This window comes from Streptomyces sp. NPDC001858 (assembly GCF_053594615.1).
In genome coordinates this window covers 1-41,842 of the sequence record NZ_JBSFEV010000053.1, presented here as the reverse complement: position 1 = coordinate 41,842, position 41,842 = coordinate 1, and the positions used below count along the sequence as shown (strand labels likewise).

Below are 41,842 nucleotides of genomic sequence, written 5' to 3'. Positions count from 1 at the left end.
CGGGGGGGTGGCGGGGCGGGCCCGGCCCGGGCCCCGCCACAGCAACCGGATCGGCGATCGGATCAGCGGACGCCGGCCTTGGCGCCGGCGAGCGCCGCGCCGACGTTGTCCTTGGTGACCAGGAGCGGTCCGGTCAGCATCGGGTTCTGCGGCGTGAGCACGCCGTAGGACAGGTACTGGTTGGCGACGGACACGACGTAGAAGCCCTGGAGGTAGGGCTGCTGGTCGATGGCGAACATCTGGTCGCCCGACGTGATCCGGTCGAGCTGGCTCTGCGAGAGGTCGAAGGTGCCCAGCTTGACCTTGTCGCCGACTCCTGCCTGCTTGATCGCCGCCGCGGCGCTGTCCGCGTCACCGACACCGATCGTCACCAGGGCGTCGATGCTCGTGTCCTTCAGCAGCGCGCTCTTGATCGCCTGGGTGACGGCGGAGGGGTTGCCGAAGTTCGAGGACGGCAGCGGAAGCTGCTTGGACGAGGAGCCCTTGCTGGTGGCGCCGTCCTTGATGCCCTTGCAACGGGCCTCCTGGTTGGCCGAGCCCGGCACGGTGTTCACGCACAGGACGTTCTTGGCGCCTTCCTCGGCGAACTTCGCACCGCCGGCCTTGCCGGCCTCGTAGTCGTCCGATCCGACGTACTTGATGGCGCCGACCCGGTTGGCGGCCTCGACACCGCCGGAGTTGTAGACGAACACCGCGATGCCCTTGGCGATGGCCTGCTTGATCGCGGAGTCCTGGTTCTCGGGGACCCAGTCCGGCACGAGGATCGCCGACGGGTTCTGCGAGATCGCGGTCAGCGTCAGCTTGGCGGCGTCCGGGCCGAGGTTGTCGTAGTTCTGCGGGCCGAGGTAGGTGACCTTGCCGCCCCCGTCCTTCACCAACTTCGCCGCGTCGTCGACGCCGCGCTTGATCGTGGACCAGAACGGGTCGTCGGACTTGCCGCCGATGACGACGATGGAGTTCTTGCCGTTGCTCTTCGCGGCGGCCGCCGATCCACCGCCGGTCGGCGCCGACGACTGCTCGGTGTCGCCACTCGAGGGCTTGCCGCTGGCGCACCCGGTCAACGCGGTCGCCGCCACGGCGAGCGCGCTCACCGCGACCAGGGCTCTTCCGGAGAGGCGACGGCCGAGCAGCGGCCGGCCGATCTGAGTGCGTTCCATGTGCTGGGGTGCTCCTTCGTGTGATGCCGGGCGGGGGAAAAGCGGAGCCGGGCATTCCTGGGGGTGTGGCGCCGCGACGACGGGTGCGTGCGAATCGAGTCGCACGGAGCGGATGCGGGAGCGGATGCGGGGAGACCGGCAGGTCCGCGGCACCGGATATTCGCTTGGGCGGGCTTTGAGCCGTTGGCGGTCGGCAGAACGGCTCTTCGGCTCCGCGATTCTTTAAATCGCTTTAAGCAGTGGCCAGAGCATGCTTGTGTTTCGTAAACGTGTCAAGGGTTTGTTCGCACATGTACGCCATGTACGCCGTGCCGTTATCCGCCCGCGAGAAGCCGCGTCAACGGGATCGGCGCGGCTGCGCCGCGGTCCCCCGGACGACGAGGGAGGGAGCGAGGACGATCTCGCGTGGCGTGGTGCGGCCCTGGTCGAGGCGTTCGACGGCCGCCGTCACGGCCTGCTGGGCCTGCTCCTGGGCGTTCTGACTGACCGTGGTCAGGTCGAAGCAGGCCAGCCGGGACAGGGTGTCGTCGTCGTAGCCGACGACCGAGACCGCGCCCGGGACCTCGATCCCGGCCCGCCGCAAGGAGGTGAGCAGGCCGATGGCGCTGCGGTCGTTGAACGTCACGACGGCTGTCGGCAGCTCGCCGTCCTGGAGCAGGTGCAGCGCCGCTCGCTCGCCGGCCTCCTCGGTCAGGTCTCCGCGCAGGATCCTGACCTGCGCGTCGAGACCGTGGCGGCGCATGGCGCCCCGATAGCCGCGGCGCCGGTCGGTGGCGATGACGCCCCTGCCCCCGTCGACGTAGGCGATCGCGCGATGCCCGAGGCCCACCAGGTGGTCGACGATCTGGCCGAGACCGCCTTCGTCGGCGCTGCGCACGACGTCGAGCGGCGGCCCCGCGATCCGGCGTCCCACCGAGATGACCGGCGCCCTGCGGTCGAGGTCGGCGAGGACGGAGGCGGGCGACACCGGGCCGAGGAGGATCAGCGCCTCGCAGCGGAAGGCGAGGAGGGTCTCGACGGCCGTGTTCTCGTCGCGGGTCCGGGTCTGGGTGCTCAGGACGAGGTCGTAGCCGACCTCCTCCGCGGCCGTGTGCAGATGCTCGACCAACTCGGCCTGGAAGGCGCTGTGGACGTCGATCATGACGCCCAGCAGCCGGCTGCGTCTGCTGGCCAGGGCGCTGGCGGTGCGGTCGGGGCGGTAGCCGAGTTCGGCGGCGGCCTTCAGGACGCGCTGCCGGGTCCGCTCGCTGGGACCGGACACACCCCGCAGCACCAACGACACCGAGGCCGTGGACAGGCCGACGCGGGCGGCGACGTCCTCCAGCCGGGGGCGCTGAATCGCGCCATTGCCGCCCGCGGGGGCCGCGGAGCCCAGCTCGTCCACACGGCCTCCCGAAGATTTGCGCAACACGCTTGACATCTGTCCGTGACGGCGCTGATAGTACCAGCACTTAAAGCGCTTTAACCTGGGCTCGAGTCCCCAGGTCCTTTTCGGACCGCGACGGCGGTGCGCGGTTCTCCGTTTCCTGTGGGCGGCGAGCCCCGGCTGCCGTCCGTCCCCCTCAACCCCCTAGCCACGGCGCGGCCATGCGCCGGAGAGGAAGCACCATGAGCACAAGGCCGATCGGGGTCGCCGTCATCGGAGCCGGCATGGCGGGCCGGGCACATCTCAACGGCTACCGGCAGGCCGCCACGCTCTACGGCGCCGGGCTGCCCGAGGTGCGTCTGGTCGCCGTGGCCGACGCGCACGAGCCCTTCGCGCAGGACGCCGCGCGCCGCTACGGCTTCGAGCGGGCCGAGACCGACTGGCGGGCGATCGTCGCGGCGGACGACATCGACGCGGTCAGCGTCGTGGTCGCCAACCACCTGCACCGCGAGATCGTCGAGGCCCTGCTGGCGGCGGGCAAGCATGTGCTGTGCGAGAAGCCGCTCGCGCCGAGCGTGGCCGACGCGCAGGCCATGGTGGCCGCGGCCGAGGGCACCGGCCTGGTGGCGGCCACCGGCTTCACCTTCCGCCGCTCCCCCGCGATCAACGCCATCCGGCAGCAGGTGCGGGAGGGCTCGCTCGGGCCGGTCCAGCACTTCAACGGCCACTACTGGTGCGACTACGGGCACAACCCCGACGCGCCGATCAGCTGGCGCTACCGGGGCGGCCCCGGCTCGGGGGCGCTGTCCGACATCGGCAGCCACCTCATCGACCTCGGCGAATACTTCTGCGGCCCGGTGCAGAGCGTCCAGGGCGCGCTGCTGTCCACCCAGGTGACCGAGCGGCCCGTGCCGCTGGGCACCGCGGTCGGGCACTCGGCCGACGTCCAGGTGAGCCAGGAGCGCGAGCCGGTCGAGAACGACGACATCGCCACCTTCACCGCGACGTTCGCCTCCGGCGCCGTCGGCACCTTCTCCGTCTCGCGCATCGCGCGCGGACTGGCCAACTCCCTGGGCTTCGAGGTGTTCTCGAAGGGAGGCGCGGCGACCTTCGAGCTGTCGCGTCCGGCGGAGTTCACCCTCGCCGACGCGGCGGCCGCCGACCCCGTGGACGGCTACCGGCGTGTGGTGGTCGGCCCCGGCCACCCCTATATAGCGGGCGGCCTGCCCATGGACTTCCCCAGCGTCGGCCACGGCCAGCACGAGTTCTTCGTCTGGCAGGCCCGGGCGTTCCTGGAGCAGATCGCCGGCCTGGACCGGCTGCCGGCCTGCCCGACCCTCGCCGACGGGCTGCACAACCTCCGCGTCATCGACGCGATCGTCGCCTCCGCCGACGCCGGCGGCAAGGCCGTCACCGTCCAGTGACCCGGCCCGCCCCGGTCGGCCGCACCACTGTCACCACCGAGAAGGACTGAGGAAACACACGATGAAGCTGGGACTCTACAACGCGATCCTGCACGACCGGCCGCTGCCGGAGGCGATCAAGGTCATCGCCGATCTGGGCCTGACGGGCATCGAGCTCAACACCGGCGGCTTCCTGCCGGCGGTGCATGTGCCGACCTTCGACGACATCCTCGTCAGCGACACCGCCCGGGACGACTTCCTCGGCCTGTTCGAGGGCACCGGCGTCTCCATCGCCGGCCTCAACGCCAACGGCAACCCGCTGCACCCGAACCCCGCGATCGGCGAGAAGCACGCCGAGGACGTCCGCCGCTCCATCCGGCTGGCCGAGCGGCTCGGACAGCACCGGCTCGTCACCATGTCGGGCCTGCCCGGCGGCGAACCGGGCGCGTCCCGCCCGAACTGGATCGTCAACGCGTGGAACTCGGCCGCCCTGGACGTGCTGGACCACCAGTGGAAGATCGTCGCGGACTTCTGGCGCGAGACCGACCGGCTCGCCCGTGACCACGACGTCAAGGTCGCCCTGGAACTGCACCCGCAGAACGTCGTGTTCAACTCCGCCGACGTGCACAGGCTGATCGACCTGACCGGCGCGACCCACGTGGGCGTCGAGCTGGACGCCTCGCATCTGTTCTGGCAGCAGATGGACCCCGTGGCGGTCGTCCGCCACCTCGGCGAGCTCGTCTTCCACGCCGCCGCCAAGGACGTCCGGATCAACCGCGAGCACGCCGCCCTCAACGGGGTGCTCGACAACAGCTTCCGCCGGCTGTCGCCCGACGAGCCGCGCACCAACCTCGGCGGCGACGAGTGGGCCAACGAGTGGCCCAAGGCGTCCGCGTGGGACTTCGTCGCCCTCGGCAAGGGCCACGACGTCGCCTACTGGACCGAGTTCCTGCGCGCCCTCCACGAGGTCGACCCGGACATGATGGTCAACATCGAGCACGAGGACACCGAACTCGACCGCGTCGAGGGCGTCGCCGTGGCCGCCGAAGTGCTCAAGGCGGCCGACGCGGCACTCCAGGAGTCCCTGCGGCCATGACCGCCCGGGCCTCCTCCCCCTACCGGGGCCGGACCGCCCGCGTCACGGGGGCCGGCGCCGGCAGCGGCCGGGCGACCGCACGCGCCTTCCTCGAACAGAGGGCGCGCGTGGCGGTCCTCGGCCACCGCCCGAATCCGCTGCGGAAGACCGTGGCACCTCGACCTGCCGGAATCCCGTCCGAGCGACACCGTCGGCTTCACCGTGAAGCGGACCAAGGAGCACACCCATGAAGATCGCCCTCGACCCGTACATGATCCGCAACATCCCGCTTCTCGAACTGCCCGCCGTGGTGGCCGAGTTGGGCTACGAGTGGATCGAGCTCTCCCCCCGGGAGGACTTCATCCCCTTCTTCCGCCATCCGCGCGTGGACGACGCGACGGTACGGAAGTTCCGCAAGGCACTGGAGGTGGCGGGCGTCGGCATCTCGTCCCTGCTGCCGCTGTTCCGCTGGTCCGGCCCGGACGAGGACGCCCGCCAGGCCGCCGTCCGGTACTGGAAGCGGTCGATCCAGATCGCCGCGGACCTCGGCGTGGACAGCATCGTCTCGGAGTTCAACGGCCGGCCCGAGGACTCCGACCGCAGCGAGGCCCAGTTCTGGAAGTCGCTGGACGAACTGTTGCCGGTCTTCGAGCGCGAGGGCATCAAGCTCACGCTGGAGCCGCACCCGGACGACTTCATCGAGAACGGTTACGACGCGATCAATCTGATCCGCGGCATCAACCACCCCAACGTCAGCTTCCTGTACTGCGCCCCGCACACCTTCCACATCGGAAACGACGCCCCGGGGATCATCGGTTACGCCGGTGACCTGCTCACACATGTCCATCTCGCCGACGCCTTCGACCACACGGCGTCCTCCGGCAACCGCTACATCCTCAACCCGCCCGGCACCACCGCCCGTATCCACCAGCATCTCGACATCGGCGAGGGCGAGGTCGACTTCGACGAGCTCTTCCGCGCGCTGCGGGCGAACGGCTTCGACGGCACCCTCACGGCCTGTGTCTTCGCCTGGGAGGAACGCGCCAAGGAGTCCTCGGTGCTCATGCGCCGGAAGATCGACACGTACCTGGCCGCCTCGCACTGACCGGCTTCGTCAGATCAACCTATTGACATGACATATTAACGAGGGCATCGTTCTCGTCTAGCGCGCGCTACTAAAACGCTGCAAAGCATCGCCCGCATCAATCGCCCCACCCGCATCACCGTCCGCACCGCCGCCTCCGTCCCGGGGTCGCCGGAACGAAGGGAAACCAGCCTCATGCCATTCGAAGTGCTGACCATGGGCCGCGTCGGAGTGGACGTGTATCCGCTCCAGACGGGCGTGGGGCTGGCCGAGGTCACCTCGTTCGGCAAGTACCTCGGGGGAAGTCCGACCAACGTGGCCGTGGCGGCCGCCCGGTACGGACACGGTGCGGCCGTGATCACCAAGACCGGCCGGGACCCGTTCGGGGACTACGTCCGCACGGCACTGCGCGGCTACGGCGTCGACGACCGGTTCGTCGGCACGTCGGACATCGCGCCGACGCCGGTGACGTTCTGCGAGATCTTCCCGCCGGACGACTTCCCGCTCTACTTCTACCGCCTGCCGAAGGCCCCCGACCTGGACCTCCGGCCCGACGAGCTGGACCTGGACGCCGTACGGGACACCGGGATCTTCTGGATCACCGGCACCGGGCTGAGCGAGGAGCCCAGCCGCACGGCGACCCTGGCGGCCCTCGCGCACCGGGCCAAGGCGGGAACCACGGTCTTCGACCTCGACTGGCGGCCGATGTTCTGGGCCGACCCGGCCGAGGCGCGCGCCTACTACACGGAGGCGCTGCGGCACACCACCGTCGCGGTCGGCAATCTCGACGAGTGCGAGGTCGCCACCGGTGAGCGCGAGCCGTACGCGGCGGCGAAGGCGCTGCTGGCGGCGGGGGTGGAGCTGGCCGTGGTGAAGCAGGGGCCGCGCGGTGTGCTGGCGATGGGCCGGGACGGCTCGGCGGTGGAGATCCCGCCGGTCCCGGTGGACGTGGTCAACGGCCTCGGCGCCGGCGACGCCTTCGGCGGTGCGCTCTGCCATGGGCTGCTCTCCGGCTGGGACACGCGCCGCACGGTCGCCTTCGCCAACGCCGCCGGCGCGATCGTCGCGGGTCGGCTGGCCTGCTCCGAGGCGATGCCGACCGAGGCCGAGGTCGACGCCAAGCTCCGCGAGGCGAACCTCGCCACCCCCGAAGCGTCCAGCGAATCCGTCGCCGAATCCGTCGCCGAATCGGTCGCCGAGTCCTCCACCGAATCCTTCACCGAACGAAAGGCGTGACCACGTGCGGTCCGACAACGTGAGCAGAATCGTGTCCGCCCGCGTGGGCGACCCCGGCGCCATCGCTGCCGCCGCCGCACGCCGGGTGAAGGCCACGTCGCTGCTCGGCGAGCACGGCAAGGCAATGATCATCGCCGCCGACCACCCGGCGCGCGGCGCCAACGGCGTCGGCAGCGACCCCCACGCCATGGCCGACCGCTTCGAACTCCTCGACCGGCTGTGCGTCGCCCTGGAGCGGCCGGGCGTCACCGGTGTGCTGGCCACGGCCGACATCCTGGAGGACCTGCTGCTGCTCGGCGTCCTGGACGGCAAGAGCGTCTTCGGCTCCATGAACCGCGCCGGGCTGGCGGGTTCGGTGTTCGAGATCGACGACCGCTTCACCGGCTACGACGCCGCCACGATCGCCGAGATGGGCTTCGACGGCGGCAAGATGCTCACCCGGATCGCCCTCGACGACCCCGCCACCCCCTCCATCCTGGAGAACACCGCCCAGGCGGTCAACGAGCTCAACGACCGTGAACTCATCGCGATGGTCGAGCCGTTCCTGTCGGTGTGGCAGGACGGCCGCATCCGCAACGACCTGTCGACGGAAGCGGTCGTCAAGTCGGTCACCATCGCCTCGGGACTGGGCCGACGCACGGCCTACACCTGGCTGAAGCTGCCGGTCGTGGACGGCATGGAGCGTGTGCTCGCCTCCTCCACCCTGCCCGCGCTGCTGCTGGGCGGTGAGGTCAAGGACGCGGAGGCGGCCTTCGCCTCCTGGAGCAAGGCGCTGAAGCAGCCGACCGCGCAGGGCCTGGTCGTGGGCCGCTCGCTGCTCTATCCCGCGGGCGGCGACGTCGCCGGTGCGGTCGACAAGGCGGTGAGTCTGCTGTGAGCGGCAAGTACCATCTGCCGGCCGGGACTTCGGCCGACGGCCCCTATGACCTCCTGGTCACGCCGGAGTCGGCGGGCTGGGGATACTCCGGCCTCAGGATCCTGACCCTGAAGCCGGGTGAGGCGCACGCCCTGTCCACGCATGACAGCGAGTTCCTGGTCCTGCCGCTGACGGGCTCCTGCACCGTCACCACGGACGGCGGCAAGGCGTTCGAACTCGCGGGCAGGACAGGCGTGTTCGCCTCGGCGACCGACTTCGCGTATCTGCCGCGCGAGTCGGAGGCCGTCATCAGCAGCGCGCAGGGAGGTCTGTTCGCGCTGCCCTCCGCCCGTACCGAGCGAAGCGCGCTCTCCGCCCGGTACGGGCGCAAGGAGGACGTCCCCGTCGAGCTGCGGGGCGCGGGCGCGTGCTCGCGGCAGGTCAACAACTACTGCCTGCCCGGCACCTTCGAGGCCGAGCAGCTGCTGGTGTGCGAGGTGCTCACGCCGGGCGGCAACTGGTCGTCCTACCCGCCGCACAAGCACGACGAGGCGCGGACCGGGCCGGACGGCGAGCCGGTCGAGTCGGAGCTGGAGGAGATCTACTACTTCCAGGTCTCCGGGGACGGCAACGGCTTCGGCTACCAGCGGGTCTACGGCACCCCCGAGCGCCCCATCGACGTGCTCGCCGAGGTCCGCTCCGGCGACACCGTCCTGATCCCGCACGGCTGGCACGGCCCCTCGATCGCCGCGCCCGGCTACGACCTCTACTACCTCAACGTCATGGCCGGCCCGGGTCAGGACCGCGCCTGGCTGATCTGCGACGACCCCGCACACGGCTGGGTGCGCGGCACCTGGGAGACCCAGGACGTGGACGACCGGCTGCCTTTCGGAGAACGCCCATGAACACCGTACGACTGACCACCGCGCAGGCCCTGGTCCGGTTCCTCGCGAACCAGTACAGCGAGCGCGACGGACAGGAACACCGTCTGATCCCCGGCGTGTGGGGCATCTTCGGGCACGGCAACGTGGCCGGGATCGGCCAGGCGCTGCTCCAGGCCGCCACGACCGGCGAGGCCGATCTCCCCTACTACCTCGCCCGCAACGAGCAGGGCATGGTGCACGCGTCGGTCGCCTACGCCAAGATGCGCGACCGGCTCGCCGCCTTCGCGTGCACGGCCTCGACCGGGCCGGGCTCGACGAACATGATCACGGGTGCGGCGCTGGCCACCACCAACCGGCTGCCAGTGCTCCTGCTGCCCTCGGACATGTTCGCCACCCGCGCCGCCGACCCCGTCCTCCAGCAGTTGGAGGACTCCCGCGGCGGGGACGTCACCGTCAACGACACGTTCCGCGCCGTGTCGAAGTACTTCGACCGCATCTCGCGCCCCGAACAGCTGATCCCCGCCGCCCTCGCGGCGATGCGGGTGCTGACCGACCCCGTCGAGACCGGCGCCGTCACCCTCGCCCTGCCCCAGGACGTGCAGGCCGAAGCGTACGACTGGCCGGTGGAGTTCTTCCGCCGCCGGGTGTGGCACGTGGGCCGTCCGGTGCCGGAGCCGGCCGCCGTCGAGCGGGCCGCACGGCTGCTGCGCCATGCGAAGAAGCCGCTGATCGTCGCGGGCGGCGGGGCCGTCTACTCCGGTGCCGAGACCGTGCTGCGGGCGTTCGCCGAGGCCACCGGCATCCCGGTCGCGGACACGCACGCGGGCAAGGGGGCCGTCGCCTGGGACCACCCCTGCGCCGTCGGCGGCATCGGTTCGACGGGGTCGTACGCGGCCAACGAGATCGCGAAGGAGGCCGACGTCGTGCTGGGCATCGGCACCCGGTACTCCGACTTCACCACCGCCAGCCACACCGTGTTCGGCAACCCGGACGTCGTCTTCGTCAACCTCAACGTCGCCCGCCTGGACGCCGTCAAGCACTCCGCCGAGCCGCTGGTCGCCGACGCGCGCCTCGGCGTCCAGGCCCTGGCAGGAGCCCTTACCGACTGGGAAGTCCCCGACGAATACCGCAGGCACACCCGTCAACTCATCGCCCGGACACGGGAGATCGAGGACGAGTGCTTCGCGCCGGACCGCAACACCGGCGCTCTGCCCGCCCAGACGCAGATCCTCGGCGCGCTCAACGACGTCCTGGACGACCGGGCCGTGGTCATCAACGCGGCCGGATCCATGCCCGGCGACCTCCAGCAACTCTGGCGCGCCCGCGACCCGAAGGCCTACCACGTCGAGTACGCCTACTCCTGCATGGGCTACGAAGTCGCCGCCGGTCTCGGCGCGAAGATGGCGGACCCGACGCGCGAGGTCGTCGTCCTCGTCGGCGACGGCTCGTATCTGATGATGGCTCAGGAGATCGTCACCATGATCTCCGAGGGCCTGAAGGTCATCGTCATCCTCGTCCAGAACCACGGCTTCGCCTCCATCGGCGCCCTCTCCGAATCCCTCGGCTCACAGCGATTCGGCACCAAGTACCGCTACCGCGACGACAGTTCGGGCCTCCTCGACGGCGACGTCCTGCCCGTCGACCTCGCCGCCAACGCGTCGAGTCTGGGCGCGGACGTCCTGCACGCGGCCACCGTCGACGAGTTCCGCTCCGCGATGGAGAAGGCCAAGGCCGCCACCCGCACGACCGTCGTGCACGTCGAGACCGACCTGTACGGGCCGAACCCGCCCGGGCACGGCTGGTGGGACGTCCCCGTCAGCGAGGTCTCCGCCCTCGGCACCACGCAGGACGCCCACGACGTTTACGCCGCCCACAAGCAGGCCCAGCGCCACTACCTGTAAGGACACCGCTCACGTGAACACCATCCCCCACTGGATCAACGGCTCGCCCGTCCAGGGCACGGAGACCGCCCCCGTCTTCAACCCCGCCACCGGGCAGGAGCAGGCCCGCGTCGTCCTCGGCGCCGGCGCAGAGGTGGACGCCGCCGTGGCGGCCGCCACCGCCGCCTTCGAGACCTGGTCGGAGTCCTCGCTCAGCCAGCGCACCCAGGTCATGTTCGCCTTCCGCCAGCTCCTGGTCGAGCACGAGGAGGAGCTGGGCCGGATCATCTCCGCCGAGCACGGCAAGACCGTCGACGACGCCCGCGGCGAGATCACCCGCGGCCGTGAGGTCGTCGAGTTCGCCTGCGGGCTCGGCGACGTGCTGAAGGGCTCCTTCTCCGACCAGGTCTCCCGCGGCGTGGACGTGCACAACTTCCGCCAGCCGCTGGGCGTGGTCGCGGGCATCACCCCGTTCAACTTCCCGGCGATGGTGCCGCTGTGGATGCACCCGATGGCCATCGCGACCGGCAACACCTTCATCCTCAAGCCGAGCGAGCGCGACCCGTCCGCCGCGAACTTCGTCGCGGAGCTGTACAAGAAGGCAGGCCTGCCCGACGGCGTGTTCAACGTCGTCCACGGCGGCAAGCCGGCCGTCGACGCCCTCCTCACCCACCCCGGCATCGAGGCCGTCTCCTTCGTCGGCTCCACGCCGATCGCCAAGTACGTCCACGAGCAGGCCACCGCCCACGGCAAGCGCGTCCAGGCCCTCGGCGGCGCCAAGAACCACGCCGTCGTCCTGCCCGACGCCGACCTCGAATTCGCCGCCAACCACATCACCGCCGGCGCCTACGGCTCCGCCGGCGAACGCTGCATGGCCGTCTCCGTCGCCGTCGCCGTCGGCGACGCCGCAGACGCCCTCGTCGAGATCCTCGAACGCAAGGCCCGCGAGATCAACGTCGGCCCCGGCGACCGGCCCGGCACCGACATGGGCCCCCTCGTCACCCAGGCCGCCCGGGAGCGCGTCGAGAACGCCGTCGGCACCGCGGCAACGCAGGGCGCGACCGTGGTCGTCGACGGCCGCGGACTGAAGGTCGACGGACACGAGGACGGCTTCTTCACCGGCCCCTCCCTCCTCGACCACGTCACCACCGCCATGGACGCCTACAAGGAGGAACTCTTCGGCCCGGTGCTGGCGATCGTCCGCGCGGAGTCCCTCGACGAAGCGATATCGCTGATCAACGCCAACCCCTACGGCAACGGCACCGCCCTCTTCACCGCCTCCGGCGAAGCCGCCCGCCGCTTCCAGCGCAAGATCAAGGTCGGGATGATCGGCATCAACGTCCCGGTGCCCGTCCCGATGTCGTACTACTCCTTCGGCGGCTGGAAGGACTCGCTCATCGGCGACTCCCCCGTCCACGGCCCCGAAGGCATCCGCTTCTACACCCGCCCCAAGGTCGTCACCACCCGCTGGCCCCAGCAGGCCCAGCAGGTGGCCGCCGGCTTCAACTTCCCCACCTCCACCTGACGAACTCCGGACCAGGAACCCTCATGACTGTGCGCGTTGGAGTGATCGGGGCCGGCTGGATCGGTCAGGAACACATCCGTCGGCTGACGGAGTCCGTGACCGGCGTCCGGGTGACGGCGGTGACCGACATCGACTCCGCCCGTGCCGAGGAGGCGGCCGCCCGGGTGGCCGCCCGGGTCCACCCGGACGGGGCCGCACTGATCGCGGCGGACGACGTGGACGCGGTGCTCGTCACCTCCTGGGGCCCCACGCACGCCGAACACGTCCTGGGCGCCATCGCGGCCGGGAAGCCGGTGTTCTGCGAGAAGCCGCTCGCGACGACCGCCGAGGACTGTCTGAGGATCATCGAAGCCGAGACGGCCCACGGCCGCCGGCTGGTCCAGGTCGGCTTCATGCGCCGCTACGACGCCGGCTACCGGCAGTTGAAGCAGGTCATCGACTCCGGCCGCATCGGCGAACCGCTGATCGTGCACTGCGCCCACCGCAACGCCACCGTGCCGGAGTCATACCACACCGACATGGCGGCGCTCGACTCGGCGGTCCACGAGATCGACGTACTGCGGTGGCTGCTGGACGACGAGATCGTCTCCGCCCAGGTCGTCCTGCCGCGCTCCACCCGCAGGACGCACGCCCGGCTGGCGGATCCGCAGATCATGCTGTGGGAGACCGCGAAGGGGGTCCGCATCGATCTGGAGGTCTTCGTCAACTGCCGGTACGGCTACGACATCCAGTGCGAGGCGGTCGGCGAGGAGGGTCTCGTCCGGCTGCCCGACCCGGCCGCGGTCGGCGTGCGCACCGCCGGACAGCACAGCACGGCGGTCCTCACGGACTGGGTGGGCCGGTTCGCGGACGCCTTCGACACCGAGTTCCGCGAGTGGATCGCCGGCATCGCCGCGGGCGCCGAGCCCACCGGCCCGTCCGCCTGGGACGGCTACGCCGCCACCGTCGTCTCCAACGCCACCGTCGAGGCCCGGCAGTCGGGCCGTATCGTCACCACCGACATGAAGCCCCGCCCGGCCTTCTACGGCGGCACGGCGTAACGCGCTCGCAGCGGTCACTTGATGTGCCGGAGCAGGGCCGCGACCGCCGGCGGCGCCTCGCCGGGAGGTCTCACCACCATGATCTTCCAGTTCGGCGCGTGGTGGTCGAAGGGGTACTGGGACAGGTCGGCGAAGCGGTCCGCGATCGACTTGGGCATGATGCAGACGCCCAGGTCGTTGCGGACCAGTTCGGCCGCGGCGACGATGTCGTTCACCTCGAACGTCGTGGCGCGCTCCACGCCCGCCGCGCGGAACGCCCGGTCGACCGCGTAGCGGATGGCCCAGCCCGGGGTGAAGTCGACCAGAGGCAGTTGGGCGGCTTCGGCGAGGGCGGCTTCGCCGGTCGTGGTGGTGCCGGGGACGACCCGCGAGGGCGACGCCACCAGGACCATCTCCTCGCGGGACAGCAGACGGGTCGCCAGTCCGCGTTGCTGTTGTCGGTCGAGGGCCACCACGGCAAGGTCCACGGTTCCGTCGCGCAGCGCCTGGCGGATGTCGGCCACCGCGGCCTGCCGGAGCTGGACGACGACGCCGGGATGTTCCGCGCGCAGGGCGGCGAGGGCATGGTGGAGCCCGGCCCAGACCCCTTGCATGGTGCCCACCGTCACCCGGCCGCGCAGCTGTCCCCGCACGGCGTCGACCGCCTCGCGCGCGAGTTCGGCGGCCCGGAGGGTGGCGCGCGCGGCGGGGACGAACACCTCGCCCGCCGGCGTCAGGGTGACGCGGTGGGTGGTGCGGTCGAACAGGGGGGTGCCCAGTTCGCGTTCCAGGGACCGGACCGTTCCCGAGACGGCCGACTGCACCACATGCAGCCGTCGGGCGGCTGCCGTGAACCCGCCGGCGTCCGCCACCGAGACGACGACCTCCATCTGCCGCAGATCCATCATCCGCCCCCGGTCCGGACAGCGCCCCGTCCGGTGTGCACGTGACGATCTTCGCTCTTCACCGCATGGTAGAACGCGGGGCGTCTCAGGACGGCCTCGTGCGGCTCAAGGAGCCTCGGCACTGCCGTTCGCAGGGCGACATGACATGAGCGTCACGGAAAGTCCGGCTGTCCGCCGACCGCGACGGAGTCGCGCAGGCCCTCCATGACGAGGCCCGGCTCTGCGGCCGGCCCTAGGGCGTGTCCGGCCGATCGTGCCGCAGACGCGGGGACTCGGCACCGCAGATGCCCTGCGAGTTGACCGGCCGGACAGGCCCTAGCGGGCGAGGAGCCAGGTGCGGCTGGTGACGATGGCCTTGAGTTCCTGTTCGGTGATCAGGTGCCGGGTGCCGCTCTTGCCGGACGTGGGGCTGGGCGCGTTGTAGGCGGACACGGACATCCAGAGTCCGTTCACCCGAAGCGCGTCGGCGCGGAGCTGCACGACTCCGGGCTGCTTGCCGGGGACCTGCCGGGTGCCCACCTTCGTGCCGTCGGCGAGGGTCTCGTTCCAGACCTCCGTGTCGCCGGCGATGCGCGTGGCCTCGATGTAGGTTCGCGTACCGCTCTTCGGGTCGGTCACGACGACATGACCGTTCGCTCCGGTGCCGCCCTCCGACACGATCACAAGGCGTTCGGGCAACAGGTCCTTCAGCACGGGCAGGATGTCGCCCGGTTCGGCCATGGAGCCCGGCGCCACGGTCGCCAGTGGATTGGCCTCGCCGTCCCGGCTGAACGAGGCGTCGACGAACGCCGCCAGGTTGCGCAACTTGCCCGGGTTCATCCGGGGGTTGCGGCTCACCGGCTCCGGCTCGGAGTTCGATCCGGCCTGCTTCGCCATCGGTACGTTGTAGGTGGCGACCTCGATGACGTACCCGTTGGGCGAGACCATCGTGACCTCCCACTTCTTGACCCCGCCCGCCTTGCCGGCGTCGGTGTATCCCCTGACGGCACGGTTGTCGGGCTGTGTCGTGCAGTCCTCGTACGGGGAGTCCTGCGCGGGCGGGCAGGTGATCTGCTTCTTCACGTCCTGCTCCGTCGGGTCGACGCGGCGCACCGAGAGCGTCACCCTGGCCGCGCCGAAGCCGTCCTCGAAGTCGATCCTGGCCGTCGCGGGCGTGGTCGGGTCGGAGCTGCCCGCCGCGTGCAGCTCCTCCCGGATGACAGCGACCGAGGAGTTGTTCATTCCGTTGTGCAGGATGTCCTTCATCGCCTGGGCGGTGACCTCGAAGTGCCGGTAGTCGGCCGTCGGGCCCGAAGTCGAGGCGTGCTCGCCGCGGTCCGTGCCGGCACCGCCCCGCTCCCCTCCGAGTTGGACGCCGGCCGTCGCGAGGAGGGCGACGGCCAGTCCACTCCCGGCGACCGCGGAGGCCCGGCGGCGGGCCAGCCTGCGCCGACCGCGCGCGAGGCTGCCTTCCGCCAGGGAACGCGGGTCCGTGGTGAAGGCGCCCACCGTGTCGCGGAGCGCCTTCCCGAGCTCGTCTTCGAAAGGCATGCGGAACCACCAGATCCTGTGTCGGTGCGGTAGGGGAAGCAGATCAGCGAGCGCGACGGACCCTTCTCGGTCCGCGCGTCGGCTGCGAAGGTGTGGCGGACTTCGGGAGTTCAGGTCGGGGTGGTCAGCTCGGCAAGGCTTCCGCCCAGCCGTTCGCGCAGCTTGGCCAGCGCGCGGCTCGACCGACTGCGTACGGCGATGGAGCTCACGTTCATCGCATCGGCCGTCTCCTCCACGCTGCGGTCCTCCCAGTAGCGCAGCACCACCACCGCCCGGTCCTTGGGCGGCAGCTCCCGCAGGGCCTGGAGGAGCGCGAGCCGCAGCGCCGGATCGTCCCCGTCGTGGAGGGCCGCGACGTCGGGCAGTTCCGCCAGGGGGCGTTCGGAGGCGGAGTAGCGCCGACGCTGGGTGAGGAACGTACGGACGAGAACGGTCTGCGCGTAGGCCGCAGGGTTGTCGACCCGGGACATGCGGCCCCACACGGCGTACATCCGGCTGAGCGTCTCCTGCACCAGGTCCTCCGCCAGGTGCGTGTCCCCGCTGGTGAGCAGGCACGCCGAGCGGTGCAGCTGCCCGGCACGCCCCACGGCGAACTCCATGAACTCATCCGTCCGGGACCACGTCCGGGACTTTCTCATTCCCACCCCTCGGCGCCTTTCCGTCGGCTTACATCTCACCGACGCGGTGGACCACGGGAAATGTTGCAGACGGATTCACCGGCAGTGCGCGAGAGCGCGGCGCGGATCGGGGTGCTCTCCGCACGACGGGCCGGCCGCGACGGCCACGGCGTGCGTCAACCGGTGAGGTCCAGGTCGGTGTAGAACTGGTGGTGGTCCGAGTACGGGGTCGGGTGCACATGGTGCTCCAGCGGGGTGACGCCCCGCAGGAAGACGTAGTCGAACTTGCTGCGCCAGTCGGTGGTCGGCTCGCAGGTTCCGACGGTCGGGGGACGGCACTCGGGGGCCGTGTCCGCGGCCACGGCCCACATCTCGGTGAGCTCGGAAGCGTCCGGCACGGCGTTGAAGTCGCCGAGGACGATCGCGCGGTCGTGCCGGGCGACGGCTGCCGCGAGCACGTCGGCCTGGCCCGCTCGGACCTCCTCCTGTCGCCGTTCGGCGAAGTGCGTGTTGAAGACCCGCACGGACCGGCCGTCCACCTTGGTGGTGACCGCCATGTACCCGCGGTCCTCGGATCCGCCGTCGGGGTATTCGACCGTGACCGGGTTCGTCATCGGCGCCGCCGACAGGAGCGCCTGGCCGTAGCCCCCCGGACTCCACGGCGCTCCCCCGCAGCGGCCCCAGTTGCGCAGCACCGACCCGTACTCGACGTGGTAGTCGAGCCCGTAACGGTCCTTCAGATAGCCCCGGATCCGCTCGACGTCCCCCACGCACGCTTCTTGCAGGCCGATCACCTGGGGCGCGTACGCGGCGATCTCCCCGGCGCGGTCGGCGTTGCTCAGTTCGCAGGGGTTGCAGATGTTCCACGTCATGACGCGGTTCGGCACGACATCCCGGGCGGCGTCGACGGGCAGCGACCCGTCGCCGGGCGCGTCGTTCGGCGCGCGGGAGCCGACGAGCACCACACAGGCCACGATCACGGCGCCCACGAGCAGCCGCATGTCCCTTCCGAGCACCATCGCCTCCTCAGAGCGGATGCACGGGGCATCCGACGTCTCTCCGACGAGGTTATGGGACGGAGTTGTGAAGACCGCATCAGCTTCAGGCGTCGCGCGCGACGCCGCGGTCGGGTGCGCTCATGTCACCCGTGCCGGGCGTGCCCTCGGCCAGCCCGTAGCGCAGGTACACCGTTCCCTTCGGACCGGCGGCCGGCGGTTCGAGGAGGGTGACGTTCGTGGGCACCGCGCCGCCGTCGAACACCTTCTTGCCGACGCCGAGCACGATCGGGTGCACCCACAGGTCGAGCCGGTCGAAAAGCTTCTCGCGCAGCAGGCTCTGCACCAGGTTCAGGCTCCCGACGACCTTCACATGCTCGTGCCGGTCGCGGATCTCGCGCACCGCGCCGGGCAGATCCGGGCCGAGCTGCGTGGATCCGGCCCACGAGAGGTCGGGCCTGCCGCGGGAGGCCACGTACTTGGGGACGCTGTTGAAGAGCGTCGCGATCTCGCCGTCCTCGCCGCCCTTCTGGTGCGGCCAGTAGGCGGCGAAGATGTCGTACGTCCGCCGGCCGAGCAGCAGGGCGTCCGTGCCCTCGTAGGCGGCGCCGATCTGCGCCCCGGCGACCTCGTCCAGCAGGGGCGCCTGCCAGCCGCCGAACGGGAACCCCTCCGGGTCCTCGTCCGGGCCGCCGGGCGCCTGCGCGACGAGGTCGAGGGTGGTGAACATCTCGATGTGGATGAGGCCCATGGCGTGCTCCCGATGCTTTGGTCGTCCCGGTCGGAAGGTAGACCGGTGGACGTCGGCAGACTCATCGGCGCGCCGCACCCGCGTTTCCGTTCCCGAGGGAACCCGGGCCGACGATATGGCGATATTGACGGGTCGCGGAAGTGATCCGTAGGATCGTGGGTGGCATTGAGTGTCAGCGTCAAGCCCTGGCTTGCTGACCGGCAACCCTCCTGCGCGGTGGGGTGCTCCAGGTGAAAGCCCGGCGGGGTCGACGACCCTGCAAGCGCGTGGCCCCGGCAGCGGGGCTTGGGAGGGGAGGGACCGGCATGCGGATCGACTGCAACCTGAGTGCCTCTCTCGCCGCCGCGGCGGCGTTCTCCGGACTCTCGCGCCGACGCCACATCGATCTCCAGCGCTTCGCCGGCTGTCTGTGTAGCACCTCCCGCTAGCACCTCCGCGTAGCTCGTCTCCGCACGCCCGCGTGCTGCGGCTGACCGCACGTCACCTCTGCGTCCGACGCCCGCCGTCGGCGTCTCCGGCGATCCCCCCGGCCTCCCTCTCTTCCCTTCCCCCTTTCTTTTTCCCCTCGCAGTCGACTTCCCCTGCGTCGCCGTGCCCGGAATGTGCTGAACGGGCATGTGCGCGACGGCTTCGGAATAGGAGAACCATTCCGTGATAGCGCGTACGGATTCCCGGCCCACCCGGTGGGCGGCCCTGGCGGCACTCGTGACGAGCGGCGTGCTGCTGAGCGCCTGCTCGGCGGGCGGCGACGGCAGTTCGAGCAGCGGCGGCGGTGAGGCCCGCTCCGGCGGCACACTGACCTTCGCCGTCGGTTCCGACGCCGGCTGCGTCGATCCCCAGCAGGTGGGCAGCAACGACACGATCTACTCGCTGCGCCAGATCGTGGACTCGCTGACCGACCAGGACCCCGAGACCGGCAAGATCGTGCCCTGGCTCGCGAAGAGCTGGGACATCAGCGCCGACGCCACGACCTTCACCTTCCATCTGAGATCGGGCGTCACCTTCAGCGACGGGTCGGCGCTGACCGCCCAGGTGGTCAAGGACAACTTCGACGCGGTGCCGAAGCTCGGCGCCCTGGGCACGCTGGCGCAGGGGTATCTGAGCGGCGTGAAGAGCACGACCGTCGTCGATCCGCTCACGGTCCGGGTCGCGTTCGAGCAGCCCAACGCACAGTTCCTCCAGGCGACCGCGACGCATTCGCTGGGCATCGAGTCGTCGGCGAGCGTGAAGAAGAGCCCGCAGGACAAGTGCAGCCAGGGCGTGGTCGGTTCCGGGTCGTTCGTGCTGAAGGACTATGTGCAGAACCAGTCGATCACCCTGGCCAGGCGCGCCGGGTACGCCTGGGGTTCCGCGCTGTGGACCAAGAAGGGCGAGGCGTACCTGGACAAGCTGGTGTTCAAGGTGGTGCCGGAGGCGGGTGTGCGCACCGGAAGCCTCCAGTCCGGGCAGGTGGACGCGATCAGCGGCGTCGGCAGGTCCAACGAGTCGGCGCTGAAGAGCGGCGGCCAGGTGGACCTTCAGCAACGGGCCAATCCCGGGGTGGTGTTCAACCTGGGGCTGAACAACTCCCGGCCGGCGCTGAAGGACGTCAGGGTGCGGCAGGCGATCTCGTACGCCGTCGACCGGCAGCAGATCGTGGACACCGTGTTCCCGACCGGCACCGAGCCGGCGACCAGCATCCTGGCGCACACCACCCCCGACCACTCCGACCTCGGCGCGGAGCTGACCCTGGACGCGGCGAAGGCCAAGTCCCTGCTGGACGCGGCCGGTTGGAAGACCGGCGGTGACGGCATCCGGGCGAAGGACGGCAAGAAGCTCAGCCTGACCGTCTCGTGGTTCCCCATCGCGGCCACCAACCAGCCCTCGCTGGAACTGATCCAGCAGCAGCTCAAGGCCGTCGGCATCGGCGTGGTGCTCAAGCAGCTGCCGGTCACCCAGTTCGCGCCGACGCTGCAGTCCGGTGACTTCGACGTGGTGTGGGGCAATGTGACGCGCGCCGACCCGGACATACTGCGCAGCTCGTTCTCCACCCGCCTGGCCAACTTCTACCAGCTGCCCGCCGGCGCCCTGGACACCGCGCTGAGCGACCAGGCGGCGACGGCCGACACCGCCAAGCGCAAGCAACTGGTCGCACAAGCACAGGAGTTGATCGTGCGCAACGCGTACGTCGTCCCCGTGGTGGAGCTGCAGACCCAGCTCGGGGTGTCGAAGAAGGTGCACCGGCTCGACTTCGACGCCTCCAGCCGGATCCAGCTGCACGACACCTGGATCGGCTGACGGCCGCCATGCGTCTCTATGTCGTCAAACGCGTCGCGCAGGCGATCGGCGTGCTGTGGGCGGCCTACACGGTGGCCTTCCTCGTGCTGGACTTCCTGCCCGGTGACCCGGTGTCGGCGATGGCCGGCGCCGGGGCGGACACCGGGCAGGTCGACCCGGCCCAACTGGCCGCGCTGCGGCATCAGTACGGCTTCGACAAGCCGGTGCTCGCGCAGTACGCCGACTACCTCAGCCGGGCGCTGCGCGGGGACTTCGGCGATTCGATCTCCACCGGGCGGCCGGTGACCTCGACCCTGGCCGAGGCGCTGCCGGGGACCCTTCAGCTGACCGGGGCGGCGCTGCTGCTCGCGGTGCTGGGCGGCGGCGGTCTCGCGGTGCTGGCGACCTACACCGGCCGGCGGTGGCTGCGGCAGCTGCTGCTGTCGTTGCCCCCGCTGGGCGTGTCGGTGCCCACGTTCTGGGTCGGGCTGCTGCTCGTGGAGGTGTTCTCGTTCCGGTTGCGGCTGTTCCCGGCGTTCGGCAACGACGGGTGGCGCGGTCTGGTGCTGCCCGCGGTGACGCTGGCGATCCCGACCGGCGCGCTGGTCGCGCAGGTGCTGTCCAAGAGCCTGTTCACGGCGCTGGACCAGGCCTATGTGGAGACCGCCCGGGCCAAGGGCGCCGGGCGGCTGCGGATCCATCTGCGGCATGCGCTGCGCAACGCCTCGCTGCCCGTGCTGACCGTCGTCGGACTGCTGGCCGGTCAGCTGATCGCGGGTTCGGTCGTCGTCGAGACGGTGTTCTCCCGCGACGGCCTCGGCCGGGTGACGGCCGCCGCCGTCACCGTCCAGGACATCCCGCTGGTCCAGGGGGTCGTGGTGTTCGGCGCGGTGATCTTCGTGGGCGCCAATCTGATCGTCGACCTCGTCTATCCGCTGCTGGACCCACGGATCGTGGTGGCCCCGAGCAGGAACAGGAAGGTGAGTCCGGCATGAGCCAGACCCTCACCGACGGCGTCTTCGCCGATGACGTCTCCCCCGACGCCGCGTTCGGCACGGCGGGACGCCCGCCGGCGCCGGACGGCGACGCCCGGGTACCCGGGCGCGGCGCCGGAGGACCGCGGCGGTTGCTGCGCTTCCTGGTGCGCCGGCCCGGTCTGGTGCTCTCGGTTCTGCTGCTGGTCCTCGTGGTGCTGGCCGCGTTCTGGCCGGGGCTGTTCACCTCGCGGGACCCGCTGCAGGGGGTGCCGGCGGAGAACTTCCGCGGCCCGAGCGGCGCGCACTGGTTCGGCACCGACGAGCTGGGGCGTGATGTGTTCTCCCGGGTGGTGCACGGGGCGCAGTTGTCGCTGAAGGCGACCCTGATCGCGGTGTCGGTCGCCTTCGTGGCCGGCGGGCTGGTCGGCCTGGTCGCCGGGTTCGTGGGCGGCTGGGTGGAGGACGTGCTGATGCGGTTCGTCGACGTGCTCCTGTCGATCCCGGCGCTGTTCCTGTCCCTGGCCCTGGTCACCGCCCTGGGCTACGGGACGGTGAAGGTGGCGGTCGCGGTGGGCATCGCCAGCGTCGCCCAGTTCGCGCGGGTCACCCGGGCGGAGGTGCTGCGGGTGCGGCAGGCGGTCTTCGTGGAGGCGTCGCGCTCGTGCGGGGCGCGCTGGTACTCGGTGCTGGGCCGGCATGTGCTGCCCAACGCGGCGGGTCCGGTGGTCGTGCTCGCCACGCTCGACTTCGGCGCCGCGATCCTCGCCGTGTCGGCGCTGAGCTTCCTCGGCTACGGGGCTCCGCCGCCGGCCCCGGAGTGGGGCACGTTGATCTCCGAGGGCCGTAACTACCTCGCCAACGCCTGGTGGCTGACGGCGCTGCCCGGACTGGCGATCGCCGCCACGGGGCTGGCCACCAACCGCCTCGCGCGCGCCCTCGACGGCGAATGGTCGGGGCGGCGATGACCGCCGAGGGGACGAAGACCCCCCGGACGGGGGAACCGGAGACGGAAGAGGCCATGACTCAGGACGACGCGCCGCTGCTGGAGGTACGGGGCCTGTCGGTGTCGTACCGCACCCGCGGCGGCATCGTGCGGGCGGTGCGCGGGGTGGACCTCGACGTACGGCCGGGCGAGGTGACCGCGGTGGTCGGCGAGTCCGGGTCCGGCAAGAGCACGACCGCCCACGCGATCATCCGGCTGCTGGCGGCGAACGGCGGCATCGACGCGGGCACGGTCCGCTTCGGCCGGCACGACCTCGCCGCACTGTCCGAACGGGAGTTGCGCACGGTGCGCGGCGCGCAGATCGGCCTGGTGCCCCAGGATCCGACGGTCTCGCTCAACCCGGTGAAGCGCATCGGCGAGCAGGTCGCCGAGGTACTGCGCATCCATGGGCTCGCGACGCGCCGCTCCGCGCCGGCGGCCGCCGTGGAGATCCTGGACCGGGCCGGGCTGCCCGACGCGGCGACCCGGGCCCGGCAGTACCCGCACGAGCTGTCCGGCGGGATGCGGCAACGGGTCCTGATCGCCGTCGCCATCGCGGCCGGGCCGAAGCTGATCATCGCCGACGAGCCGACCAGCGCCCTGGACGTCACCGTGCAGCGGGTCATCCTCGACCATCTCCAGCAGCTCACCGAGGAGTCCGGGACCGCGGTGCTGCTGGTGACGCACGACCTCGGGGTCGCCGCCGACCGGGCGCGGCGGATCGTGGTCATGTCCGAGGGCCGGGTCGTCGAGGCCGGTCCGACCCGCGACGTCCTCGACCGCCCCCGGCACGAGTACACCCGGCGGCTGCTGGCCGCCGCCCCCAGCCTGACCGCGACCCGCCCCCGCGCGGCCACCGTCCGCAGGCCCGAACCCGCCCCCGCCCCCGCCCCCGAGCCGGTGCCGGTGCCGGTGCCGCTGGTCGAGGTCCGCGGCCTGGTCAAGGAGTTCCGGCTGCCCGCCGCCGCGCGCGGCTCGGCCCGCACGCTGCGCGCCGTGGACGACGTCGGCTTCACCCTGCACCGCGGCCGGACGCTGGCCCTCGTCGGAGAGTCGGGCTCCGGGAAGTCCACCACCGCCCGCATGGTCCTGCGGCTGACCGACGCGACCTCCGGACGGATCCTGTTCGACGGCGCCGACGTCACCGCCGCGCGCGGAGCGGAGGCGAGAGCGCTGCGCCGACGGGCCCAGCTCGTCTACCAGAACCCGTACGCCTCCCTCGACCCGAGGTTCTCCATCGGCGAGGTCGTCACCGAACCGCTGCGCGCGTTCAAGGTCGGCGACCGCGCCTCCCGGCTCGACCGGGCCCGGGAACTGCTCGACCGCGTGGCGCTGCCGGCCTCGGTGCTGGACCGCCGCCCGGCGGAGCTCTCCGGCGGGCAGCGCCAGCGCGTCGCCGTCGCCCGGGCCCTGGCGCTCTCGCCGGACCTGGTCGTCTGCGACGAGCCGGTGTCCGCGCTCGACGTCTCCGTCCAGGCCCAGGTCCTCGACCTGCTCGCCGAGCTCCAGGCCGACACCGGGGTGGCGTACCTGTTCATCTCGCACGACCTGGCCGTCGTACGGCAGATCGCGCACGAGGTCGCCGTCATGCGGGCCGGACGCATCGTCGAGACGGGCACCGCCGACGAGTTGTTCGCCCGCCCCGCCCACCCCTACACCCGCGAACTGCTCGCGGCGATCCCCGGCCGGCGGCACGCCCCGGCCGACCGCGCGCACCAACCATCGAAGGAGCCCGCATGACCCTCCAGGACACCCCCGCCGACCTGCACGCCTTCACCCGCGACTGGGAGGAGTGGCATCGCGCGCAGGAAGCGCGGCTCGCCGATCCGCACGGCTTCCTCGCCGTCACCGGCCTGCACTGGCTCGGCGAGCGGCCCGAGCGCTTCCCCGACGCCCCGGGCGCCTGGTCGACCGGCGCCGACGGGGTCGTCGTCGTCCTCGACGACGTGCTCGACGACGGCGCGGAGCTGGTCGTCGACGGGACCCCGGTCCGGGGCGAGCGCCGCTTCGGCGTGCTGCCGGAGCGCGGCGGGGTGAACGCGGTGTGGGGCGACGCGGTGATCGAGGTCGCCAAGCGCGGCGGGCACGACATCGTCCGCCCCCGGCACCCCGACGCCCCGCTGCGCACCGCCTTCACCGGCACACCGGCCTACGCGCCGCACCCCCGCTGGTCCGTGACCGGCCGTTACACGGCGTTCGACGCGCCCCGGCCGACGACCGTGGGCGCCGCGGTCGAGGGTCTCGAACACGTCTACGACGCGCCGGGACGGATCGAGTTCGAGCTGGACGGGCGGGAGCTGGCGCTGACCGCGTTCCCCGGGCATGCCGCCGGCAGTCTGCTGGTGCTGTTCACCGACGCCACCTCCGGCGTCACCACCTACGCGGCGAACCGCGCCCTCGCGCTGGACCCGCCGGCCGCCGACGGCACGGTCGTCCTGGACTTCAACCGGGCCACGAACCTGCCCTGCGCCTACACCGATCTGGCCACCTGCCCGCTGCCGCCCGCCGAGAACCGGCTGCCCGCCGCGATCGAGGCCGGGCAGAAGCTGCCCCGCGAGCGGGGCGGTTCATGAGCGCCGGCTCCCGCGCCGCCGCCTCCGCGCAGGCCGCTCCCCGGATCGGCTACGACGGCGCCTGAATCCGTCAGCGGCATCTGGAGCACGGCGTCGGCTCGGCCGCGGTGTTCCCAGCGCCCTGAAGGGGCGCGGGGAACTGCGCGACCAGCCACGACGGCGCCGCAGCGGAACGACGGCGCAGTTGCAGGTAACGGCGTAGCGAAACGCCTGTACTCAACGTGCCTTCGGCGAAAGGCCGTTGAGAGGACCCCCTCGAGCGCTTCTTAGTTTAGGCTAACCTAAGAAACTCGGAGGGCACTGATCCGCAGGCGCGTCGTGCAGGGAGGAAGACACCCATGGGCTTGCCGGCCATCTCCTCCTATCCCATGCCGGACGGCGCCGAGCCCGCCGGGGAACAGCCCAGCAGTTGCGTCCAGCTGCCGGACGACGAGATCCCGGAGGCCGACGACGAGCCCGACGCCGCCGGGATCATCGACTCCCTCGCGCCCCGCCCCGGCGAGCACCTGCTGGGCAATGTGCGCCACAACGCCTTCCTGCGCAGCCGCCTCGAGCGGCTGCTGCGCTCGGAGGGCCGCGACCAGCTGATCGTCTGCGGGGTGTACGCGCACCTCGGCGTCCTGCTGACGGCGGCGGACGCCTTCATGAACGGCTTCCAGCCCTTCGTCGTCGCCGACGCCGTGGCCGACTTCTCGGCCGAGGAGCACTCCATGGCGCTGCGCTGGAGCGCCCGCGGCAGCGTGGTCCGCACGACGGACGCGCTGCTGCGCGATCTGCTGCTGCACCGCGGACGGCGCCAGGCGTGACCGGGACCGTGACCGCGTGACCGTCGACCTGGGCCTGCCGGAAAGGCCGTGCCCGTCCATGAATGGAGTGGCTCCGTGACTGTGACCGCCGCCCGGGAATCCCTCGGGTCCTCTCCCTGGCCGCCGGAGCTGCGCGGCAGCGTGGTCGTCGTCAAGTACGGCGGCAACGCCATGGTGGACGCGAGCCTGCAGCGCGCGTTCGCCGAGGACGTCGTGGAACTGTGGCGGGCCGGGCTGCGTCCGGTCGTCGTGCACGGCGGCGGGCCCCAGATCAGCGCCATGCTGGACCGCCTCGGCCTGGAGGTCCGCTTCGAGGCGGGGCTGCGTGTGACGACTCCGGAGACCATGGAAGTCGTCCGCATGGTGCTCACCGGGCGGGTGCAGCGGGAACTGGTGGGCTGCATCAACGCCCATGGCCCCTTCGCCGTGGGCATGACGGGCGAGGACGCGCACACGATGACCGCGCGGCGGCGGCCGGCCTGGGTGGACGGCCGCCCGGTGGACATCGGCCTCGTCGGCGACATCGTGGACGTGAACCCGGACACCGTGCGCGCCCTGCTGGACCAGGGGCGCATCCCGGTGCTGTCACCGGTGGCCCGCGGCACGGCCGGCGAGGTCTACAACGTCAACGCCGATCTCGCGGCGTCCGCGCTGGCCACGGCGCTCGACGCCGAACGGCTCGTCGTGCTCACCGATGTGGCGGGGCTGTACGCGGACTGGCCGCACAGCACCGAGGTGGTCGAGCGGCTGACCGTCACCGAGCTGGACGCGATGCTGCCGGGGCTGGCGAGCGGGATGCTGCCGAAGATGGAGGGCTGTCTGCGGGCCGTCCGGTCCGGAGTGCGCCGGGCGCAGGTCATCGACGGCCGGGAGCCGCACGCCCTGCTGCGCGGGCTCCTCGACCGGACCGGCCCCGGCACGACGGTGGTCCCGGACGACGAGCCGGAGCAGGATTCCTGACTCCTACAGGACCGGGCCGGCACCCGGGCGCGCCGCGGCGCGGTTCCAGGGACCTGGTCCAGGCGGGCGGCGCCGTCCGCGGGGACGCCGGGGTGAATCCGTGGCGCAGGAGGAGCCCGCCGCTGCCCACGGTGGCCGTGTACAGGGCCGTCAGGGACTGCGCGCCGGCCGGGTGACGACGGCGGTCATGAGCCGTGCGCCCACCCCGTCGCCCTGCCGGCGGCCCGCCACGCAGAAGAGCCGCTCGGCGCCCCAGGGGCCAGGACAGGCCCTAGCGGGCCGGGCTGCCGGTGCCGTCGATGACCGAACGGGCCTCGTCGAAGGCGGACTTGAGACCACGGTCGAGGAGCGAGTCCAGGATCTCGCCGACTCTGATCGCCGTGTTGGACAGCAGGGACGAGGTGATCCCGTGCGTGTGCTCCGTGCCGCCCTGCAGATAGATGCCGCAGTGCAGCTCGGGGTCGGTCGTGAGGCGGTAGTCGCGCTCGACCCGGACGTTGCCCGCCTCGTCGCGCAGGCAGCGGTCGGCGACCTCGCCGAGCAGGCCCAGCGGGTCGGCCTGGCTGTACCCCGTGGCGAACACCACCACGTCGGCGGCCAACGTGGCCTCCTCGCCGGTGACCAGGGATTTCACCAGGGCGTAGGCCTTGTCCGGGGTCTCCTCGACGCCGGTCAGCCGGGAGATGTTGATGAACCTCAGCCGCTCGGTGCCGAGCACTTTCTCCCGGTACATCTGCCGGTACAGGTCGTCGATCAGGTCGATGTCCACCACGGAGTAGTTGGTGTTGCCGTGGTAGTCCATCAGCCGGCGCTTGACGTCGGCGGGCGCCGCGAAGTACTCGTCGACGGCCTCCGGGTCGAAGATCCGGTTGGCGAAGCCGCTGTCGTCGGCGGGGCTGTAGCCGTAGCGGGAGAAGACCGCGCAGATCTCGGCCTCGGGGAAGCGCCGGTGCAGGTAGGCGACGCTCTCGGCGGCGCTCTGCCCGGCTCCCACGACGATGAACCGCGAGGGTGCGGTGCCCTCCAGACCGTCGACCTTCGCCAGCAGTTCGGAGTTGTGCCAGACGCGCTCGCCGCGCTCCACGCCCTCCGGCATGAGCGGACGCAGTCCGGTGCCGATGACGAGGTTGCGGGCGCGGTGGACCGCGAGCCCCTCTCCCGACCGGACCGTCACTTCCAGGTGGTCCACGGTTCCGGCGCGCTCGACCGGCGCGACGCCGACGACCTCGTGGCCGTAGGAGACCATGTCCTCGACCTTGGCGGCGGCCCACTCGAAGTAGTCGTGGAACTCCACGCGCAGCGGGAAGAGGCTCTTGTGGTTGATGAAGTCGATCAGGCGTCCCTTGCTCTGCAGGTAGCACAGGAAGCTGAACTCACTGGCCGGGTTCCGGAGCGTCACCAGGTCCTTGAGGAAGGACACTTGCATGGTCGCGTCGTCGATCAGCATCCCTCGGTGCCAGCCGAACCGCGGCTGCTGCTCGAAGAAGTGGGCGGTGACCGCCTCGTGCTCGTCGGCGCGTGCGTTGTGCTCGCTGATCGCGATCGCCATGGCCACATTGGACGGTCCGAAGCCGATGCCAATGAGGTCGTGGACCAGTGATGCGTCACCAGGCTGAACCTGTGACATGTCTCTCCCATCGTGCGGGGCAGACGCCTGTCAGGCGTGGGGAAAGTACGCAGGGTGGGCATGCCGACGGAGCGGCACACCGCTAACTTAGGTGAGCCTAAGCTAGCCTTGTGAGGCTGTCGACAGGGGGGGCGACCCGCAGACCGGCCCACCAACTGCAAGGCAATGCATGCCCATTGAAAAGTAAGGCAAGCCTTGCTTTACTTGCCGCCGGTCGGTCGCTGCCTAGAGGAGGAACCCCATGCGGGTCGTCATGTTCGGGTAGCAGACTTGGGGGCACCGCACCCTGCAAGCCCTCCTGGACTCCGAGCACGACGTGGCACTGGTCGTGACGCACAGCCGGATCTTCTACCGCGAGGGCGAGGGCGTGGTGATCGTCGCCGGCGCCGACGCCCGCACCGGGCGCAACCGGGGCCTCGCCATCACGCGCGTACGGACCGAGGAAGGCAAGGAGTTGACCGCGGCGGAGTACTTCACGTCGATGGGCGGCTACCTCACCAGCCGCCCCTGACCACCCCACCCCTGACCACCCCCACCCCTGACCACTCCACCCCCCTGACGTGTCGGCCCCAGTACGGTCCTGTGGGCCGGCCGGACGCTGCCGCCGTGCGGACCTTCCCGTCTCCGCACGGCGGCAGAGTCGTTCCCGCCGTCGAGCATGGCGTCTAGAGGTGGTAGCCGCCCGATACCTCGATGTTCTGTGCGGTGACCCAGCGGCTCTCGTCGGAGAGCAGGGTGGCGATCATCGCGCCGATGTCGTCGGGTTCGCCGACCCGGCCGAGGGCGGTCTTGGCGGCGAGGGCCGGGACGACCTCGGGGAACCGGGTGAAGGCGTCGTCGGCGATCCGGGTGCGGGTGGACCCCGGCGAGACGGCGTTGACGCGGATGCCGCGCGGGCTGAACTCCTTGGCCATGTACCGGGTCAGCACGTCCAGTCCGCCCTTCATCGAGGCGTAGGCGGAGTAGCCCGGCTCCAGTCCGGTCGTCGCCGTCGCCGAGTTGCTGCTGGTGTTGACGATGGCCCCGCCGTCCGCCATCAGGGGCAGCAGCTGCTGCGTCAGGAAGTACGGGCCCTTGAGCAGGACGCGCATGAGCCTGTCGAACATCTCCTCGGTCGTGTCCTCGATCAACGACGTCTGCGCGAAACCGGCGTTGTTGACCAGGTGGTCGAAAGTGTCGCGCTGCCAGGTGTCGCGCAGCACGTCGGTCACCGTGTCGCGGAAGGCCGCGAAGGCGCCCGCTTCGCCGACGTCCAGCGGGAGGGCGACGGCCGTGCCGCCGTCCTTCTCGATGGTGGCGACCGTCTCCAGGCCTCCTTGCGGGTTGGTGCTGTAGGTGAGGATGACTCCGGTTCCGCGTCGGGCGATCTCGATCGCGGCGCTTCGTCCGATGCCGGAGCCGGCGCCCGTGACGACGGCGACGTTCATGGTGTTCCTCCTGGTGTGCGATGCGCGAGGGTGATCGGGGGTGGGCGGTGGCGCTATGCGGTGGTGACCGGCAGCAGGAGCCGGGTCAGCCAGGCGGTGCGGGCTCGGCGGGCCGCGGCCGAGATGCGGGCCTGCGGGTACAGGGCGTCGAAGCCGTGGAAGCCGCCCGCCCAGACATGGAGTTCGGCCTGGCCGCCGGCCGCCCAGATGCGGGTGGCGTAGTCGGTGTCCTCGTCGCGGAAGACCTCGGCGGAACCGGTGTCGATGTAGGCGGTCGGCAGGCCGGAGAGGTCGTCGGCCAGCGCGGGTGAGACGGACTCGGGCACCTCCTGGCCGGTGGGGTCGCCGAGGACGGCACGCCATGCGAACGCGTTCGTCTCGCGGGTCCACACGCCGGGCTCGCCGGAGTACTGGCGGCTGGAGGTGCTGGTGTTGCGGTGGTCGAGCATGGGGCAGATGAGCAGCTGCGCGGCGATCGCCGGGGTGCCGAGGTCGCGGGCCAGCAGGGCGACCCCTGCGGCGAGGCCGCCGCCCGCGCTGGCGCCCGCGACGATGATCCGGGCGGGGTCGACGCCCAGTTCGGCGGCGTGTCCGGCGACCCACAGCAGGCCCTCGTAGCAGTCCTCGACCAGGGCGGTGCCGGTGGCCTCGGGTGCGAGCCGGTAGTCCACGGAGACCACGACCGCGCCGAACTCGTCCAGCCACTCCAGGGGGATGTCGAGCTGCGAGAAGCGGTCGCCCATGACCATCCCGCCGCCGTGCATCCAGTAGACGCAGGGTGCGCCGGTGGTGCGATCGGTGTTCGCGGGGCTGAACACCGACAGCGGGATCGAGGCGCCGTCCTTGGCGGGCACGGTGACCTCGCGCCGGTCGACCTGCCGGTGGGCGAGGAGGGGCTCGACGGGCGTCGGCGGGAGCCGGCGCAGTTGCGCGAGGATCTCCGGGCCGAGCTCGGACATGAGGGGCATGTCGGTGAGCAGCTCACGCAGTTCGGGGTCCAGGGCGGGGCGAGCCGGGGTCATGGTCGCGACCTTTCAGGGTGTGGTGGAGTGGTGGCGGACGGTCGGGTCAGAACGCGGCCTTGCCGCGGACCGGGACGTGGTCGGTGTACTCGGGCTCCCCGGCCAGCAGTCCGTCGATCCGCGCGACGATGGCCTGGGCGGCCTCGCCCGCGAAGATCCGGTGGTGGTCCGCCTCGCTGGTCCAGCCCTCGGTGACGTGGACGACGTCGGGGTCGGACGCGGAACGGGAGACGAGGTAGACGACGCAGTGTTCGCTCGCGCCGGGGCTGCCCTCGTCCAGGCCGGTCAGCAGCAGCTCGACCAGCCGGTCGCCCATTCCCGCCTTGGCGGTGAGCGCGGCGGTGAAACCGTAGGTGACGATCATTGGCTTCCCGTTTCTCGGTGATGGAGTGGAGTGATTCCATTCAACCGAGCTGACCTGCGGAAACGTTAGAACGATGCTCGCCGGTACTTGCACGATCCTCGCGGACACGGGAGCCGCAGTGCGAAGCGGTGCTGCAATGGACGCATGCACCTCGCCTACCTCGAAGAGCTGCGCAGCCTGCTGGCCCGGCACGCCCGTCCCGACTGGACCACCGCCATCGACGGCCTCCTCATCTCGAAGGTCGACCGGCCCGATCCGCCGTCCCCCTCGATGTCCGGCACGGTGCTGGCGGTCATCGCCCAGGGCGCCAAGCGACTCGCCCTCGGCGAGCGGGTGTACGCGTACGGGCCCGGGCAGTACCTGGTCGCCTCCGTCGATCTGCCGGTGACCGGGCAGTTCGTCCAGGCCGACCCCGAGAAGCCGGCGCTGGGATTCGGTCTCGTGCTGGAACCGTCCGCCGTCGCCGAGCTGCTGCTGCAGGCCGGCCCCGGGGACAGCCCCCGTGCCGGCGGGGGCGCGCCGTCGGGCATCGCCGTGAGCGACGCTCCGGCCGCGCTGCTCGACGCGGGGGTGCGGCTGCTGCGCCTGCTCGACGAGCCCCGCGACCGGGCCGTGCTGGCCCCGCTGGTCAAGCGCGAGATCCTGTGGCGGGTGATCACCGGCGAGCAGGGGGCGGCGGTTCGTCAGCTCGGGCTGGCCGACAGCAGCCTCAGCCATGTCTCCCGGGCCGTGCGCTGGATCCGCGAGCACTACGCGCAGCCCTTCCGGGTCGAGGACGTGGCACGGCTGTCCGGGATGAGCGTCTCCGCCTTCTACCGCAACTTCCAGGCGGTGACCGCGATGAGCCCCATCCAGTTCCAGAAGCAGATCCGGCTGCAGGAGGCCCGGCTGCTGCTCGCCACCCACCCGGGCGATGTCACCGGGGTCGGCCACCGCGTCGGCTACGACAACCCGTCGCAGTTCAGCCGGGAGTACCGCCGCCAGTTCGGCGCGCCGCCCAGCCAGGACGCCGCCCGGCTGCGTGAGGCCGTGCGCACCCCGGCCGGCGTCCTCCCCTGAGCCGGCCGGGGGCCCCGGCCGACTCGCTCCGCAAAGGTGCTGAGCAACGGTCCGACCTGTGGCGTTCCAAGGAATCACCAAGCCCGTCGACCCCCGCCCCGGGCAGGTCTATCGTCGCCACCGTGTGCCAGAGCGGGGCAGAACGGCCGGTGATGATGCCGCAGGACGAGGCCGTGATCGGCTGCACGGGGACGGTGCTCGTCGGAACCCGCGGTGCCGCGGGCCCCGGCGAGATCCTGGTGCGGGTCCGGGGCGGCTCCGAGACGTTTCTCGCCTGGTCGGAGGATCCGCTGCCGACGGGGACGACGGTGCTCGTGATCGAGTCGCGCGGCTGCCGTGCGGTCGACGTCGTCGTGTGGGCGGATCCGTTGGACGCGCTCGGCGATCTCGCCGACGCAGACTGAGGAGCAGACACAGACATGTTCGGTTACCGCGTTCCCGCTCCCGACGAGGCGATGCTGATCTCGGGGGGCCGGCGGGGACTGGGGGGCGCGCCGTTCCGAGTGGTGACGGGGCACGGCAAGTTCGTGCTCCCGATCTTCCGGAAGACCCGTTTCCTGACCCTGTCGCTGTGCGAGTCCGAGGTCACCGAGACCTGTGTGACCCGGCAGGGCATAGCGCTGCACGTCCGCGCGGTCATCGCGTTCAAGGTCGGCAACGACCACGAGAGCATCATCAACGCGGGCCAGCGCTTCCTCTCCGACCAGGACCAGATGGCGGTGCTGACCGGGCGGATCTTCGCCGGCCATCTGCGGTCGATCATCGGCTCGATGACGGTCGAGGAGATCGTCACCGAGCGGCAGAAGCTCGCCGCGGAGGTCCTGGACACCTCCAAGACCGAGATGGCGAAGATCGGTCTGACGGTGGACTCGCTGCAGATCCAGTCGATCGACGACGGCGACACCGGTTACATCGACGCGATGTCGGCGCCGCACAAGGCGGCCATCCAGCGGCAGGCCCAGATCGCGCAGGCGCAGGCCACCCAGGCGGCGGCCGAAGCGGAGCAGGAGGCGGCCCGTAAGCAGGCCGAGTACGCCCGGCAGACCGCGATCGTCAAGGCGGAGTACTCGGCCGAGGTGAACCGCGCCGAGGCCGAGGCCGCGCAGGCCGGACCGCTGGCCCAGGCGCACGCCCAGCAGGAGGTGCTCGCCGCCCAGACCGAACTGGCGCTGCGCCAGGCCGAGCTGCGCCAGCAGCAGCTGGTCGCCGAGATCGTGAAGCCCGCCGAGGCCGAGGCCGAGCGGATCAGGGTGCTGGCCGCCGCCGACGCCCAGCGGATGAAGATCCAGGCCGAGGCGGCCGCCTCCTACGACCGGGTGGCGCTCGACCGGATGCTGATCGACCAGCTCCCGCAGATCGTGAAGGAGGCCGCCGGCGGGCTCGCCGGGGCCAACGTCAACGTCCTCAACGGCGCGGACGGCCTCGGCGAGATCGCCGCCGGTCTGGTGTCCCAGGGCCTGACGATCCTCGACTCGGTCCGCCAGAACCTGAACGGCGACTCGACCGAGGGCCGCCGCCCCGAGGAGGGCGGCGGCAACGGCGTGCTCGAACTGCGCGCGGGCCGGGGGAAGAAGTCGTCCGACGACGGCCCGGTCGACGTCGAGTAGGCGCTGCCGCAGTGCCGCGAACCTGCCGTCGCTAGCGCAGGGCTCCCTTCGTGGCGTCGGCGATGAAGCCGCGGGCGAAGAAGGTGAACACCAGCACCAGCGGGATGACGGACAGGAGCACTCCGGCCATCACCATGCTGTAGTCGGTGGAGTGACCGGCGTACAGCTGGGCCAGCGCCACCTGGAGGGTGAGCCGGTCGGGGTTGACCAGCATCACCAACGGCAGGATGTAGTCGTTCCAGGCGGCGATGAAGGTGTAGATGCCGAGGAACGCCAGCGCCGGCCGGACGCACGGCAGCACCACGTGCCAGTACTGGCGGAAGAAGCCGGCGCCCTCCATCCGGGCCGCGTCCAGCAGCTCGTCGGGGACGCTGGTGCTGGTGTACTGGCGCATCCAGAAGATGCCGAAGGCGTTGGCCGCGGCGGGCACGATCAGCGCCTTGAGCGTGCCCAGCCAGCCCAGCTGCACCATGATCTCGTACTGCGGGATGATCGCCAGCTGGGTCGGCAGGATGTACATCGACAGCAGGATGCCGAACAGGATCTTCTTGCCGGGGAAGTCGTACTTGGCGAAGGCGAAGGCCGCCAGGGAGTCGAAGAACAGCACGAGCACGGTCGTGCAGACCGCCACGATCACCGTGTTGAACAGCGACCCGAAGAAATCCATCTTGTCGAACAGGTGCTGGACGTTGGTGACCAGGTTGTCGCCGAACCACAGCTTGGGCGGGTAGCTGTAGATGTCCTGCGAGGTGTTCGTCGCCATGACGACGATCCAGTAGAACGGGAACACCGAGATGACGACGCCGGTCATCAGGATGGCGTGGACGGCCAGACCCCGGGCGCGCTTCCGATTGAGGCTGTTCACGACCGTCGCTCCTTACGCTGCACCAGGCGCCAGTTGACGACGACGATGAGCAGGATCAGCAGGAAGAAGGCCCAGACGATCGCGGCCCCGTAGCCGAAGTCGTTGTTGTCGAAGGCCTGGTGGTAGAAGTACAGCAACGTGGTCAGACCGGCCTGGCCCGGACCGCCGGAGTTGGGGTTGGTGGACGCGTCGCTGCCGAACAGCACCTGTGGTTCGGTGAAGCTCTGCAGACCGGTGACGGTGGAGATCACCACGGTGAACAGGATGATGGGCCGCAGCAGCGGGATCGTGATGGAGAAGAAGATCCGGACCGGGCCGGCGCCGTCCATCCGGGCGGCCTCGTAGAGCTCCGAGGGGATCGCCTGGAGGCCGGCGAGGTAGATGATCGCGTTGTAGCCGGTCCACTGCCAGGTCATCAGGGCGGCGATCACCAGCTTGATCGTCCACTCGTTGCTCATCCAGGGCACGGCCGACAGGTGCAGTGACTTCAGGATGGCGTTGATCAGGCCGAAGTTGTTGCTGAAGACCGCGCCGAAGAAGATCGCGATGGCCACCAGCGAGGTGATGCTGGGGATGAACAGGGCGACCCGGTAGAACGCGGTGAGCCGCTTGGTGGAGTTCACCAGCACCGCGAGCACCAGCGCCAGGATCAGCATCGGCACCGTGGACAGCACCCAGATGACCAGGGTGTTGCGGATGGACATCCAGAAGACGGGGTCGTCCCAGAGGAAGCGGAACTGCTGGAACCCGACGAACTCCATGTCCCCGATGCCGTCCCACTTGTGGAACGCCAGGAACACGGTGTAGAGCACCGGGAAGAGCATGAAGACCGAGAAGAGCAGGTAGTACGGGGAGATGGCCAGGTACTGCGGCCAGTACCTGGTGGCCCGCCGCCGGGGCCCGGGCCGGGCCCCGGCCGACACCGGCCGGATCCGGCGGCCGGGCCGGCCCGGACCGCCGCTGGGGCGGTCTCGGGCCGGCCGGCCGACGGGTCCGGCGTCGGGTCCGGGGGACGGTCCGGGGGCGGCCGGGCCGGCTACCGGGCTTGACGACATGTCACTTCACTCCCTGCCGCTGGGCGATCTTCTTGGCCTGGCTGACGGCGTCCTTCCAGGCCGTGTCCGGGTCCTTGCCCTTGGCCTCGATGCTGGTCAGCTCGCTGTAGTAGGGAGCCGAGACCGCCGCGTCGGCCGGGGCCTCGTAGGCGGCGGGGATCTTCTCGGCCGCCGGGCCGAAGATCTCGATGGTCTTCTGGCCGCCGAAGAAGGCGTCGCCGCCGGTCAGCGCGGGGAGTTTGTAGGCGGCCGGGGCGGTCGGGAACAGGGCCGCGTCGGTGAAGCCGCGGGCCTGGTTCTCGGGGCTGAGGATCCAGCTGATGATCTTGAAGGCCTCTTCGGGGTTTCCGCTGGTCGCGGGGATGGCCAGGAAGGACCCGCCGAGGTTGGACGGCCCGCCCGGCAGGCTCGCCACCCGCCACTTGCCCTTGGTGCCCGGGGCCGCGTTGCTGATGTCCAGCGCGTGCCAGGCGGCGCCGATCTCGGTGCCCAGGGTGCCGGCGCCGATCGCCGCGTTCCAGGTGTTGTCGTTGATCTTGGCGTCGATGCCGAGGGTGTAGGGCTTGACCGCGGTGGTCCAGGCGGTGCGGATGTGGTCCTGGTCGCCGATGAACTTGCCGTCCTCGTCGATGAACCGCTGGGTTCCCTGGCCGACGACCATGGTGAAGACCGAGCCGATGTTGTTGACCAGGAAGGTTTTGGGCACGGCCTTGTGCAGCTCGACGCCGGCCTTGAAGTAGTCCTCCCAGGTGCCCAGTTGGGCGGTGACCTGGGTGGGGTCGGTGGGCAGTCCGGCCTGCGCGAAGAGGTCCTCGCGGTAGAAGGTGGCGCAGGGGCCGATGTCGATCGGGAAGCCGATGAGCTTGCCGTCCTGGGTGGTGGCCTGCTTCAGCTTCCATGACAGGTAGTCCGGGACCAGCTTGTCCGCGCCGACGGTCTTCAGATCGACGAAGCGGTTCGCGTTCGGTAGGAAGGAGGCGATGTCCTCGCCCTTGATCCCGGTGATGTCCGGGGCGGACTGCGCCGCCCGCAGGCCGGTGAGCAGCTTGGTCTTGAAGTCGCCGCCGACCACGGAGGTCTTGAGGCTGATCTCGGAGAAGTGCGTCTTGGCGTCCGCGACGACCTTGTCGCTCAGGCCGCCGGCCCAGTACCAGAGGCTCAGATTTTTGCTGTCCTTGCTGCCGCTCGACCCGGAGCCGCCGCACGCTGCGGTGGCGCCGGCCGCGGCGGCCGTGAGTACGGCGGCCTGGAGGAATCGTCTGCGGGAAAGGTCCACGGTCTTCTCCTAGTTTTCGGCACGTCAAAGAGGGGACTGGGGCGCGGCGGGGGCCGGATGGCCGAAGGGCATCGGCGTGTGGTGAACCCTTCGGCCACCCGGGGCTGTTGACCTGGTCCTCTCAGACGGTGCCGATGCGTTCATGGCGGCACAATGCGCCGTTCATCCGCTTCGGCCGACCGGAGTGGGGTCCGGACCTGGCGCTGAATTACGCAAGAGAGTGCACCGGGTGCGCAGCTTTGACAAGGGTCAAGCACGTATCGAGACATTCATGCGTGACTTTGCTTGAGTTTGGCGAGTTCGCGAGTATGGTCTGCCGCATGCTCCCTGACCGAAGACATCAGCTGATCCTGCGTGTCCTCCGTGCCGACGGGCCCACCTCGGCGGTCGCCCTGGCCGAGAAGGTCGGGGCCAGCCAGGCCACCATCCGGCGCGACCTCGTCCAACTGGAGGAGGAGGGCCTGCTCAAACGCGTCTACGGCGGCGCCGCGCCCGTGCTGGGCGAGGACGATCCGTTCGCCGACGTGGCCGCCGTCCGGGTCGAGGCGAAGGACGCCCTCGCGGCCTGGTGCGCAAACCTCGTCATGGACGGCGAGACGGTGCTGCTCGACATCGGCACCACCGCCCACCGGGTGGCGCGTCATCTGCACGGCCGGTCCCTGACCGTGATCACCAGCAATCTCGCCGTCTACGAGGAGCTCCAGGACGACAAGGACGTCCAGTTGATCCTGTTGGGCGGAGTGGTCCGGCGCGACTACCGCTCGCTGGTGGGCTTCCTGACCGAGGACAACCTGCGGCAGATCCACGCCGACCGGCTGTTCCTCGGCACCAGCGGGCTGCGCCCCGACGGGCAGGTGCTGGACACCACCGCCGTCGAGGTGCCCGTCAAGCGGGCGATGATCGCCGCGAGCGCCCAGGTGGTGCTGGTGGCGGACGCCGGCAAGTTCCCGGGCACCGGCATGGCCCGGGTGTGCGGACCGGAGGAGCTGGACATCGTGGTGACCAACGCGCCTGGGGACGAGAAAACCTGTAATCGACTGCGTGAAGCGGGAGTTGAGGTGGTCGAAGTATGAGACTCACGATCCTGGGCGGCGGCGGCTTCCGGGTCCCGCTGGTCTACCGCGCGCTGCTGGGCGACCGCGGCGCGGGCCGCGTCACCGAGGTGACCCTGTACGACCTCGACGCCTCCCGGCTGGCCACCATCCACAAGGTCCTCGCCGACCAGGCCGCCGGGCACCCGGACGCCCCCGTCGTCACCGTGACCACGGACCTCGACGAGGCGGTCACCGGCGCCGACTTCGTGTTCTCGGCCATCCGCGTCGGCGGGCTCGGCGGACGCGCCGCCGACGAGCGGATCGCCCTGGAGGAAGGCGTCCTGGGCCAGGAGACCGTCGGCGCGGGCGGCATCTCCTACGGGCTGCGCACGGTCCCGGTGGCGGTGGAGATCGCCCGCCGGGTCGCGGCCCTGGCGCCCGACGCCTGGGTGATCAACTTCACCAACCCCGCCGGCATGGTCACCCAGGCCATGACGGCCCACCTCGGCGACCGCGTGATCGGCATCTGCGACTCCCCGGTGGGTCTCGGCCGCCGGGCGGCCGGCGCGATCGGCGCCGACCCGGCCCGCGTCCGCCTGGACTACGTCGGGCTCAACCACCTCGGTTGGCTGTGCGGCATGTACGCCGACGGCCGGGACCTGCTGCCGACGCTGTTCGCGGACGAAACGGCCCTGACCTCCTTCGAGGAGGGCAAGCTCTTCGGCGCCGAACTGCTGCGCACGCTCGGGGCGTTGCCCAACGAATACCTGCACTACTACTACTTCAACCGCGAGTCGGTCGGCTCCGCACTGGCCGCCGAGCAGACCCGGGGCGCGTTCCTGCACTCCCAACAGCAGCATTTCTACGACTCCTTGGGCACGGCCGCGGGCGCACCGCCCGGCGCGCGGGCCGCCTGGAACGCCTGGGACGCCACCCGGCTGGAGCGCGAGATCACCTACATGGCCGAGAACCGGGACGCCGTCGGCATGGGCGAACGCGACTCCTGCGACCTGGAGTCGGGCGGCTACGAGCAGGTGGCCCTCGCCCTGATGCGGGCCATCGCCCTGGACGAGCGCGTCTCCCTCATCCTCAACGTCCGCAGCCGCGGCCGGATCGACGTCCTCGATGACGACGACGTCGTCGAGGTCCCCTGCCATGTCGACGCCAACGGCGCCCGGCCCATCGCCGGCGCCCCGCTGCCCGACCACGGCAAGGGTCTGGTGTGCGCGGTCAAGGCCGTCGAGCACGCCGTCATCCACGCCGCCGCCACCGGCGAACGCGCCCACGCGGTCAAGGCGTTGACCATCCATCCGCTGATCGACTCCTACGCCGTCGCGAAGCGGCTCCTCGACGCCTACCAGCGCCACTTCCCCGAACTCGGCTACCTGGTCCGCGGCTGACGCTGCCCCTGCGGACCGACCTGGTTGCCCTGTCGTACCCCGACCCGCCAGTAGGGGGGCAAGCCGGGGATTACGAAACCTTGTTGCGGTATTCTCGCGCCGAGATGTACCACGCGAGACACCGGGATTTTGATGCCTGACCAGAACCGCAGCAGGTCTGACGAGTTGGCCTACGCGGCGGCGGGCATGGAACCGCCGCCGGTGGTCCCGTTGCGCAAGAGCGACCCCGCGCAGGTCGGCCCGTACCTCCTGCTGTCGGTGCTCGGCAGCGGCGGAATGGGCCGCGTCTACCTCGGCCGGGACACCACCGGCGGCACCGGCCGGGCCGCGGTCAAGGTGGTCCGGCCCGAGTACGCGGACGACCCGCTGTTCCGCAGGCGCTTCGAGCGCGAGATCAGCGCGCTCGGCCGGGTCCAGGGGGCGCACACCGCGCGCCTGCTGGGCAGCGGCAGCGACGAGGGCCTGGTGTGGGTGGCCACCGAGTACATAGCCGGGCCCACGCTCGCCGAGGCCGTCGACGCGCGTGGACCGCTGGACGCCGAGGGCGCCTGGCGGCTGGTGGCCGACCTGGGGCGGGCGGTCGAGGCGGTGTGGCGGCAGGGCATCGTCCATCGCGATCTCAAGCCGTCCAATGTGATCCTCGGGGCCGACGGCGCCCGGGTGATCGACTTCGGGGTCGTCCAGGCCACCGACAGCACCTCGATCACCGCCACGGGCCAGAACGTCGGCACCCCGGCCTTCATGTCCCCGGAGCAGGTCCGGGGCAAGGAGGTGACGGCCGCGTCCGACGTCTTCTCGCTGGCCTGCACCCTCGCGTACGCCGTCGCGGGGACGCCGCCGTTCGGTCAGGGCAGCGGCGTCGACGTCCTGCACCGGGTCGCCTTCGATCCGCCGCAGGAGAACGTCCTCGAAAAGGTCGCGGCCGTCGACGCGGACCTGGCCGCGTTCGTCCGCGCCTGTCTGGACAAGGACCCCGAGCTACGGCCCGCGCCGGACGTCGTCTTCCGGACGGCCATCGGCCAGCAGCTGTCCGGCCCGGCCGCGAGCCCGCCCCGGCCCTCCCGGGGCGTGAGCTTCGCACGACTGCCCGACGCACCCCACGCGCCCGACCCGTCGCCCTCCCCCGCGCCCGTCGAGCCGTCCGTCACCTCTGCCGCCCCTGCCACACCCCTTACGCCCTCCACGCCCGTCACGCCCGGCGCGCCCGGCGCGACTGGTGCCAGTAAGCGAAGAAAGAGGCTGCTGGTCGCCGCGGCGGTGGCCGCCGTGCTCGCGCTGACCGCCGGGGGCGTCACCGCGGCGATGCTGGCCCAGGACGACGACGAGACCACGGCAGCCGATTCGGGGCCGCAGGCCGCCCCGTCCGCTTCCGTGATCGGCGACCCGGCCTCGACGCCCGGCACCTCGTCCTCGGCGAACTCGGAGGCCTCGCCCACCCGCATCGAGGTTTCCAAGAGCCCGCAGAAGTCGCAGTCCACGGTGCCCACCCCCGAGGCCGCGGTCTCGGACATCCGGGCCGCGGGCTGCGCGGACCAACTCGCCTCGGGGGCCCGGGGCGCGTGCGTCAAGGTCCTGCAGACCCTGCTCAACGGCTACGGCCTCCAGGTCACGGTCGACGGGAACTTCGGCGCGACGACGCTCGCCGCGGTCAAGGTCTTCCAGACCGCGGCCGGGATCAGCGCCAGCGGCGAGGTCGACGCGCAGACCAAGTCGCTCCTGTACAGCCGCCCGCGCGGACCGGTCAGGACCGGCAGCCTCACCGTCACGCAGAACGTCAACGGCCAGGAGGTGCCCCGCTGTCTGGACGCGGACACCGGCAGCTCGGGCCGGACGATCCAGGTCTGGACGTGCGCGAGCACCGGCAACCAGACATGGGCGCTGTATCCGGTGCCCGGGCAGAGCGCCCATTACGTCCTGGTCAACCGGGACAGCCACCTCTGTCTGACCTCCGACGGCAGCGCGCAGAACGGCCAGGGGATCCGCGGCGCCGACTGCGCCGGCCGGACCTCGCAGAAGTGGAAGCTCGGGGCCGCCGGCCCGGCCGGCGGCACGCAGCTGGTCAGCGTCCCGGACGGCTTCTGCCTGGACGCGGAGGCCTCCGGCTCGGGCCAGGACGGTCAGCGGATCCAGGGCTGGGCGTGCGCGGGCAACGGCAACCAGTCGTGGGCCTGGCGCTAGGGCGTGTTTCGAAAGTCCCGTCTGCCCGGCGACGCCTGGCACGCACGCTCGCCGCGTTGTCGGGATCGCCCCGATACATCCAGTATCGGGG

37 protein-coding genes, 1 pseudogene and 1 riboswitch are annotated in these 41,842 nt (G+C 71.0%); of the genes and pseudogenes, 24 read left to right on the top strand and 14 right to left on the bottom strand.

Annotation, left to right across the window (positions count from 1 at the left end; genetic code table 11):
- Nucleotides 1-62: 62 nt before the first annotated feature.
- Entirely contained in the window at nt 63-1,157 is a 1,095-nt protein-coding gene (locus tag ACWCPF_RS41195) for a sugar ABC transporter substrate-binding protein (protein ID WP_451050270.1), read from the bottom strand.
- A gap of 337 nt (nt 1,158-1,494) precedes the next feature.
- Nucleotides 1,495-2,541 carry a LacI family DNA-binding transcriptional regulator gene (locus tag ACWCPF_RS41190; RefSeq protein ID WP_451050269.1) on the bottom strand — a complete coding sequence of 349 codons (1,047 nt, stop codon included), beginning with the start codon at nt 2,539-2,541 and terminating at the stop codon, nt 1,495-1,497.
- A 224-nt stretch (nt 2,542-2,765) separates the two neighbouring features.
- Between ACWCPF_RS41190 and ACWCPF_RS41185 the strand changes: the two genes are divergently transcribed.
- The 9 genes from ACWCPF_RS41185 to ACWCPF_RS41145 all read left to right on the top strand — a co-directional run bounded on the left by ACWCPF_RS41185 (nt 2,766) and on the right by ACWCPF_RS41145 (nt 13,506).
- Complete coding sequence (locus ACWCPF_RS41185; RefSeq protein WP_451050268.1) at nt 2,766-3,947, top strand: Gfo/Idh/MocA family protein; 1,182 nt, start codon at nt 2,766-2,768, stop codon at nt 3,945-3,947.
- 61 nt (nt 3,948-4,008) lie between these two features.
- Nucleotides 4,009-5,022: a sugar phosphate isomerase/epimerase family protein gene (locus tag ACWCPF_RS41180; protein ID WP_451050267.1), complete on the top strand. Its 1,014-nt coding sequence runs from the start codon at nt 4,009-4,011 to the stop codon at nt 5,020-5,022.
- 226 nt (nt 5,023-5,248) lie between these two features.
- The gene (locus tag ACWCPF_RS41175) at nt 5,249-6,106 is read left to right on the top strand and encodes a sugar phosphate isomerase/epimerase family protein (protein ID WP_451050266.1); all 858 of its coding nucleotides are present in this window, start codon (nt 5,249-5,251) and stop codon (nt 6,104-6,106) included.
- 174 nt (nt 6,107-6,280) lie between these two features.
- Nucleotides 6,281-7,321 (top strand): 5-dehydro-2-deoxygluconokinase, encoded by a 1,041-nt coding sequence (gene iolC, locus ACWCPF_RS41170; protein WP_451050265.1) that lies wholly within the window; start codon nt 6,281-6,283, stop codon nt 7,319-7,321.
- 4 nt (nt 7,322-7,325) lie between these two features.
- Nucleotides 7,326-8,198, top strand: coding sequence for a Cgl0159 family (beta/alpha)8-fold protein (locus ACWCPF_RS41165; protein ID WP_451050264.1), 873 nt, complete (start codon nt 7,326-7,328; stop codon nt 8,196-8,198).
- Nucleotides 8,195-9,082, top strand: coding sequence for a 5-deoxy-glucuronate isomerase (gene iolB / locus ACWCPF_RS41160; protein WP_451050263.1), 888 nt, complete (start codon nt 8,195-8,197; stop codon nt 9,080-9,082). Before ACWCPF_RS41165 ends, iolB begins: the two co-directional genes overlap by 4 nt.
- Nucleotides 9,079-10,962 (top strand): 3D-(3,5/4)-trihydroxycyclohexane-1,2-dione acylhydrolase (decyclizing), encoded by a 1,884-nt coding sequence (gene iolD / locus ACWCPF_RS41155; protein WP_451050262.1) that lies wholly within the window; start codon nt 9,079-9,081, stop codon nt 10,960-10,962. Before iolB ends, iolD begins: the two co-directional genes overlap by 4 nt.
- Before the next feature lie 13 nt (nt 10,963-10,975).
- Complete coding sequence (locus tag ACWCPF_RS41150; protein WP_451050261.1) at nt 10,976-12,466, top strand: CoA-acylating methylmalonate-semialdehyde dehydrogenase; 1,491 nt, start codon at nt 10,976-10,978, stop codon at nt 12,464-12,466.
- Between the two features lie 23 nt (nt 12,467-12,489).
- On the top strand, nt 12,490-13,506 hold the full coding sequence (locus ACWCPF_RS41145) for a Gfo/Idh/MocA family oxidoreductase (RefSeq protein ID WP_451050260.1): 1,017 nt from the start codon (nt 12,490-12,492) through the stop codon (nt 13,504-13,506).
- A 14-nt stretch (nt 13,507-13,520) separates the two neighbouring features.
- Here the strand turns inward: ACWCPF_RS41145 and ACWCPF_RS41140 are convergent, their stop codons facing one another.
- The 5 genes from ACWCPF_RS41140 to ACWCPF_RS41120 form a co-directional block, all read right to left on the bottom strand.
- Nucleotides 13,521-14,390: a LysR family transcriptional regulator gene (locus ACWCPF_RS41140; RefSeq protein WP_451050259.1), complete on the bottom strand. Its 870-nt coding sequence runs from the start codon at nt 14,388-14,390 to the stop codon at nt 13,521-13,523.
- Between the two features lie 315 nt (nt 14,391-14,705).
- Nucleotides 14,706-15,920, bottom strand: a complete 1,215-nt coding sequence (locus ACWCPF_RS41135) for a hypothetical protein (protein ID WP_451050258.1) — start codon at nt 15,918-15,920, stop codon at nt 14,706-14,708.
- Between the two features lie 110 nt (nt 15,921-16,030).
- Entirely contained in the window at nt 16,031-16,558 is a 528-nt protein-coding gene (locus tag ACWCPF_RS41130; protein WP_451050257.1) for a SigE family RNA polymerase sigma factor, read from the bottom strand.
- Nucleotides 16,559-16,713: 155 nt separating this feature from the next.
- Nucleotides 16,714-17,556: an endonuclease/exonuclease/phosphatase family protein gene (locus ACWCPF_RS41125; RefSeq protein WP_451050256.1), complete on the bottom strand. Its 843-nt coding sequence runs from the start codon at nt 17,554-17,556 to the stop codon at nt 16,714-16,716.
- Nucleotides 17,557-17,638: 82 nt separating this feature from the next.
- A complete protein-coding gene (locus ACWCPF_RS41120; protein WP_451050255.1) occupies nt 17,639-18,283 on the bottom strand; it encodes a dihydrofolate reductase family protein in 645 nt (214 codons plus the stop codon).
- 161 nt (nt 18,284-18,444) lie between these two features.
- Nucleotides 18,445-18,554, top strand: a riboswitch (SAM riboswitch).
- 34 nt (nt 18,555-18,588) lie between these two features.
- Here ACWCPF_RS41120 and ACWCPF_RS41115 point away from each other — a divergent pair.
- The 8 genes from ACWCPF_RS41115 (at nt 18,589) to argB (ending at nt 26,837) form a co-directional block, all read left to right on the top strand.
- Nucleotides 18,589-18,711 (top strand): putative leader peptide, encoded by a 123-nt coding sequence (locus ACWCPF_RS41115; RefSeq protein ID WP_451050254.1) that lies wholly within the window; start codon nt 18,589-18,591, stop codon nt 18,709-18,711.
- Nucleotides 18,712-18,934: 223 nt separating this feature from the next.
- Nucleotides 18,935-20,560 (top strand): ABC transporter substrate-binding protein, encoded by a 1,626-nt coding sequence (locus ACWCPF_RS41110; protein ID WP_451050253.1) that lies wholly within the window; start codon nt 18,935-18,937, stop codon nt 20,558-20,560.
- An 8-nt stretch (nt 20,561-20,568) separates the two neighbouring features.
- On the top strand, nt 20,569-21,534 hold the full coding sequence (locus ACWCPF_RS41105; RefSeq protein ID WP_451050252.1) for an ABC transporter permease: 966 nt from the start codon (nt 20,569-20,571) through the stop codon (nt 21,532-21,534).
- Nucleotides 21,531-22,481: an ABC transporter permease gene (locus ACWCPF_RS41100; RefSeq protein WP_451050251.1), complete on the top strand. Its 951-nt coding sequence runs from the start codon at nt 21,531-21,533 to the stop codon at nt 22,479-22,481. Before ACWCPF_RS41105 ends, ACWCPF_RS41100 begins: the two co-directional genes overlap by 4 nt.
- 53 nt (nt 22,482-22,534) lie before the next feature.
- Nucleotides 22,535-24,238 (top strand): dipeptide ABC transporter ATP-binding protein, encoded by a 1,704-nt coding sequence (locus ACWCPF_RS41095; protein ID WP_451050250.1) that lies wholly within the window; start codon nt 22,535-22,537, stop codon nt 24,236-24,238.
- A complete protein-coding gene (locus tag ACWCPF_RS41090) occupies nt 24,235-25,071 on the top strand; it encodes a DUF1684 domain-containing protein (protein WP_451050249.1) in 837 nt (278 codons plus the stop codon). The genes ACWCPF_RS41095 and ACWCPF_RS41090 overlap by 4 nt, the downstream gene beginning before the upstream one ends.
- A 338-nt stretch (nt 25,072-25,409) precedes the next feature.
- Nucleotides 25,410-25,877 (top strand): isochorismatase family protein, encoded by a 468-nt coding sequence (locus ACWCPF_RS41085; RefSeq protein WP_451050248.1) that lies wholly within the window; start codon nt 25,410-25,412, stop codon nt 25,875-25,877.
- 81 nt (nt 25,878-25,958) lie between these two features.
- Nucleotides 25,959-26,837: an acetylglutamate kinase gene (gene argB, locus ACWCPF_RS41080; RefSeq protein WP_451050273.1), complete on the top strand. Its 879-nt coding sequence runs from the start codon at nt 25,959-25,961 to the stop codon at nt 26,835-26,837.
- Nucleotides 26,838-27,108: 271 nt separating this feature from the next.
- Here the strand turns inward: argB and ACWCPF_RS41075 are convergent, their stop codons facing one another.
- The gene (locus ACWCPF_RS41075; protein ID WP_451050247.1) at nt 27,109-28,464 is read right to left on the bottom strand and encodes a lysine N(6)-hydroxylase/L-ornithine N(5)-oxygenase family protein; all 1,356 of its coding nucleotides are present in this window, start codon (nt 28,462-28,464) and stop codon (nt 27,109-27,111) included.
- 331 nt (nt 28,465-28,795) lie between these two features.
- Here ACWCPF_RS41075 and ACWCPF_RS41070 point away from each other — a divergent pair.
- A pseudogene (locus ACWCPF_RS41070) lies at nt 28,796-28,975 on the top strand (methionyl-tRNA formyltransferase); the annotation flags it as partial.
- Between the two features lie 154 nt (nt 28,976-29,129).
- On the opposite strand, the gene ACWCPF_RS41065 reads toward ACWCPF_RS41070, so the two are convergent.
- Genes ACWCPF_RS41065 through ACWCPF_RS41055 form a run of 3 tightly spaced genes read right to left on the bottom strand, consistent with a single transcriptional unit; the run spans nt 29,130 to nt 31,277 of the window.
- Nucleotides 29,130-29,891 carry an SDR family NAD(P)-dependent oxidoreductase gene (locus ACWCPF_RS41065; protein WP_451050246.1) on the bottom strand — a complete coding sequence of 254 codons (762 nt, stop codon included), beginning with the start codon at nt 29,889-29,891 and terminating at the stop codon, nt 29,130-29,132.
- Between the two features lie 53 nt (nt 29,892-29,944).
- Nucleotides 29,945-30,913, bottom strand: coding sequence for an alpha/beta hydrolase fold domain-containing protein (locus ACWCPF_RS41060; RefSeq protein WP_451050245.1), 969 nt, complete (start codon nt 30,911-30,913; stop codon nt 29,945-29,947).
- A 46-nt stretch (nt 30,914-30,959) separates the two neighbouring features.
- On the bottom strand, nt 30,960-31,277 hold the full coding sequence (locus tag ACWCPF_RS41055; protein WP_451050244.1) for a putative quinol monooxygenase: 318 nt from the start codon (nt 31,275-31,277) through the stop codon (nt 30,960-30,962).
- 144 nt (nt 31,278-31,421) lie between these two features.
- Between ACWCPF_RS41055 and ACWCPF_RS41050 the strand changes: the two genes are divergently transcribed.
- The 3 genes from ACWCPF_RS41050 to ACWCPF_RS41040 all read left to right on the top strand — a co-directional run bounded on the left by ACWCPF_RS41050 (nt 31,422) and on the right by ACWCPF_RS41040 (nt 33,943).
- The gene (locus ACWCPF_RS41050; RefSeq protein ID WP_451050243.1) at nt 31,422-32,336 is read left to right on the top strand and encodes an AraC family transcriptional regulator; all 915 of its coding nucleotides are present in this window, start codon (nt 31,422-31,424) and stop codon (nt 32,334-32,336) included.
- A gap of 155 nt (nt 32,337-32,491) precedes the next feature.
- Entirely contained in the window at nt 32,492-32,740 is a 249-nt protein-coding gene (locus tag ACWCPF_RS41045; protein ID WP_451050272.1) for a hypothetical protein, read from the top strand.
- Nucleotides 32,741-32,755: 15 nt separating this feature from the next.
- Nucleotides 32,756-33,943 (top strand): flotillin family protein, encoded by a 1,188-nt coding sequence (locus ACWCPF_RS41040; protein ID WP_451050242.1) that lies wholly within the window; start codon nt 32,756-32,758, stop codon nt 33,941-33,943.
- A 31-nt stretch (nt 33,944-33,974) separates the two neighbouring features.
- Here the strand turns inward: ACWCPF_RS41040 and ACWCPF_RS41035 are convergent, their stop codons facing one another.
- The 3 genes from ACWCPF_RS41035 to ACWCPF_RS41025 are packed head-to-tail and all read right to left on the bottom strand — an operon-like array spanning nt 33,975 to nt 37,139.
- A complete protein-coding gene (locus ACWCPF_RS41035) occupies nt 33,975-34,754 on the bottom strand; it encodes a carbohydrate ABC transporter permease (RefSeq protein ID WP_451050271.1) in 780 nt (259 codons plus the stop codon).
- Nucleotides 34,755-34,804: 50 nt separating this feature from the next.
- Nucleotides 34,805-35,863 carry a carbohydrate ABC transporter permease gene (locus ACWCPF_RS41030; RefSeq protein WP_451050241.1) on the bottom strand — a complete coding sequence of 353 codons (1,059 nt, stop codon included), beginning with the start codon at nt 35,861-35,863 and terminating at the stop codon, nt 34,805-34,807.
- A 1-nt stretch (nt 35,864) separates the two neighbouring features.
- The gene (locus ACWCPF_RS41025) at nt 35,865-37,139 is read right to left on the bottom strand and encodes an extracellular solute-binding protein (protein WP_451050240.1); all 1,275 of its coding nucleotides are present in this window, start codon (nt 37,137-37,139) and stop codon (nt 35,865-35,867) included.
- Nucleotides 37,140-37,459: 320 nt separating this feature from the next.
- Between ACWCPF_RS41025 and ACWCPF_RS41020 the strand changes: the two genes are divergently transcribed.
- The 3 genes from ACWCPF_RS41020 (at nt 37,460) to ACWCPF_RS41010 (ending at nt 41,751) form a co-directional block, all read left to right on the top strand.
- Entirely contained in the window at nt 37,460-38,212 is a 753-nt protein-coding gene (locus ACWCPF_RS41020) for a DeoR/GlpR family DNA-binding transcription regulator (protein WP_451050239.1), read from the top strand.
- Nucleotides 38,209-39,573: a 6-phospho-beta-glucosidase gene (locus ACWCPF_RS41015; protein ID WP_451050238.1), complete on the top strand. Its 1,365-nt coding sequence runs from the start codon at nt 38,209-38,211 to the stop codon at nt 39,571-39,573. The genes ACWCPF_RS41020 and ACWCPF_RS41015 overlap by 4 nt, the downstream gene beginning before the upstream one ends.
- A 132-nt stretch (nt 39,574-39,705) precedes the next feature.
- On the top strand, nt 39,706-41,751 hold the full coding sequence (locus ACWCPF_RS41010) for a protein kinase domain-containing protein (protein ID WP_451050237.1): 2,046 nt from the start codon (nt 39,706-39,708) through the stop codon (nt 41,749-41,751).
- Nucleotides 41,752-41,842 lie beyond the last annotated feature (91 nt).

What these genes read in the sequence shown, in the direction of transcription:
- ACWCPF_RS41125 (WP_451050256.1), bottom strand. Translation starts at nt 17,556, where the DNA reads ATGGTGCTCGGAAGGGACATGCGGCTGCTCGTGGGCGCCGTGATCGTG.
- ACWCPF_RS41185 (WP_451050268.1), top strand. Translation starts at nt 2,766, where the DNA reads ATGAGCACAAGGCCGATCGGGGTCGCCGTCATCGGAGCCGGCATGGCG.
- ACWCPF_RS41100 (WP_451050251.1), top strand. Translation starts at nt 21,531, where the DNA reads ATGAGCCAGACCCTCACCGACGGCGTCTTCGCCGATGACGTCTCCCCC.
- ACWCPF_RS41040 (WP_451050242.1), top strand. Translation starts at nt 32,756, where the DNA reads ATGTTCGGTTACCGCGTTCCCGCTCCCGACGAGGCGATGCTGATCTCG.
- ACWCPF_RS41175 (WP_451050266.1), top strand. Translation starts at nt 5,249, where the DNA reads ATGAAGATCGCCCTCGACCCGTACATGATCCGCAACATCCCGCTTCTC.
- iolD (WP_451050262.1), top strand. Translation starts at nt 9,079, where the DNA reads ATGAACACCGTACGACTGACCACCGCGCAGGCCCTGGTCCGGTTCCTC.
- ACWCPF_RS41030 (WP_451050241.1), bottom strand. Translation starts at nt 35,863, where the DNA reads ATGTCGTCAAGCCCGGTAGCCGGCCCGGCCGCCCCCGGACCGTCCCCC.
- ACWCPF_RS41065 (WP_451050246.1), bottom strand. Translation starts at nt 29,891, where the DNA reads ATGAACGTCGCCGTCGTCACGGGCGCCGGCTCCGGCATCGGACGAAGC.
- ACWCPF_RS41020 (WP_451050239.1), top strand. Translation starts at nt 37,460, where the DNA reads ATGCTCCCTGACCGAAGACATCAGCTGATCCTGCGTGTCCTCCGTGCC.
- ACWCPF_RS41105 (WP_451050252.1), top strand. Translation starts at nt 20,569, where the DNA reads ATGCGTCTCTATGTCGTCAAACGCGTCGCGCAGGCGATCGGCGTGCTG.
- ACWCPF_RS41145 (WP_451050260.1), top strand. Translation starts at nt 12,490, where the DNA reads ATGACTGTGCGCGTTGGAGTGATCGGGGCCGGCTGGATCGGTCAGGAA.
- ACWCPF_RS41015 (WP_451050238.1), top strand. Translation starts at nt 38,209, where the DNA reads ATGAGACTCACGATCCTGGGCGGCGGCGGCTTCCGGGTCCCGCTGGTC.
- ACWCPF_RS41055 (WP_451050244.1), bottom strand. Translation starts at nt 31,277, where the DNA reads ATGATCGTCACCTACGGTTTCACCGCCGCGCTCACCGCCAAGGCGGGA.
- ACWCPF_RS41090 (WP_451050249.1), top strand. Translation starts at nt 24,235, where the DNA reads ATGACCCTCCAGGACACCCCCGCCGACCTGCACGCCTTCACCCGCGAC.
- ACWCPF_RS41035 (WP_451050271.1), bottom strand. Translation starts at nt 34,754, where the DNA reads ATGACCGGCGTCGTCATCTCGGTGTTCCCGTTCTACTGGATCGTCGTC.
- ACWCPF_RS41130 (WP_451050257.1), bottom strand. Translation starts at nt 16,558, where the DNA reads ATGAGAAAGTCCCGGACGTGGTCCCGGACGGATGAGTTCATGGAGTTC.
- ACWCPF_RS41135 (WP_451050258.1), bottom strand. Translation starts at nt 15,920, where the DNA reads ATGCCTTTCGAAGACGAGCTCGGGAAGGCGCTCCGCGACACGGTGGGC.
- ACWCPF_RS41010 (WP_451050237.1), top strand. Translation starts at nt 39,706, where the DNA reads ATGCCTGACCAGAACCGCAGCAGGTCTGACGAGTTGGCCTACGCGGCG.
- ACWCPF_RS41140 (WP_451050259.1), bottom strand. Translation starts at nt 14,390, where the DNA reads ATGGATCTGCGGCAGATGGAGGTCGTCGTCTCGGTGGCGGACGCCGGC.
- ACWCPF_RS41195 (WP_451050270.1), bottom strand. Translation starts at nt 1,157, where the DNA reads ATGGAACGCACTCAGATCGGCCGGCCGCTGCTCGGCCGTCGCCTCTCC.
- iolC (WP_451050265.1), top strand. Translation starts at nt 6,281, where the DNA reads ATGCCATTCGAAGTGCTGACCATGGGCCGCGTCGGAGTGGACGTGTAT.
- ACWCPF_RS41050 (WP_451050243.1), top strand. Translation starts at nt 31,422, where the DNA reads ATGCACCTCGCCTACCTCGAAGAGCTGCGCAGCCTGCTGGCCCGGCAC.
- ACWCPF_RS41060 (WP_451050245.1), bottom strand. Translation starts at nt 30,913, where the DNA reads ATGACCCCGGCTCGCCCCGCCCTGGACCCCGAACTGCGTGAGCTGCTC.
- ACWCPF_RS41045 (WP_451050272.1), top strand. Translation starts at nt 32,492, where the DNA reads ATGCCGCAGGACGAGGCCGTGATCGGCTGCACGGGGACGGTGCTCGTC.
- ACWCPF_RS41075 (WP_451050247.1), bottom strand. Translation starts at nt 28,464, where the DNA reads ATGTCACAGGTTCAGCCTGGTGACGCATCACTGGTCCACGACCTCATT.
- ACWCPF_RS41115 (WP_451050254.1), top strand. Translation starts at nt 18,589, where the DNA reads ATGCGGATCGACTGCAACCTGAGTGCCTCTCTCGCCGCCGCGGCGGCG.
- ACWCPF_RS41085 (WP_451050248.1), top strand. Translation starts at nt 25,410, where the DNA reads ATGGGCTTGCCGGCCATCTCCTCCTATCCCATGCCGGACGGCGCCGAG.
- ACWCPF_RS41180 (WP_451050267.1), top strand. Translation starts at nt 4,009, where the DNA reads ATGAAGCTGGGACTCTACAACGCGATCCTGCACGACCGGCCGCTGCCG.
- ACWCPF_RS41120 (WP_451050255.1), bottom strand. Translation starts at nt 18,283, where the DNA reads ATGGGCCTCATCCACATCGAGATGTTCACCACCCTCGACCTCGTCGCG.
- ACWCPF_RS41095 (WP_451050250.1), top strand. Translation starts at nt 22,535, where the DNA reads ATGACTCAGGACGACGCGCCGCTGCTGGAGGTACGGGGCCTGTCGGTG.